The organism is Clostridium sp. MCC328, assembly GCF_018785465.1.
Taxonomy (GTDB): Bacteria; Bacillota; Clostridia; order Lachnospirales; family Lachnospiraceae; genus Pilosibacter; species Pilosibacter fragilis.
Genome location: NZ_WQPW01000064.1, coordinates 1 through 55,194, shown reverse-complemented (window position 1 = coordinate 55,194; position 55,194 = coordinate 1). Strand labels below are relative to the sequence as shown.

Below are 55,194 nucleotides of genomic sequence, written 5' to 3'. Positions count from 1 at the left end.
CACTGTAACAGGATTTTGCCGATGCTTCGCATTCCGAATCGGCAAAATCCGCGGTCATAACGGTATCATACGGAATTTTCGTTACAGTTCAGCCATGCGCTGGTTTGAATGAGAAAGTGTGTTGCAAGCTTGCTTGCATAAGCACTTTTCATCCAAATCAGCATATGGTGGAACCACCAAGCTTCTTGTTTTCATGAATATGAAAACAAGAAGATGTAATGGCTGAACTGTAACGAATTTTCAGTTCAGAAAATTCCTACCCATGAAAAGTAACTATTTAACTACAACGCGTCTGAAATTCTTCTTACCGCGCTTTACAACGATTCCTTCACCGGAAAGCTGCTCTTTCGTGTATACAGCCTTAATATCCTTCACGATCTCACCGTCTACGGAAACACCGCCCTGCTCTACGTTTCTTCTCGCCTCAGAACGTGACGCGCAGAGGCCGGATTTCTGTACGATGGAAAGGAGGTCGATCGAACCATCAGAAAGATCCGCGTCGGAAAGCTCTGCTGTCGGCATCTCTGCCGCAGCGCCGCCTGCGAATAATGCACGTGCGCTCTCCTGTGCTTTCTTTGCTTCCTCCTCGCCGTGAACAAGGCTTGTGAGCTCGTATGCGAGGATCTCCTTCGCCTGATTTAACTGGCTGCCTTCCCATTTGTCCATCTCATCGATCTGCTCAAGCGGAAGGAATGTGAGCATCCGCAGGCACTTTAATACGTCTGCGTCGCCGACGTTTCTCCAGTACTGGTAGAACTCAAACGGAGTCGTCTTATTCGGATCCAGCCATACAGCGCCGGACTGGGTCTTACCCATCTTCTTGCCCTCAGAGTTTAAGAGCAGTGTGATCGTCATTGCATGAGCGTCTTTTCCGAGTTTTCTTCTGATAAGCTCTGTACCGCCGAGCATGTTGCTCCACTGGTCATCGCCGCCGAACTGCATATTACAGCCGTATCTCTGGAACAGCTCGTAGAAGTCGTAGCTCTGCATCAGCATGTAGTTGAACTCTAAGAAGCTTAAGCCCTTCTCCATTCTCTGCTTATAGCACTCCGCGCGGAGCATGTTGTTGACGGAGAAGTGCGGTCCGATCTCTCTTAAGAAATCGATGTAGTTTAAGTTCATAAGCCATTCCGCGTTGTTTACCATCATGGCTTTTCCTTCGGAGAAGTCGATGAAACGGCTCATCTGCTTCTTGAAGCAGTCACAGTTGTGCTGGATCGTCTCAACCGTCATCATGGTTCTCATATCGGAACGTCCGGACGGATCGCCGACCATGCCTGTGCCGCCGCCGATCAGCGCGATCGGCTTGTTTCCTGCCATCTGTAAACGTTTCATTAAGCAGAGTGCCATGAAATGTCCGACATGAAGGCTGTCCGCGGTCGGGTCAAAGCCGATGTAGAATACGGCCCTTCCCTCGTTTACCATTTTACGGATCTCTTCTTCGTTTGTGACCTGCGCGATCAAGCCGCGGGCCTGTAACTCTTCGTAAACTCCCATTTTGTTTACTCCTTTTCTGTAATTTTCTGCGGATGTTCGTTTCTTCCGCCTGTGTTGGTCTTTATATGAAGACCTGCTATCCGGACGAAGCGAAAAAAAGCCCCGTCCCTTGTTTCCCAAAAGGACGAGGCATACGCTCGTGTTACCACCTGATGTTCCCGAAACGCTCGCACGCTCCGGCTCATGGAGTCCTCATCATAAAAGACCCCGGCATTTCTAACGGGTGCCAGTTCCGTCACAGCCTACTCGCGTTCCGCCGGAATATCCGGTTTCCTCTTTCGGTGTGCAGCTCCGGGATGTATTCAGAAAAAGAAGTCCGCGCGCCTCTCATCCACCGGCAGCTTTCTGTGCGGAGCAGGTCATTTCCCTACTTGTTCCCTTCATCGCTTTTCCATTATATACCGCATGCTTTAACGCGGCTATATGGGTCATTATATGGAGATTCCAAAGCTTTGTCAAGAGCGGAAGCCCTGAAATTCGTTAACTTCATATCCTTTCCTGCAATTTCCCCCTGATTTTTCTGGACAAATAACAGGAATGTGATAGAATAGAAAAAATGCCTGAAACCGGGAACGTCCGGCGCAGGCGCAAGTACTAAAAAACCAATTATTCTCAAGGAGGTCCCGTATGGAAAGCCATAAGATCATTCAGGTGGACGAAAAGGTTCCCTTTAACCTTCTGATCCCCCTGAGCATCCAGCACATGTTCGCCATGTTCGGCGCATCCGTTCTCGTTCCGTTCTTATTCGGAATCAATCCCGCGATCGTTCTTTTCATGAACGGTGTCGGAACTCTCATGTTTATCTTTATCACAAAGGGAAAAGCTCCCGCCTATCTCGGTTCCAGTTTCGCATTTCTCGCCCCGGCCGGCATCGTGATCGCAAAATTCGGTTATGAATATGCCCTCGGCGGATTCGTTGCCGTCGGTTTCGTCGGATGTATCCTCGCATTCATCATTTATAAGATCGGATATAAATGGATCGACGTCGTTCTCCCGCCTGCTGCCATGGGGCCGGTCGTAGCCCTGATCGGATTGGAGCTCTCTTCCAGCGCGGCAAGCAATGCGGGACTCTTAGACGAGACCATTGATCCGAAGAATCTGATCGTGTTCCTCGTGACACTTGGCTTTGCCGTTTTCGGTTCTGTCCTGTTCCGGGGATTTTTATCTGTCATCCCGATCCTGATCGCCGTGATCGCGGGATATGTCGCTGCCGTTGCATGCGGAATCGTTGATTTCTCTGCGGTTGCCGCTGCCCCGATCTTTGCGATCCCGAACTTCACCGCTCCAAAATTTAATATGGAAGCGATCATGATCATCATGCCGGTCATCCTGGTCATCACCTCCGAGCATATCGGACATCAAGTTGTAACAAGTAAGATCGTCGGCCGCGACCTCTTAAAGGATCCGGGACTTCACCGCAGCATCTTCGGTGACAACTTCTCCACCATGGTCTCCGGACTCATCGGTTCCGTACCGACGACCACCTACGGTGAGAACATCGGCGTTATGGCTGTCACAAAGGTTTACAGTGTTCAGGTCATCGCCGGAGCAGCCGTGATCTCGATCATCTGCTCCTTTATCGGAAAGTTATCGACTCTGATCCAGACGATCCCGGGTCCGGTCATCGGCGGAATCTCCTTCCTGCTCTACGGTATGATCGGAACCTCCGGTCTCCGTATTCTGGTCGACTCCAAGGTCGACTACGGCAAAAACAGGAATCAGGCCCTGACTGCCGTGATCTTTGTAACCGGCCTCTCCGGGATCAAGGTGAATTTCGGCAATGTGCAGCTCACAGGTATGGTCCTTGCATGTGTTGTCGGCATGATCTTAAGCCTGATCTTCTATATTTTTGATAAGATGAAGCTTACAAATGATCAGTAAAAGTAACTAAGTGTAACCATCTGGAATAAAACGTAAACTTGCAGGTTCTGCTCCGGTATGCGGTTCATCTCCGCTATCGTTTCAGAACCTGCTTTTTATTTTTTCTACAGCCTGTCCCGCACACATTTCCCCGTCCTTTTTATTTTTTACTCCCGGCTCATTCAAACCGATACTTTTTTTCTGCCCTCTTTTCCCTTTTGTTATCTGACGATATTTCCTATATAAACTATACTTACAGAATTATTAGTTTTCTCTGTTTTATTTACAAATTTTCTTTTTCGCGCTATGATATTTCTATCATATACAAATCGAAAGGATGGTTCCCACATGAAAGAAGCGATTCAGACACTTATAACGTCCGACAAGATGGCTCACGCCTTCGAATACCTGAAACAGGATGAAGCGCACACCATCGACCAGCAGATCGAGCTTGTTCAGATCTCCTCCTTCAGCCCATTTGAGGAGAAGCGCGCGATCCGTTTTAAAGAGCTTCTGACCGAGGCAGGTCTCGATCCGGTGATGGACGAGGTCCACAACGTGTACGCCCATATCCATGGAACCGGAAACGGTCCGACTCTCTATGTCTCCGCTCATCTGGACACTGTATTCCCGCCGGAAACTCCGCTCCCGGTGAAACGCGAAGGAACAAAGATCTACGCACCCGGAATCGGCGATGATACCCGCGGACTGGCTGAGATCCTTACGCTGGCAAGAGCCATCAAAGAATCCGGCTTAAAACCGGTCGGAGATATCATTATCGGCGGCAACGTCGGTGAGGAAGGTCTCGGAGACCTCCGCGGCATGCGCCACTTCTTCTCGAAAAACGCTGATAAGGTTGACGGTTTTATCTCCGTTGACGGTGCAGGCTGCCTGATCTGCCACGGCGGCACCGGAAGCCACCGCTACGAGGTAACCTTCCGCGGACCGGGGGGACATTCCTTCGGCGCCTTCGGTCTTGTAAACCCGATCTTTGCCATGGGGCGCGCCATCTCCTATATCTCTGAGCTCCGCACCCCGAGAGAACCGAAGACTACCTTCTCCGTCGGTGTCGTAAACGGCGGAACCTCCATCAATGCCATCGCGTATGAGTGCTCCATGCTTGTCGATATCCGTTCCAACGGCTTAAAGGAGCTTGAAGAGCTTGATGCAAAGCTTCAGGAGTGCATCAAACGTGCAGTTGAGGATGAAAATAACCGTTGGGAAACCGAGCGTTCCTACGAAGAATCTAAGGACAGCTTCGATCACAACGGACGTATCACAGTGGACGTAAAACAGATCGGAAACCGTCCGGCAGGAAGCCAGCCGAAGGACTGTGAGATCGTGAGCGCCACAGCCTCTGCGTTCCAGGCATGCGGCGAAGATGTAGAATTCGAAAGCGCAGGAAGTACCGATGCAAATATCCCGATCAGCCTCGGAATCCCTGCGATCTGCGTCGGTGGAGGCGGAAAAGGCGGTGCCTGCCATTCTGTTGACGAGTGGTATGACAGCAAAGACGCCTATAAGGGATCTCAGAGAGTCCTTGCGGCGATCTTCGCGCTTGTGGGACTCGATGGAGTAAGTGAGCCGCTGCTTTCCAGGCGGAAAAAATAAGCTCCGCGCCAAAATACCTTTTGTCTCCAACATCATAAAATAAAACAGCATGCCGGAAAGTCTCTTGTAAGTCCTGCTTACAAGCGTTCTTCCCGACATGCTGTTTTATTTTCCACTGCGTTTCACAGTTCTATCTTTAGTTTCCATCCACCAGCGACAGTCTCACCAGCGCCCGCTTCAAAGCGGCTTCAGCGCGGTCAATATCGGTCTGTGGATTTTTTTCCGCCAGACGTCTCTCTGCGCGGATCCTGGCTTCATTGGCTCTCTTGCCATCGATGTTTTCCGGCCACTCGCAGGCTTCTGCGAGGATCGTCACCTTCTCCGGCAGGATCTGTAAAAATCCGGAAAGCAACGCCGCTTTTTTCACGCCGTCTGCCCCGTGGATCTTAAGAACGCCCGGTGCAACCGCGACGACCATCGGGATATGCTTCGGATAGATTCCGGCTTCCCCGTCTGCCGTGTTGAGCTCCACCATCGAAACCTCTCCGTCGAAAAACGCCTCATCCGGCGTAACGATCTGAAGTCTCATCATTTCCGCCATGTCCACACCCCCTATTTCACGCGGGCGAGAACATCATCAATATTTCCTGCGTTGAGGAACAGATTCTCCGGAATATCGTCATGTTTGCCTTCGAGGATCTCCTTGAAGCCCTGGATCGTCTCGGAAAGCGGAACATAGCGGCCTTCCAGACCGGTAAACTGTCCGGCTACGAAGAACGGCTGGGATAAGAATCTCTGGATCTTTCTCGCACGGGATACGGTAAGCTTATCTTCCTCGGAAAGCTCATCCATACCGAGCATTGCGATAATATCCTGAAGTTCTTTATATCTCTGCAGCACTTCCTGTACGCCGCGGGCAACCTTATAATGCTCCTCACCAACAATACGCGGATCAAGGATACGGGACGTAGACTCAAGCGGATCTACAGCCGGATAAATACCAAGCTCTACGATGGAACGGCTGAGTACGGTCGTCGCGTCCAGATGGGTAAAGGTATTTGCCGGAGCCGGGTCTGTTAAGTCATCGGCCGGAACGTAAACTGCCTGCACAGACGTGATGGAACCGTTCTTTGTGGAGGTGATCCGCTCCTGGAGGGCACCCATCTCTGTCTGTAAAGTCGGCTGGTAACCTACGGCTGACGGCATACGTCCGAGCAGCGCTGATACCTCGGAACCAGCCTGACTGAAACGGAAGATATTGTCGATGAATAACAGCACATCTTTTCCGCCTTCGTCACGGAAATATTCTGCCATGGTAAGACCGGTAAGGCCCACACGCATACGGGATCCCGGCGGTTCGTTCATCTGGCCGAACACCATGGTCGTCTTATTGATAACGCCCGAATCGGACATCTCATAGTAAAGGTCATTTCCCTCACGGGTACGCTCGCCAACGCCTGTAAATACGGAATATCCGCCGTGCTCTGTCGCAATATTTCGGATCAGCTCCTGGATAAGGACGGTCTTACCTACACCGGCACCGCCGAACAGACCAATCTTTCCACCTTTCTGGTACGGGCAGAGGAGGTCAACGACCTTGATACCTGTCTCAAGGATCTCTGTCTCTGTGGACTGTTCCTCAAAGCTCGGGGCTTTGCGGTGGATCGGGAGCTTTTTCTCCGTCTTCGGAGCTTCTTTATTGTCGATCGGCTGTCCCAGAACATTGAAAATTCTTCCAAGTGTCTGCTCACCGACCGGCACCATGATCGGTCCGCCGGTCGCTACGGCATCCATGCCGCGGACAAGACCGTCGGTGGGACCGAGAGCGATGCATCTTACCGTATCATCACCGAGATGCTGGGCAACCTCAACCGTGAGGACCCCGCCATCCTTTGTGGTGATCTCAATGGCGTCATTGATCTCAGGCAGCCCGCCCTGGGGAAATTTGATATCCAGAACGGCACTGATGACCTGAGTAATTTTACCAATGTTTTTCTCTGCCATCTCACTTCTCCTTGTCTCTATCATAACTATTCAGCCACTCAGGCCAGCGGTAAAAATCTATCCCAGCACATCATGCCGACTGATTTCTGTCTCCTGTATGCTGTCTATTACCTCCAGCACCGCAAGTATGCAAGTCTGCCAAATAATTACTCATATTTCTTTTTAACCATCGATGGCATTCGCGCCCGCGATGATCTCTGTCAACTCCTGAGTGATGGATCCCTGACGCGCACGGTTGTACTGCAGCGACAGTTTTCCGATCATCTCTTCCGCGTTGTTCGTCGCCGAATCCATTGCAGTCATTCGCGCGCCGTTCTCACTGGCAACGGCCTCTAAGAATGCCCCGTAGATCAGGCTGCTCACATACTTCGGAATAATTGCATCCAGAACTTCGTCCTCGTCCGGCTCATAGTTCATAATGAAAAGATCCGGCTTTTCTTCTTTTACTTCGCCCTTTGGCCCTGCTGCCGCAAGATCCACCGGCAGAAGCTTTAAGAACGTCGGGATCTGGCTTACGGTATTTTTGAACGCCGTGTATGCCAGATAGATCTCTCCGATCTCATTCTTCTCAAACATGGCTAAAAGCTCTTTTGAGATCTGCTGCGCGTCGGAGTAGAGCGGCTCGTCGATCACATCGGAGTAATCCGCTTTGATCTCATAGCCTTTCCTTGCGAGTCCGTCGCGTCCTTTCCGCCCGATCGCGAAGATGAGGGCGTCCTCTTTCGGGATCCCGCTCTCCGTCACGAGACGGATGATGTTGGAGTTATATCCGCCGGCAAGTCCGCGATTGGAAGAAACGACAATAACTGCCTTTTTCTTCGAATCCCCGCTCTTTAAATAGCGGTGCCGGATCCCGGTGGATTTCTTCAGCATCTCCTGGATCGTCTGGTACATCAGATTGAAGTACAGTCTCGAATTTTCCGCCTTCGTTCTGGATTTCTGGAGTTTTACAGTGGCAACAAGTTTCATGGCTTTGGTAATCTGCTCGGTACTCTCAATACTGGATTTCCTTCGTTTAATATCTCTCATGGTTGCCATGATACATCACCTGCCTTATCTTGCTGCCTTGCACTCTTCAATAGCTTTTTTCAGCAATTCTTCAGTCTCCGGTGTCATCTGCTTCGCCTCGCGGATGCTTGCCGGGATCTCCGGATACTTTGTATCGATAAACTTAAACAGCTCTTTCTCAAAATCAAGAACCTGATTTGTCGGAATATCGAGGAGATATTTCTTCGTCGCCGCGTAGATAATGATGACCTGATACTCGACCGGCATCGGCTGATACTGCGGCTGCTTTAAAACTTCACGGATGCGTTCGCCCTGGGCAAGCTGTTCCTTTGTGCTGGCGTCAAGCTCGGAACCGAACTGGGCGAAGGAAGCGAGCTCGCGGTACTGGGCAAGCTCCACACGGATCGGGGCAGCGATCTTCTTCATCGCCTTGATCTGTGCCGCGCCACCAACTCGGGATACAGAAAGACCCGCGTTGATCGCCGGACGGAAACCGGAGTTGAACATCTCGGTCTCTAAGTAGATCTGTCCGTCTGTGATGGAGATGACGTTTGTCGGAATGTAGGCCGATACGTCACCCGCCTGCGTCTCGATAATTGGAAGTGCGGTAAGGGAACCGCCGCCAAGGTCATCGGAAAGTCTGGACGCGCGCTCCAACAGTCTGGAATGCAGATAGAAAACATCGCCCGGATATGCCTCACGTCCCGGCGGTCTCTTAAGAAGCAGGGACAGGGTACGGTACGCCGCCGCATGCTTACTTAAGTCATCGTAAACGACAAGCACATCCTCGCCGTTCTCCATCCACTCTTCACCGATTGCGCAGCCGGAATACGGGGCAATATACTGTAACGGGGCAAGGTCAGAAGCTGTGGATACGACAAGTGTCGTGTAATCCATCGCGCCAAACTCCTCAAGAGTTTTCACGATTGTCGCAACTGTTGATGCTTTCTGTCCAATTGCAACATAAATGCAGTGAACTCCCTGTCCCTTCTGGTTAATAATCGTATCGATCGCGATCGCCGTCTTACCAGTCTGACGGTCGCCGATAATAAGCTCACGCTGTCCGCGTCCGATCGGAACCATGGCATCGATCGCCTTGATACCTGTCTGAAGCGGGGTATCTACGGATTTTCTCTCGATAACACCGTGGGCAACACGCTCGATCTTTCTGAATTTATCCGTAAGGATCGGACCTTTTCCATCGATAGGCTGTCCTAAGGCATTCACGACACGTCCTGTCATGGCATCGCCCACAGGAACCTCAACGACACGTCCTGTCGTCTTTACGGTGTCTCCCTCACTGATGCTTGAGGAATCACCGAGCAGAACCGCTCCGACGTTGTCCTCCTCAAGGTTTAACACCATGCCGTAAACCTCTCCCGGAAATTCCAGAAGTTCTCCCTGCATGGCATTCTCAAGACCGTGGATTCGTGTAATGCCGTCCGCTACCTGGATGACAGTACCCACGTCAGAGACTTCCAGCTTCGTCGAATATCTTTCGATCTGCTCTTTGATGACCGAGCTGATCTCTTCTGGTTTTAAATTCATTTGAGGTCTGCACCTTCTTTCTTTTCCATTTCATCACGTAACTGTTCAGTATTATTTCTGCTGCCGGACTGCTGTTTCCGGTCCCGGATCCGCCGGGATCACGCCAGCTGCAGCTTCATTAAGTCTCTCCGGATCTCACCGAGTCTTGTCCTGATGCTGCTGTCCACCACACGGTCACCGATCCTGATCACGAGTCCGCCGAGGATCGCAGGATCGACGCTATAGGTAACTTCCAGACTCACAAAAGCTGTGGTCTCCAAAAGCTTCGCCTCCGTATGGGCCTTCTGCTCCGCGGAGAGCTCCACCGCGCTTGTGACAGTTACGATACCGATCTTTTTATATTCCTTTACACGATTCACAAAATAGTCGAGGATCTTCGGGAGTTCCTTCTGCCGTCCCTTTTCGATCACGGTCTCAAGAAATCCCATCAGGTCATCGGAAACTCTTCCTTTAAAGATATTTTCCACGACCTTTAACTTCTCTTCTTTTATGATCTGCGGATGGTTCAAAAATTGTACAAGGTCTGCATTCTCCATGAGGATCGTCTGCAGTGACTGTACTTCCTCATATACGGGCGACAGCATATCCCGCTCCATGGCAGCTTCAAACAGCGCGTCGCCGTAGACCTTTGACACTAACTTTGCCATGTGCTCTCACCCATTTCCTTTAAAGTCTCCTCGATCAGGGAATCCTGGATCTTTACATCCATGGAAGCGGCAACCGCCTTCTCTGCCATCAGGGACGCAATGGAAACGATCTCCGTCTTCATGTCCTCAAGCGCTTTCTTCTTCTCCAGCTCGATCTCCCGGTTTGCCCGGTCAACGATGCGGTTTGCTTCCTCTCTCGCTTCCGCTAAGATATCAGCTTCCTGCTTTTTCGCTTTTTTCCTCGCTGCGTCGAGAATTTCCTGCGCCTCTTTGTCGATGGACTTTATTTTATCCTCATACTCTGCTTTCAGCGCGAGCGCATCTTCGCGGCTTGTCTTTGCCGTTTCCAGATCACCCGCGATCCGTTTTCTTCTTTTTTCCAGTACTTCACGCGCCGGATTAAAGAGGAAATACGACATTACAAAGAACAGGATAAAAATATTGATTCCCGTGATCACAATGTCGTTGATCCATTGAGGGTCAAAATTTATTAACCGTTCCAAGGTCTCATCTCGCCTCCTTTACAAACTTCCGCGCATACCCGGAAGTTTTTTCCTGTTCCCATATCCGGATCAACCGAACGGCTTAACGAACATAAGGATAATGGCAACAACAAGACCATAAAGACCGGTCGTCTCGGCAACGGCCTGTCCAAGAAGCATGGTCGATGTAATATCAGATTTCGCGCCCGGGTTGCGGCCGACTGCAGATGCGCCGAAACCAGCGGCGATACCCTGTCCAACACCAGGTCCGATACCGGCGATCATCGCGATACCGGCGCCGATTGCTGAGCAAGCATGGATCAAATCCTGTCCTGTAATATTCATAGATAAAACCTCCTGTAAAAAAATTTTATAGCTGTCATTCGCAGCTACAGGCAAAATCCTTTCCGATCGACTGCGTCGATGGGGTCCTGCCTTCCCTGTTCTGCCCTGCGTTCCTACAGTTTATCATTTACATAGACCATAGTCAGCATGCAGAATACGTATGTCTGGATACATCCGGAAAACAGGTCGCAATACACATGAAGTGCGGCCGGAATACCGATTTTTAATAAGACCGGCATCATTCCGTACCAGAGACCCATGATAATAACTCCGGACAGCATGTTCGCGAACAGACGAAGGGAGATCGAAATCGGATTCGCAAATTCACCGATCAGATTGATCGGGAACAGCACCGGGAGAGGTTGAAACAGTCCCGTAAAGTGTCCGACACCATGATTTTTGATTCCCTGGTACTGTACGATCGCAAACGTGACCAGACCAAGAAGGAACGTAACACCAAAGTCGGCAGTAACCGTTCTCAGGCCGAACAGACCACTCAGGTTGCAGAACAGAATAAACAGAAAAATCGTTCCGATATAGTTCGCAAACCGGTTCGCTGAACTGCCAAGAATCCCCGTGGTCATATTTTCCAGCATTTCCATACCGAATTCGATGATATTCTGGAATGTTCCAGGTACATCCGTCGCATGTTTTAATGCACGGTTCGCGGCTATCACCAGAATCAGCAGAACGATCGTAACGATCGTCATTCCGACCGTTGTTGTCGTCAGCCAGAGTTCATGACCGAAGAGATGGTATTTCACGATCCCGTGGATCATGAAATCAGCACCACTGCCACCACTCATTCTTTTTCCTCCTTTCCTTAAGACTCATGAAAGACTGCTGTCTGTTCCAAAACAGCAGCGTATAAGGCTCTATCCGTCAAGCCTGAAGCTCAGGCCTTACGGTCGGTTCGTTTCTGAAGTACCGGATACACATAAGCTCCGGTCTTCAATCCCAGTGCGCCGAAAACGACCGCCAGAAGGTTGATCGTCGTAAATTTCCATAAAAGGCACACCAGTATTACCGCGCACAGGCTGCGGATCAGCGAATGGATCACCATCTTTTTGCTGCTGTACGCCCCATCAGCCGATTCCACACAGAGTTCCGTGGATCTCGCGATACTGATGAGCAGTACCTCCGCCGCCGCGGCTCCGATCAGCACTCCGGCGATCACCGGAACGGTTCGGAAAAAAATAAGGCAGATGAGAAGCAAGATCATATTATGGATCAGAATCCCGATGCTCATTCCCACTACCTGCCTCTTTGTCTTATCACTCACGATTGTTCCACCCTTTCAATTACCCTGCTGAGGCTGTCTTCTGCCGGACAGTTCCCTGCTGCTTCATATTCCGCTTTCGTTTACGGGTACCGTCTTCTTTGCCGTCCCTTCGGCCGTCACCGCCATCTTTTGGGACGGTCAGCACCGTCTCCGGTTCCGAAACGGCTCTCCCACTGCTTTACCTGCTCTTTCTTTTCCCTGTCTTTGTCTTCTTTCTCTCTGTCTACGATATGCTTCGCCATCTTATATGCACTCAGGCCGCCCGAGAGAACCCCCAGGATCAGAAAGATCAGAACGGTATGAAGTCCGGTCTTTTTATCGATCCAGCTTCCGAGAAGCACACAGATAAGGACCGGTGTCACAACATTGAGTCCGAGCTGGGTGATCAGCACCAGGTTTTCGAGTCCGTTTTTTTTCTGACGCATTTTCTCCCACCTCACTTACCGCGTAACGCATACCGCCATTATACTAAATATTTGCGGATTTGTCCATTTCTACGCATCGACTTTACAGATATTTCATGAATTCTTTTGTCAATAATTTGCTATATTTGGACACAGTTGGATAATTGTCCTAAAATCGTCAAATGGCTTTCCGGGCAAATCCAGATCTGATTTATATTTCTTCTATATTTATATATAGAAAAAAGAGACACAGATACTTCTATGTCCTTTCATTTTTCTTCAGACTTTATTTTCTTATGTAGAGGATCCATCGGTCCGCCCATGATTTTCAGTAATTCATTCCTGTGATCGCAAGTTCTCCGTCCACGGTAATGCCGAGGATGATATTTGGAACACCGTCGCCCAGAACGATTCCTGCCATAACCGGTTCAAGGGTATCAACATCCACCTTTCCGATCGCTGCCTCCATCTCATCGGAGAAGATCTCAACCGGGTCCAGTTTCATGAAATCTTCCTTTGTATCCACCATTCCGCCGTTTGTCTTCACACAGGAGATAAACGCCGGAAAATCAATATGGTCCGCAAGGCCTTCCATATCCTTACTCTTCACGATCTCGACAAGCTCCTTTGCGTAAGACTTGTAATCCGTTTTTTCAAGCTTTGCAGCCACCTCACTCTGGAGCTTCGCCAGCTCCTCACCGGAGATCTCCTCCACCTGTACACCTTCAGAGCTATCATCTGTCTCGAACGCTCCCGGACCTTCCGCCATCTTCGGATCCACATTAGAAAGATCCGGTTTTGTCGTGTCCGCCGCTTTCGTTTCCGCATCGGAAGCTTCTGTCGTTGTCTCTGCTGCGGTTTCCTGTGTCTGTGTATGTTTTGATCCGCATGCGGTCGCCATCACTGCTGTCATGCAGAGCGCCGCCGCCAGTAAAACGTGTTTCTTCATGATTAAAAGTTCCTCCTCTGATCTTATATGTGCTCCCGGATTCTTCTTTTATATGTGCTCCAGGAATCATCTGCTTTTCCGGTTTCTGCCTCGCAGACATCTCCCCGGGTACTCAGGGCATTTTCCGGCGTACAGCCATCTGTTATACTGCATCAGAACTATACCACGGCTCTTTTTTCATGACAATAAACAATTTCTAAAGAAATGGTTATTTTTTCGTTAGAAAATCTCCACTTATTTTATTTTCCTTTTAGAGTTTCTCCATACTTCCGTCACATTCTTCCTGTATACTTTGTATCATAAAAGATACCAATCAGCAAAGACATCACGAAGCGTTTTATAAAAACGAAAGACGAGGCGTGTAGCGCCTGATCAGGTATATATAAAAATGGGGCCGGCAGGCAAATGAAATGCGCGCACATTTATGCCGGACTCGACTAAACATAATTCTCGGATCCACAAGGATCCCGAATTGACATATATTCGATACTCATACATCCCCCTTTTTTAGTATTTGTGTGAAAAAACTCCGGTATGCCAGAACCGGAGTTTTTTCATGTCTGAAAATCAATCGACGTGTCCTCTCACCCAGCACAGGTATTTGCTACAATCTGCATCTTCACGCGAATGCGCATCTTAGGGCACGTTAGTGCCTTTTTTATCTGGTCGTTCCATCGTAATCTCCTGTTAAACCTAAAAACAGGGCAGCCCTTTTATCGGCTGCCCTGTAATCTATTTGCCTTCTTTTTATATATTCCGCAAATCTTATTCTATTATTCATTAGTGTGTCATCAGATCCAGAACAAGCTCCGCGCACTTATTGAGGTTCTCGATCTTCAGCGTCTCGCCCGTAGTATGTACCTTCGTCATACCGGTAGAGAGAACGATCGGCTTGATTCCGTGAAGGGCCATTACGTTCGCGTCGCTTCCGCCGCCGCCCTTTGCAGTCATCGGTTCGCAGCCGATGCGCTTGCAGGACTCGAACACTCTCTGTACCATCGGATCGTCGTTCGCAACATTGAAGCTTACATAGTTTGTCTTTAACTTGATCTCAAGCTTTGCGCCCATCTCGTCACAGGCATCCTGTAAACATTTCTGCATATGGGCAGCCTGCGCGTTTAATTTATCGAGGTTGCGGCTTCTCACCTCTGCCACGAACTCAGCCTTTTCCGGAACGATATTGGTTGCGTACTCAGCCTTTAAGGTACCGATATTGCAGGTCGTCTCCTCATCAATGCGGAGCAGGTTCATCTTTGCGATTCCCTTTGCCGCTACCTGGATCGCACTGATTCCCTCTTCCGGAGCAAGTCCTGCATGGGAGGAACGTCCGATGATCGTCGCGAAGATCTTGATCTGGCCAGGTCCGCAGGTTAAGATCTTTCCAACATCACCGCTGGCATCGAATACCATTGCCTCTTTGCCTTTGATCATGGACAGATCCATATTTTTAACGCCGTTCATTCCGCCCTCTTCACCGATGGTGAATAAGATCTCTGTGTTGCGGCACGGAAGATTCTGCTCTTTGATCACCTTGACAGCCTCCATGATCGCCGCGATTCCGGACTTGTCATCACCGGAAAGGATCGTAGATCCGTCTGTATGGATAATTCCGTCATCGATCAACGGTTTGATCCCGTTACCCGGAGTCACGGTATCCATGTGCGCACACATAATAGTCGGCTCACCCGGAATCGTTCCCGGAAGATATGCACATACGTTAAATCCGTTGGATCCGAACCCCTCTCCGGCCTTATCGGTCTTTACTTCCAGACCGAGTGCATTCAGATCCTCAACTAACTTTTCCCCCATCGCTTTCTCATTCTTTGTCTCGCTGTCGATCATCGCGTAGCCAATGAATGTGTCGAGCAGTCTCTTTTCGTTAATCATCTGCTAACCCCTCCTGTTTTTCCTGCTGCAAAGACCTCTTTTCCGGGCCCTGCATCGCAAATCTTACTCAATCATCTTAACATGGATCTGCCATCTCCGCAAGAAAATACCTCAGCTTTATCCGGTTTCCTGACCGGATCTCTCTGGATCCATTTTGTTTTTGTCTGAATTTTCTAATTTATTCGAATTGCATTAATAATATGAGCTGTAAAAATATTTGACTAAATAAAAAAAGGTGTGGACAGTTATTTACAAAAGATATATAATCGTTTTATAAAAAGTTAATATTTTTCATTCTTAGCAAAGAATTAACTTTTTACTTTATCGGCGAAATTGCTGGAAATCTTCCTGTTTTTTCAGTTATTTCGTACTTTTACTATCACAGGAGGTTTCTGTATGAGCGAAAACACCAATACTGCAACAAAGCAGACCTGGCTCGACAAGGCATTGACCGTAGTCGAAAACGTATGTAACAAACTTCCCGATCCGGTAATCCTGTTCTGCTGGCTCTTCCTTTTCACAGCGATTATCGGTACGATCGCAACGATCAGCGGAGTCAGCCTTATCAACCCGGCATCCGGAGAGACCGTTGTTTCCCAGAACTTCTTCTCGGCAGACGGACTTGACTGGTTCCTTAATAATATGGTAAAGAACTTTACTGGTTTCGCACCGCTTGGTCTGGTAATCACCATGACACTCGGTATCGGTCTCTGTGAGGAGTCCGGACTGATAATGTCCCTCTTAAAGGGATGTCTGAGCGATGTTCCTCCGGCTCTTATTCCGTACCTCATCGCATTCGTCGGTACGATTGGAAATATTGCTTCCGATACCGCAAACATCATCGTTCCTCCGCTTGCTGCACTCCTCTATATCGGTGCAGGAAAACATCCGGTCGTTGGTATGATCTGTGGATACGCAGGCGCGAACGCCGGCTTTACCGCAAACTTGATGGTTGCCGGTACCGACTCCCTGCTTCAGGGGCTTACAAACGATGCAATCAAGGGCTTTTTACCGGATACAACTTTCCAGGTAGATGTTACCTGTAACTGGTTCTTCATGATTGCTTCTACATTCCTCTGCTCGATCGTGATCGGTTTTGTTTGTACAAAGGTTGTAGAGCCGCGTTTCGGAAAATACGAAGGCAATACTGATGAAAAGATTGAAAAGCTGACAAGCGAAGAAAGCAAAGGACTCCGTGCCGCTGCAATCACAGCCATCGTGTATATCATTCTCCTCGTAATCGGCTTCTTTACCGGTCCGTTAGCCGCTGAGAACGGTGCCTTCGTTGGATCTCCGCTCTTAAAGGGTCTGATCCCGATCCTGTTTGTATTCTTCTCCGTTTGTGCGATCGCATATGGCTTCGCTTCCGGTAAATTCAAAAAATCCGGCGACATCAGTAAAGCAATGAACAAGCAGATGGCAGCAATGGGCTCCTACGTTTCCTTCTGTTTCTTCTGTGGACAGTTCCAGGGCTTATTCAACTGGACAAAGCTTGGTACACTCCTTGCGATCGGCGGCGCTGATCTTCTTCAGTCCGCAGGTTTCACAGGTGTCCCGTTATTCATCTGCTTTATCCTCGTTGTAACCTGCGTAAACATTTTCATGTCATCCGGTTCCGCAAAATGGGCGATTTTCGCGCCGATCTTCGTTCCGATGTTCATGCTCCTTGGCTATCATCCAGGCTTCACACAGCTGCTTTACAGACTTGGTGATTCCCCGACCAACGCAGTTACACCGATGGGCCCGTATATCTGGATGGTTCTCGCAACCGCACAGGCCAAGTACATGAAGGATATAAAGATCGGTACTCTTATTTCCAACCTTCTTCCGATTGCTGTTATCCTTGAAGTGATCTGGGTGATCTTCTTCATCATCTGGTACCTCATCGGTCTTCCGATCGGACCGGGTGTTGGTTCCGCTCTTCCGGTTGGTATCCTTTAAAACTTTCGGCAGTACATAACAGATTTGTCAAAAAACGGGCAGCTCCATTTCGGAACTGCCCGTTTTATTCATCTTCAGTTTTCTTATTTTGCAAGTTCTTTTATAATAGAAGAAACCTTATCGTAATCGTACTGGACTTCTTTTACTCCCGACTGTTTTTTATACCAGTTCTTTAATTCCTGATACGTTGTGGAGAAAGAACCATATCCGAGATACAGCTCCGGAGTCTGGAAGTTGTCCGCGAATACGACCATCGGCATCACCTTCAGGCTCTGAACTCCGTTTTCTTCCATCACCTTTGTGATCTCCGCCGCGCCTTTTTTCAGCTCCAGAAGCGGATTTTCAAACTCTTCTTTTCTCTTTGCGTCTTCTCGCCGCCACATTGCTCCGTCCGGTGTTCCGTATATCTTAATTCCCCAGCCGTAAGTTCTTACAAGGTAAACACCTCTCTTATCCATAAGGACCACATCAAACGTCATTTTCCCTTCCGGCAGATTTAAAGTCGCGTTCTTTAAAACCTCACCGGGCTTTCCGCAGATCTTTTTCAGCCGTCCGGAAACCTTTTCCACTGCCTTCTCGTGGTTCCGCTGTTTGTTCATGTGTTTCGCGATCAGCCAGAACACCAGCACACCGGCCAGTATGTAGGCAAAGAACATAAAGTAGTCCTGCGCCGAATGAAGTTTCCATGTCTGAAAGTTTCCACCAAACATATTTTATCCTCCCAGGTATTCAATTAACCGCACATTGGCAGTTGCTGCCACCGACAGTCTCTTTTGAATCCATCAGGCAGGATTCCTTTATTATCTGTCATCACGTTTCATGCACGATACTTTATCTTAACACGAAACCACTATAAACGCAATAATCTTCTCATATTCGCCATTTCCTGATTTGTGCATTTTTACCAAATATTTATCATTCCATTTAGCGAAATCTCCGGCTTTTTTTCCAGTTTTCTAATTTAAAAATAAAAATTATAAACACTTTATAAAAAACATATAGCTTTTTCGAACCCTTTATAGTATAATATCCATGTAAGCGGGATCTCGGGGGTTTAGATCTCGTAAATTAAGTTTACAGGAGGTTTTTCAAATGAGTGAAAACACTACCGCTAAGAAAACCGGCGTGGACAAACTGATTGATGGTATCGAAAAAGTTTGTAACAAATTGCCGCCGCCAGCGATTCTGTTCTGCTGGCTTTTCCTTATCACAGCCATCATCGGCTGCATCTTCAGTGTAATGGGCGTTGCCCTTACAAACCCGGCTTCCGGAGAGGTCGTAACATCTGCGAACCTGTTCTCCAAAGACGGTGTTGACTGGATCTTAGGCAACATGGTAAAGAACTTTACCGGTTTCGCTCCGTTAGGTCTGGTTATCACAATGACACTCGGTATCGGTCTCTGTGAGGAGTCCGGAATGCTGATCTCCATGCTGAACAGTTCCTTAAAGAACGTTCCGGCAGCTATGATCCCGTATGTAATCGCATTCGTCGGTACAGTCGGAAACATCGCTTCCGATACAGCTATGGTCGTTATCCCGCCGATGGCTGCCATCGTTTACATGGGCGTTGGCAAACACCCGGTAGTTGGTATGATGGTTGGTTACGCAGGTGCTCAGGCCGGTTTCACAGCAAACCTGATGGTTGCCGGTACTGATACTCTGTTACAGGGTCTTACAAACGATGCGATCAAGGCATTCATCCCGGATACAACATTCCAGGTTGACCCGACCTGTAACTGGTTCTTCATGATCTTCTCCACCTTCCTCTGCGCAGCAGTTATCGGATTCTGTTCCGTACATATGATTGAGCCGCGTTTCGGAAAATACGAGGGTGCCGGAGAAGCAAAACTTGAAGAAGTTACTCCGCAGCAGAAGAAAGGTCTTAATGCTGCAGCTCTTACCGCGATCATCTACATCATCATCATTGCAATCGGATTCTTCACCGGTCTTCTTTCCGGCGAGAACGGTGCATTTATCGGATCCCCGCTCTTAAAGGGCCTGATCCCGATCCTGTTCGTTCTGTTCTGCCTCTGCGGTCTTGCATACGGCTTCACTGCAGGTACATTCAAGAACGCTGTTGATGTCAACAAGGCAATGTCAAAGCAGATGGCCGGCATGGGTTCCTACGTTCTGTTCTGCTTCTTCTGCGGACAGTTCCAGGGCTTATTCAACTGGACAAAGCTTGGTACACTCCTTGCGATCGCAGGTGCTGATGGTCTCGAGGCTGCAGGTTTCACAGGCATTCCGCTCTGTGTAGCTTTCATCCTTCTCTGCTCCTTCGTCAACATCTTCGTATCCTCCGGTTCCGCGAAGTGGGCTATTTTCGCTCCGATCTTCGTTCCGATGTTCATGCTCCTCGGTTATCATCCGGGCTTCACACAGTTACTTTACAGAATCGGTGACTCCCCGTTCAACTGCTGGACACCGATGTCCGCATATATCTGGATGATCTTAAGTGTTGCTCAGACAAAGTACGTTCCGGATCTCAAGATCGGTACTCTGATCTCCAACATGATCCCGATGTCCATCGTTCTTCAGATCGCATGGATCATCGTAGTTGTTATCTGGATGTCCATCGGACTTCCGTTCGGACCGGGCGTAGGCGTTGCTCTTCCAGCTGGAATCCTCTAATTCAGAGTATAGCAGCTTGCAAAGCTTATTGTGTAAAATATAAAGGCAGAATGACCCGTCGCTTTTGCGACGGGTCATTTTTTGTTGCCATAATGATACCTCAGAGATGAGTTCTATTCTTCTCAAGATCGGAAATTCAATTTTATTTCTGTAGTTCTTCCAAGTGCCTCTCCAGAATATCCGCTGCACAGGCTGCAAGCTCTGCGCATGGGCGTTTTTTATAGTAGCTCTCCGTTCTCGCCTCCGGAGCCGGAGTTGTATCCGAATTGATCCCAGCCAACAGTTCCCGGCAGATATAGCTGCCGTTCTCGTCCTTAAACGCCGTTACAAGCTTCTGAATTTTTTTATAGTGATCCTGCTTCTCCGCTGCCGCTTCCGGGTCTGTATAGCCTTCCAGAGCCCCACAGACCAGTGCCATTCCGCTGACACAGCCACATACCTCCCGAAGTCTTCCGAGACCACCGCCAAACGAGGATGCCAAGCCTGCCGCCATCTCTCTGCTGATTCCGCGTACCTCCAGTTCATCCGCAAACGCCAGTGTCACTGCCTGGGAGCAGTTGTAACCTTCCTTAAATAGTTCTCTTGCCAGATCACCGCGCGATTTTAAACAGGCTGATCCGTTTTTTTCTGTGTTTTCCACAATCTCTGCTGTTTTTTCCTCTGTCATTGCTATACTCCTTTCCTGTCAAACCATAGTTAAAGTTCTGCCATGCGCTTTCTTATCCAGATCAGCATATGGCGAACCAGATGGCAAGTCGCCAATCCTCTGCTTGTTTTTTTTTCAGTCTTATGATAGAATACTATTGTTATGGCAATGGGCCATCGCCAAGCGGTAAGGCACAGGACTTTGACTCCTGCACTCGAGGGTTCGAATCCCGCTGGCCCAGCGGAAAAAGGCTGAATTTCTATTATAGAAATTCAGCTTTCTTCATTTTCATTGAGTTCATTTTCTATTTCCTGAATCATCTTCAGAATGCTTTCCCGACAATGTTCCACCGCATCCGCGCACACATCCAGGTCTTCCTTCGTCACCTCAATACTCTCATCTCCCGGATATCTCTCTGCAAAATAATATCCGTTAATGATCTGCGTTTCCACTTTCACTTCACGATCAAATTTCACATCTAACCTTTCGTAAAATACAAAAAAGCCCCGGGAACTGCTTCCCAGGGAAATACGGGTGGATACAGGGATTCGAACCCTGGGCCTCCAGAGCCACAATCTGGCGCGCTAACCAGCTGCGCTATACCCACCATAATATAAAATTCGAAATCACACTTGATTTCAAATGAGCCTGAAGGGATTCGAACCCCCGACCCACGGCTTAGAAGGCCGTTGCTCTATCCAACTGAGCTACAGACTCATTATGCTTTTTCGCAAAAGCAAAGCGGGTGATGGGAATCGAACCCACGTATCCAGCTTGGAAGGCTGGTGTTCTACCATTGAACTACACCCGCAGGAAAATTTTTCTTTTTTCGCTGACCAGTAGATTATATCTCATATCCACTCATTTGTCAACAAGTTTTTTATCTTTTTTTCGATAAAAATCGGGGTGACAGGATTCGAACCTGCGACTTCCTGGTCCCAAACCAGGCGCTCTAGCCAAGCTGAGCCACACCCCGGGGATTTCGCAAAGCATTTAAAAACAAAAGTTCACTAAATGCGTTTAAAATTATACCGTAGATAGGTTGGATTGTCAACCACTTTTTTTATTTATTCGAGGCTTTATTCGAGGCTGAATCCTCCACTATCTCCGTTCCGGCGGCATTTCTTCTACAATTGGCTGCATACGCACTTTCTGCGCAGGCAGCTATCTGATTTCATACAAAAAGCAGCTCCGAACTTATTCTTCGAAAACTGCTTTCTGATTTTATCTGTTTTGTGCCAATTATTTCCGGTCCCGCCTAGTAAAGTCCCGACGGAATATCCCTGTCCTGATCCACATAACAGACCGTATAATGTGCCTCACCGTTCCGATCAAGCTCCATCAGCATGTAGGACGGCTTTCTTCCGTCCTGTCTCGGATAGGAGAGACTTCCCGGGTTCAATACAACAAGCCCGTCCTCACAGTACTCCAGATGCGGCTTGTGGGTATGTCCGAACATGACGATATCGGCTTTTCTGGCTCTCGCCTCTTCCTTGATCGTCTCCAGCTCGAAAGATACGCCGTACATATGGCCATGGGTCAGAAATGCCCGGTATTTTCCGATCGAGATTTCCTTCTCCCTGTCTGTCTGGGAGAAGAAGTCATTATTTCCGCGCACCACGCGGATCACGCAGTTATCATTATTTACCCATTCCTTAAAATATGCCTCGCTGCCCTCGGTATCGCCCAGGTGGATCAGCATATCGAACGGGGACTGTTTCTCAATAATTTCCCTGAGATTTCCATCTCTTCTGTGGGTATCGCTCACGATCAGAATTTTCATACTTTATTCTCCGATCTCTTCTGCAAGACGTTTCTTCATCGCCCGAAGCGCTTTTCCGCGGTGACTGATGGCATTCTTCTCATCCATGGTGATCTCCGCCGATGTCTTTCCGTACTCCGGCAGCATCAGGATCGGGTCATAGCCGAATCCGCCTGCGCCAGCCGGTTCATGGGCGATCACACCCTCCATGGTTCCCTCCGCTGTCAGGGTTCTTCCATCCGGGAGAACTGCCGCGATCACGCAGACGAAACGCGCCGTGCGCTTTTTCTCCGGAACACCATCAAGGCGGTGGATCAGGTTCCAGTTTTTAATTTCATAGGAAGTCTTCTCTCCCATGTAGCGCGCGGAGTAAACGCCCGGCTCCCCGTTCAACGCATCGATCACAAGACCGGAGTCATCTGCCAGAACGATCCCGCCTGTCTTCTCCCACACGGCTTTTGCCTTAATTAACGCATTTGCCGCGAATGTATCTCCATCTTCAACAATATCAATGTCAACACCGGCTTCCTTCATGGACAGGATCTCCGCCCCGAGGTCTTTTAAAATCTCGCGGATCTCCCGCATTTTTCCGGCATTTGATGTTGCAAAAACAATTTTATGTTCCATGTATCTCTCACTTTCCAATTTTCCGGCTGTAGGCCTTCAGGCACACGTTGCATCTTTTGGATGTCTCCGTCCGTTCCCACAAAGAGCCGTCGAAACTAATATACCCCTCGCCGTCGCCTATGTCAATATTTCCGGTCCGTCCGCCCCCAGCATACTCCACCGCCACTGGCTGCGTCGTCCCAGGCGTGCGGATCCTTACCGCCACAACGAACATTTCGCCTGCATCCAGTTCCTGGGCCTTTGCCAGGTTCACTGTATAAAATCCCGTATCCGGCAGTGTCCCGGATGCCAGGACTTTTCCACTGTCCGTCTGGAATTTCACATTATTTTCCACATGTTCACGGAAGCTGTCCCCGTCAAACACATACACTTCATACTCCGTGTCCGGTGCCGTAGCGTAGAAGCCCACCGCCTCCAGCGTCTCGTCCGACTCCGCTGTATACGCGTTCGCCATCCAGGCCTCCGGCTCGCCGAATCCCATCTGCCCGGTCCAGCCGCAGAGGTCGCTCTGGTAATTCCTGTCGAAATTGTCCGCCGGTCCGATGCCGCAGTAGGAGATTCCGCTCTCCGCGATCCAGCTGTCCTCGTAGGACACATGGAAAAAGCCGCCGTCTCCGAAGTTCTCTCCCCAGCTGTTCACGCAGAGGAATGCTCCGTCCGATTCCGGGTTCGATGCAAATTTTTCTTTCGGATAGTTGTCATCCCATCCGATGATCACCGCGTCATGGTTCGGTTCTTCGCTGCCTTTGTAGCAGACATCCTCATCACTCACCCGGTTTTCTGACGGGAGGTAGAGGGACGTCTGGACACCGCCATATAAATACACTGCCCGTTTTACCGCGTCGTAATTCCGTTCCGGCAGGATCCGGATCTCCTGGACGTGGCAGACAGGTGCAAGGCCGTCCGGCGAAGTGCTGTCCCCATAGGGATCATCCTCCTCGGAGACAGGTCCCTGCCAGGCTAAAAGATACGCCATCGCCATACTGTAATCGCCGCCGGAATTCTGACTGATCCCAAAACTGTTGTGGATCGACATGTGGTCCGCCGAGAGCGGCACCGCCATGGACTCCGGCATGGAGGTCTCCACCGCCTTTAACGCCGCGAACGCCCAGCATGTGCCAAGATCTCCCTGGTCGGAGACGGAGACGGTCCGATGCTCACGGATGTCATAGGATGAGGGGAGTTCTATGGTTTCCGGATCCGAATTTCCGCTGCCGGAAGCCTCCGTTCCTGCATCTGTATTCTTCTGGTCAGGATCAGCTCCCGCTTCATCTGTTTCTGCCAGATCCACGCCGCCATCTGTCAGCGTTTCCTTACCGCCGTCCGTGCTTTCCACACGCTCCGCAATATCCTGGTCAGATTCTTTCTCTCCGCCTTCCTGTTTCGGATCCAGCACAAAGGCGATCTCTGTGGTTACCAGATCCAGGATCTCTGTCCTCGCTGTAAAGACAGCCCCGGCTGCCAGCACCGCGATCCCGCAGGTCCACAGACCGTCCCTGTTTCTGCGCCCTTTTCTTCTTCGACTTCTCATATCCGCTTACCTGCGTTTCTGCCTGCAATCGGCATTTTTGTCATCTCTGTGTGTCTGCTGCCGTTCTGTTATCTCTCTTCTCTTCTGTCCTCACGCTTTCTCTGCGGTTTCGGTCCTAAGAACTGGTAGAAGTAGGTCTTCATCATACCATTGTAGATCTTCCGATTCTTATCCGCCTTGCGGCCGAAATACCGCTCGGTGTCTTCGTAAGCCGTAATGATATAGGCAGACCAGGAATCCAGCTCCGCGAAGCGCTCGCCGATGGTCTTATATAACTCCGGCAGATTCTTTTTATCTTCAATTCGCTCACCGTACGGCGGGTTCGTGATCAGGAAGCCGTACTTTTTCGGGTGGCTCAGGTCGCTGACGGATCTCTGCTGGAAATGGATCAGCTCATCCACTCCTGCTGCCTTCGCGTTCGCTCTCGCCGCACGGACGATATCACCGTCGATATCATATCCTTGAATATCCGTCTGGACGGAGAGGTCCACGAGATCGTTCGCCTCGTCCATGGCGTCATACCAGCATTTTCTGGGGATCAGGTGCTTCCAGTCCTCGGACAGGAACTCACGATTCATTCCCGGTGCCATATTTGCCGCGATCATCGCCGCCTCGATGGGGAAGGTGCCGCTTCCGCAGAACGGGTCCACGAGGATCCGGTCGCTCTTCCACGGGGTCAGCATGATGAGAGCCGCCGCCAGCGTCTCCGTGATCGGTGCTTTACTCGTCAGTGTGCGGTAGCCGCGCTTATGCAGGGACTCGCCGGTGGTGTCGAGAGCCACTGTCACCGTGTCCTTGTGAAGGAAGACACGGAGCGGGAAGCTCGCGCCGTTTTCCGGGAACCACTCGATCCCGTACGCCTTTTTCATCCGCTCCACCATGGCTTTTTTCATGATGGACTGGATGTCAGACGGACTGAAAAGCTTGCTCTTGATGGAGGACGCCTTTGCGACCCAGAATTTCGCGTCCTTCGGGAGATATTCCTCCCACGGGATCGCGCGGGTTCCCTGGAACAGGTCCTCGAAGGTCTCCGCGTGGAAGCTGCCGACTTTTAAGAGCACGCGCTCTGTCGTTCTGAGGAAAATATTGGCGCGGCAGATCGCCTCCGCATCGCCGATAAACGTCACACGGCCATCCTCCACCTGGCTGACCTCATATCCGAGATCCAGGATCTCCTTTTTCATGACTGCCTCCAGGCCGAAATGGCATGGGACGATTAATTCAAATGTATTCAATCTGATTTTCTCCGTTCTGATGTGTCATGTAACTGCCTGGTATCTTAGCAGTTACTGTATTTTCATAGTTTCACGCCATCCATGACTTACGCCAAATGGTCATATTCCATTTAATTTTAAGGGTTTGCAGCGTCCCTGTCAATCCCTGCCGAACCTCAAAGCAGACTTACATTCCGCATTTTTTCCGAACTGCTTATACAATAAGCCTGGCTCCCGGATGCAGCTTATCACTGATAACCGCGTTCGGTGCAAGAATGTGCTACTCTTTACATCTCACATAATACTTCCCTCTATAATAATGAAGTCCCCCAAGTGCATTCACCGCGTCATACCCGCACCCTGCAAGCTTCCTCGCCGCAAGCAGGCTCTGGCCCCCGTAGGCGCAGTAGATGACCACAGGGCGGTCTTTCGGAATCTCCGCCTCCACTTCATCCAGCCGCTCATAAGGCAGGTTCACAGCCCCCAGGAGATGTCCTGCCTCATATTCCCTCTGCTCCCGCACATCCAACAAGGTGAATGTCCGCTCCCCGTCCAGAAGATACTCCAACTGCTGCACCGAAATCGTCCGAAACATATACCTTCTCCTGAAACAAATCCTTAATGTAAGGTATGCCGGGCGGTCCGGACAGGTTCTATGTACACTATTACACACAAAAAATGTGCCTTGGCACATTCTCGCACCTCGCGCGGTCGCTTGCGACAATCTGCATCCTCGCGCGAGTGCGCATCTTTGGCGTGTTAGTGCCTTTTTATGTAACAGGGATTTCCCAGGAATTCCCTGTTACATAAAAACAGCGGCAGGTTCTGCTCCTGCCGCCGCTTTCATCATATTCTGCGAATGTGTGCTGTCTTCACATCCGCATCTTTTTATCTCTTGCAGTTTCTGCCATTATCCATAGAGTCCCTGGAACTGTTTCTTGTGCGATTCTGGCTGCTGTTTTCAGAACGGTTCTGGCTGTTTCTGCTCTGATTCTTTGTCTTATCGTAGGTCTCAGACTCGCTGCTCTTCATGTTGTCGTCCATATCATAGCTGTTTCTTGCCATTTTTTCGTACCTCCTAGAGTGGTTTTCAAGCCGCGGACATTTTCCGCCGCTGCATCCTCTAGTATGGTCCGTTCCCGAACGATTATGCAGCTTCCCCGAAAAGAACTTTTAATTTTTTCATACAGTGGAAGAACGCCGGGATCAGGAAAGCATCCGCGAAGATCCACGCTAACGGGCTCGCAAAGCATGCCGGAAGGAAGCCGAATACCGGAACGAAGCAGAAGCCCACGAGAGATCGTGCCGCCATCTCGCAGACACCCGCGAGGATCGCGAATGTGGAGAATCCCATTCCCTGGATCGTAAAACGCACCACATTCACAAAGGTAAGCGGTATGTAGAACATGCTGTTTCCGATAAGGAACATCGCCACGCGCCCGATGATCTCCGTCTGGTCCGCGTCCATAAAGAGAAGCGCGATATGCTTTCCGCCAAAGAACAGGATCACAAACGCGATCAGGGAGTAGACGATACCGATCAGACTCGCCGCCTTCAGTCCCTCTTTCACGCGGTCCAGCTTCTTCGCTCCCACGTTCTGTCCCGCGTAAGTCGCCATAGTTCCACCCAGTGCGTCAAACGGACAGCAGAAGAACATGCTGACCTTGCTTCCCGTAGAAACGGCCGCAACCGCCATAGAACCCAGAGAATTTACCGCAGTCTGGAGCACAACGCTGCCGATGGCCGTGATGGAATACTGAAGTCCCATAGGAATCCCCATGCCGCAGAGTGTGCCGAGCATTCTTCCGTCTGGCTTCCACTCGCCGTTTTTCATATGAAGGATCGGGTAATGCCTGAGCATGTAGACCAGGCACAGTACCGCGGAGATTCCCTGGGAGATGACCGTCGCCAGAGCCGGTCCGCCAACGCCCATGCCAAGGACCAGGATCGTAAAAAAGTCGAGACCGATGTTCATGAGGGAGGACAGGAGCAGGAAGTAGACCGGTGTCTTGCTGTCGCCCAGACTTCGGATGATGCCCGCCAGCATGTTATAGAGGTATGTGACCGGGATTCCAAGGAAGATCACAAAAATGTAATCATAGGCGCCCTGGATAATGTCCTCCGGCGTATTCATCCACTGTAAAATATTCATGCAGAGTGCACCTACGACCGTCGTCATGACCACCGCGAACACCGCTGAAAGCCATCCGGCGTTCGCCACGAACTTCCTCATTCCCGTATAATCACCCGCGCCGAACTTCTGCGCCACCGGGATCGCAAATCCGCTGCAGGCACCGGTACAGAAACCGATGATCATAAAGTTGATGGAACCCGTCGAACCAACTGCCGCCAGGGACGATACCCCCAGGCATTTTCCGACAATGATCGTGTCTACCATGTTATAAAACTGCTGAAAAAGAAATCCCAGCAGCATCGGAACTGCAAAGCTTAAGATCAGCTTCATTGGCGATCCGACTGTCAGATCCTTTACCTCACTTTTCTGCATATGTAACTCTCCTGTGTCATTTTACTCGGTCTTTATATTATGTAAACCACGGTTCCGGTTGAATCTTCCTGACTCTCTGACATACGTTTCCCATGGTCTACATGTTTCAAACGAACTTGCTGTATTATAAATCAGTGTTTTCAAAAAGTATATATATCAAAACACCGAAATTACGGAAATTTTTTCCACATTCTTTCGTCAAAAAAGCTTTTCGGCCGTATAGTTTCGACCCGCCTGCGTTTTCCGGGTACATGTTCCGTCTGATTTTCGCCTTTCTTCCGTCTTTTCCTTATTTCACCCTTTACATTCCACACCATTCATGATACTGTAATTGCATCAGGGGCGCTGACCGCCCTGAAAATCAAACAAACATGCAGAGTAGACGTGTGCGCGTCAAGTGCCCGCCAGACAGGGAGTTGCTGGCAGGACGAAGGGAATTTCCCGCGGTGCACATATCGCATCCCGCTGCATCAGAAGATAGCTCCGTATATTATCTCCTGTTGTGGTCCGAGAATCTGCAAAGGAGGTATTTTTTTATGCAAAAAAGCTCGAACGACCTCTTTTCCAGGATCTTTGAATCATCCCGTGAATTCAAGAAGGTCACCACTATCACTACCTGCGCCATGTTCGGCGCGCTGTCCGTTGTACTTGGATACTACTCCTTTAAAATCACACCAAACTTAAAGATCGGCTTCGGTTCCATCCCAAATATGCTGGTGGATTATCTGTTCGGCCCGGTCGTCGGCGGATTATTCGGCGGCGCTATGGATGTGATCAAGTTTATGTTAAAGCCGGACGGCGGATTTATGCCGGGCTTTACATTCAACGCGATGCTTGCGGCGTTTATCTACGGCCTGTTCTTCTATAAAAAGAACCTTTCCCTGCCGCGGATCCTCACGGCAAAGCTCGTGGTGATCGTTCTCTGCAACATCGTCCTCGGCACTTACTGGTTGACGCTCTTAAACGGAAAGGGATTTTTAGCAATTCTGCCAGCCCGCGCCATCAAGAACCTGATCCAGTGGCCGGTGGACTCCCTGATCTTCTTCCTTGTGGCGAAGACCTTGGAGCAGGCAGGAGTGTTTAAGCTTATTCTTCATGCTGGGAACCGTCAGAGAAGATAGTATAAATCTGCTGCTGACGACCTCTTTCGAATGCATCGCAGTAAAAAATGCTCTCTGCAGCAATCCTAACGATCTGCTGTAAAGAGCACTTTTTTAATCCTTTTTATCCTTTATCCAATTTTCAGGTTAATCGCCAAGTACATTTACGATTCTCACCGGTGTGCGGTAGTTCCATCTGGAAACCTTGATTCCGGTTCTCTCTGTGGAGGCATGTACGATCTGTCCGTTTCCGATGTAGAGAGCAACATGGTTGATCCTCTTTCCAGATCCGTAGCAGATAATATCGCCCGGGCGCATCTCGGAGCTGCTTACCTGGCGGCCCATACGAGACTGTCCGCCGGAAGAATGCGGAAGTTCAACTTCTGCTGCGTGACGCATTACATAGGAGGTAAATCCAGAACAGTCAACACCAGTATTCGGGTTTGTTCCGCCGCATTTGTAGCGGTTTCCTACGAACTGGAGCGCATATGTAACAATTTCGGAACGGAGATCATTCTCAACTTCGATAGTTGCCTCAAGTTCTGCCTCTGCCTCGTCGGCTTCTGCCTCAGCCGCTTCCTCCTCATCGGAGTCTGCCTCAGCCACTGCCTCATCAGCATTTGCTTCTTCTTTATCTGTCGTCTCTTCAGAACTCTCTGTTTCTTCTGTCGCTGTCTGCTTGTCCTCTTCCAACAGGTTTCCGTTTTCATCGAGGTGGATGATTCTTACGACCATCTTGTCCTCTTTTACAGCTGCCGTTGTCTCGTCCGCGAAGGAAACGATCGGAAGGGCTGCCGTTAAGGCCATACATAAGCAGGTGATTTTTAAAGTTCTGAAAAGTTTTTTTGTCATTGATGTCCTCTTATCTTAAACTTTAATGATTTGTAATGTTTGTTACAAATATGTTAAATCTTGTTACGAACAAATTATATTTCTCACAGCCACTTTTGTCAATACATATGAAGGAATTCATAAACTCTTAATAATTTAGGCAAAAACCGCCAAAAATGTGGCAAAAATGCGGCGCTCCCCCGCAGAGAGCGCCGCACATGTTTACATAACTTATTTCAATTGTAACATCCTGTAATCTGTTGATTTTTTCAGTAAAATCAGGGTTTTTCGGACATTTTCGTCTTTAAATCCATGAACTGATCCGCCATTTTCTGTGCCCGTATCTGCAGCTCACATTCACGGCCGCCTGTTCATTTCTTCCTATTAACATCTGTTTTATTACCTGCCACGGAAGTTCTTAACAAGCCAATAAATAATAAGGCACATTAAGATCGGTCCGGAGAACCGGATCAGAAGATAGAACACGCCGCCCATAATGCTGAACACAACAGAGATCACAAGGAACAAGAGCACAACAAGGGCTAATTTCCAGTACCACTTATTCAGATCGAAATAATGGATATTCGGCGTGGAGCCGTTCTGATAACTTTCCTGGCTGTAAGTGCTTCTTCTGTCATCGCCCCGCGGGGACGCGTCCTCAAAACTTCCATAACCGTCTCCGGTCTCTCCCGCCGCCTCAGCGGAATCGATGATCGTTCGGGCCACGATATTCGGCTCGCCGATCTCCTCAATAATTTCATCCATGGTACGGCCTTTTCCCAACTCCTGGGAAAGATAATCCGCGTAATAATTCAGGTTGTCGCGGATGACCGACGCCGGGACTTCACCCGAGAGTGCTTCCTCCAGGCGTCTTAAAAATTCGTCCTTGTTCATGTAATTTTACTCCAGTTTTTCTTTAATGATGCCGCCGCGGTACACTGCCACGAGCTCCTTGAGGTCCGCGATCTTCGCCGCAAGCTCTTTTCCTGTATCCGTGTCCGCAACCATCACACGCTTTTTCATCTTCTCTACGATCATGACCTTCGGCGTGTTTTCATGGTTCCGGTCAAAAGGCTTGTGCTCCGCCAGGGCGAGATGGTGGGAATTGAAGATCAGGGTGTAGCCCGCGATTCCCGTCTTCGGCTGGTAAGACTTGGAGAGACCGCCGTCAATGACGAAGAGCTTTCCATTTCCCTTGATCGGACTCTCGCCGTCCTTTAATTTAACCGGGACATGGCCGTTGATGATGTGGGAGCCTTCGATCGGAAGTCCGAATTCCTTGAGGATTTTATTACAGAATTCCTCTTTTTCGCACAGTTTATAATACGGGTTCATGTTTTCCTTCGCGGCTGCCTTGTCAGCGACAAAGTAGTTCTCGAAGGTCGCCATATTGTCCTTTCCGTATACCGGGGACTTCGGTCCACACCATAAATACCACATAAAATCGCGGTACCAGTCCTTCGTCGGATCGTCATCCGGCAGGAAGTATGCCATCTTCACCACGTCCTCGAGATAGTCAAGCAGACGTTTTCCGGAGTAGATGATCCCCTTGAGCTTCAGTTCCTCGAAGGTTCCATCCTCTTTCATCGGGATGCAGCCGTGATATAAAAGGTTCGAGTTGCACCGCGTGTACATCGCACCGTGGGAATACACAAAGCGGATATGGCGGTGAAGCGTCTCGCTGTGGTGGAAGGAAAGTGCAAGGCTGTTGATCAGCTCCTGCTCTTCCTTCGTGAGCTTTAACGGGTCCTTCGGGTCGATCGTCGGAAAGTTCATATCCAGCATCTTGTAATCTTTTCCGTGGATATTTACGGTTCCCTTCTCAAAATTGATATGCTCCAGATGGATCCGGTCATTGATCTGGTAATCCGGGTGGCGCTTCGTGATCTGGCCTTCCACCTTGAACTGGATCACTGTGATCGCCTTGTGCATCTTCGCCGCAAGTCCCGGGTCTACCGCATCATAGATATTTTCATCCAGAATCTTCGGAAGGAACCGCTCACACGGGTCATCCCGGTAGACCTTCGCCGCAAACATGGACAGCGGGCGGAGATTGATTCCGTAACCGTCCTCAAGAACGTCGAATCCGTTGTAGCGGATCGCGATCCGGAGCACATTGCAGATGCATGCCAGATTGCCTGTGGCCGCGCCCATCCAGGAGATATCGTGGTTACCCCACTGGATATCTACATCGTGGAAGTGCATGAGCTCGTCCATGATAATGTCCGCACGCGGTCCACGGTCGAAGATATCACCGATGATATGCAGGCTGTCCACGGTCAGGTTCTGGATCAGATTGCAGAGTGCCATGATGAACTGGTCGCCCATCTCGATGTCGATGATGGAGTGGATGATTTCATCATAATAAACTTTCTTGTTGTCATCGTTGTAGTCCACATGAAGGAGCTCGTCGATGATATATGCGAATGCCGGGGGCATTTTTTTTCGCACTTTCGATCTTGTAAATTTTGAGGATACTTCCTTACAGATGCGTACCAGGCGGTAGATCGTAATTCTCTGCCAGTCTTCTGTAAATTTCCCCTCTTTCTGGATCCGGCGGATGTTCCGTTCCGGATAGTAGATCAGATTCGCTAAAGCGATCTCCTCCTCGTCTGAGATCACGTAGCCGAAGGTCTCCGATATTTTTTCACGGATGATACCGGATGCGCTGCGGAGCAGATGAATGAACGCTTCATATTCGCCGTGCAGATCGCTGAAGAAATACTCGGTTCCCTTCGGAAGTCCGCGGATCGCCATCAGGTTGATGATCTCACTGGATGCCGCTTTCACTGTCGGATACTCTTTTGCAAGCAGCTTCAGGTAGTCCAAATCTCTCATTGTCTCTGTTTTCCTCCCTGCGTTTTCCAGGCGCGTAAATTTTCTCCTGCCGTTCCTGGTCCCGTTTTCCCCGCATTTTTGCTGAGTTTTTCGCGGGATCCTTCCGCTTTGCCGGTTAAAAATTTAACCGCCTGGGAATTGCTTTTCCATTTATTTTATAGTAACATATTCATATTCAAAACTCAACAAAAGAATGGAGGACACCGGGGGCCGGACCTTCACTTTGGTTACTGTTCACGCTTTGCGCAAACAGTAACTGATTTTGCCGATGCTTCGCATTCCGAATCGGCAAAATCCACTACCACCACTGTATTGTACGGAATTTTCAGTTCAGAAAATTCCTACCCGTGTACAGTAACCCACTTTGGATTGCCCAGGAAGCAGATTCTGCGCAGTCAATGTACTCTTCAGAAGGGAGATTTTTCTTATGAACAGCGAACTTCTCTACGTTTTTGGGACCGGAAACGCGACGGTCACAAATCTTTACAATACATGCTTCTCCCTCAGAGACGGGGATGAATATTTCATGGTGGACGCCGGCGGCGGAAACGGGATCTTAAAGATCCTGGACAACATGCAGGTTCCGTTAGAGCACATCCACCACATTTTTGTGACCCACGCCCACACGGACCATGTTTTAGGCATCGTCTGGATGGTCCGCATGATCGCCACAAAGATGAAAAAGGACCAGTATGTCGGGGATGCCTATATCTACTGCCATTCAGAACTTATCGAGACGATCAGGACGCTCTGCCGCCTGACGATCCAGGATAAATTTTACAACATGATCGGCAACCGGATCCATTTAGAGGAAGTGAAGGACGGCGAGACCCGCCATATTTTAAGCTACGACGTGACATTCTTCGATATCCACTCCACGAAGTTAAAACAGTTCGGATTCACGCTGACATTAAATAATGGAAGAAAGCTCACCTGCGCCGGGGATGAACCGTACAATCCGGTCTGTGAGAAGTATGTCCGCGGCAGTGACTGGCTGCTCCACGAGGCATTCTGCCTCTATGCGGATCGGGATATCTGGAAGCCGTACGAGAAGCACCACAGCACCGTGAAGGATGCCTGTGAACTGGCGGAGTCCCTGGGGATCCCGAACCTCGTGCTCTGGCACACGGAGGACAGCAATGTTGCCGGTCGGGAACGGCTTTATAAGAGTGAGGGAAAACGCTATTACAGCGGAAATATTTATGTGCCGGATGATGAGAGTTTAATCGCTTTATAGTGAGACTGATCGCAGTATGGCACTCTGTTCTCCGTCATCTTTTGTCTGCCTGGGCATTTTGCCGGTTCGGCAATTCGTTAAATTAGTCTGTCCCTTTGCGCAGACTGGATTTTTGGGTATATTTGTCCTGTTTAGGAGGAAAAGGTTATGTCTATTAAACCGTGGATCTGCAACGGATCCAGGACGATCGTAAAGGACCGCTGGATCGATCTTCACGCCGATGACTGCGCACTGCCGGATGGCACGAAGATCTCTCCGTTTTATGTAAATGATGTTCCGGATTTTGTTGTCGTGGTCGCCGTCACCGTTGACGGGGACTTCGTTTTCGTGCGCCAGTACCGCCATGGAACGAGACAGATCCTTTTAGAACTTCCGGCGGGCTGCATGGAGCCGACAGATTCCGATCCGGGTGCCGGGGCCGCGAGAGAGCTTTTCGAGGAGACCGGGTACGCCGGAAGCGAGCCCGTATTTCTCTGTAAGGTCGCGCCGAATGCGGCCTGTATCAGCAACTTCGCCCACTGTTACCTGATCAGGGACTGCAAAAAAGTCAGCAGCCAGCATCTGGACGCCACCGAGGACCTGGAGATCGTTGTGATGTCTGCCGAGGAGACGAAAAAGCTTATGGCGGAAGGCGGACTCGTGCAGGCGGTGCATGTGGCGGCGATGTATTATGCGGAAAAAATTTTAAATAAGTAGATCTCTCCACTGCTATTTATTTTTGCTGGCTGGCATTTTCCAGTGCTAAGCACAGCAGTAACGCAGCACTGTCAATCAAGCTCTATTGATCATTAATGATTTTGTTACAGTTCAGCCATTACATCTTCTTGTTTTCATATTCATGAAAACAAGAAGCTTGGTGGTTCCACCATATGCTGATTTGGATGAAAAAGTGCTTATGCAAGCAAGCTTGCAACACACTTTCTCATTCAAACCAGCGCATGGCTGAACTGTAACATGATTTTCTATCCAGCCATACTTTCATTTTCTATTGCTTTTACAGTTAAACGGATGATACTTTATGGCTGGTATTTGTTTGAAAAGGATACGCATTATGAATAAACGTGAAATTTCAGAAATTAAGAAACAGTTTAAGAAGGACAACAACGCCATCACCCGCATCTGCGGATGTTATGTCGATGCGGAAAAGCAGATCAAGACGACCCTGAAGGAGGCGTTCTTTGCCCTGTCCGAGGAGGAGATCTTCAAATATTATGAGATCTTCAAGAAATCCCTGTCCGGCGGAATCGGAAAGAATCTCCACAACCTGGAGTACTCTATCCACGACGAAGGTCCGGACAGCGCCCACGAGCTTCTCATGAAGCTCCGCGATGAGAAGCTCGCCGACGATGAGACCGTGGATACCTTTTATAATAAGGTAATCGAAAATTACGAGTACGGCGAAAACTACTATATTATCCTGATCCACAGCGCCTACGATGTGCCGGGAAAAGCGTCCGACAATGAGGAAATGTTCGACGCATCCGAGGAAGTCTACAACCACATCCTCTGCTGCATCTGCCCGGTAAAGCTCTCCGAGCCGGGTCTCTCCTACAATGAGGCGACCAACGCCATCGAGGAGCGCCCCCGGGACTGGTGGGTACAGACTCCGATGACTGGATTCCTGTTCCCGGCCTTCAACGACCGCAGCAGCGATATCCACGGTGTCCTGTATTTCTCCAGGAATCCGGAGGAGCTTCACTCCGAGTTCATTGACGCCTGCCTCGGCGCACCGACACCGATCTCCTTCAAGTCCCAGAAAGAAGCGTTCCAGGAGATCCTGACGGATACTCTCGGCGAAGAGTGCGACTATGAGATTGTCCGCCAGATCCATGAGAATCTCACGGAGCTTGCGGAGGAACATAAAGAGGATGAGATTCCGTTAACGCTCACAAAGCCGGAAGTCAAAGATCTTTTGGAAAAGAGCGGCGTGGAGCCGGAGCGCCTGGAGCACTTCGATAAAGTCTACGAGGAAGCCGCCGGGGAGAACACCGCGATCCTCGTTCCGGCGATCACCGGAACCGGAAAATTTGCCGTGAAGACACCGGATGTGGATATTAAGGTCAACCCGGACCGTCTCGATCTCGTAGAAACCAAGTTCATCGGTGGACGCCGCTGCCTTGTAATTGCCGTTGAGGACAACGTGGAAGTCAACGGCATGCCGGTGAAGATGTGGGAGGAGCAGAAGGAGGTGCAGTAACATGGCACCATCCGCCCGTTTTACTGAAGATTTCGCATACGAGATCCTGTCCGTAGTCGGGGAGATTCCCGAGGGAACCGTCGCCACCTACGGCCAGATCGCCCGTCTCATCGGCAGGGACAAAAACTCCCGCCTCGTGGCCCGGGTCCTCTCCCACGCCTCAGACTACGGAGAGTTCCCCTGCCACCGAGTTGTCAACCACGCCGGTCGCCTCGTCCCCGGCTGGCCGGAACAGGCTTTTCTGCTGCGGCAGGAAGGCGTGGAGCTGAAGGACGCGATGCATGTGGACCTCAGGAAATATCAATGGGAATGCTGATTTGACAAATTTCTCCATTTTTGCTATAATTTCTTCGTAACAATTTTGTAATATTCGAAACAATTCCCGCAATATAACCGGGACATTCAACTGATATGAGGAAATTTTGCATGATAACATTACAGAATCTGATTCCTAACTTTTCAAAAAAGCTTCTTTTAAAAGCGGCTGCCGCCGCATCTGTCCTGTTCCTTTCCGTTACACTCTCGGCTATTCCGTCTTTCGCTGCATCCGCCTATGACAATCTCGCCGTGGCAAATGTGACAAGTGAACCGTTAAATATGCGGACGAAGCCATCTACCGCGGGTGAGATCGTCGGGAAGTGCTACCGCGGGGCGGGCGGAACTGTGCTGGAGAGAAAAGATGGCTGGACAAAAGTCCGTTCCGGAAAAATTGAGGGATGGATGAGTGACAAATATCTGCTCTTTGGGACAGATATCGAGCCATTGGCGAAGGAACTCGGTCTTCTATCCGCGAAGATCACCGCGACGACCTTGAACGTCCGCGAGATTCCGTCCACAGATTCCGCAATCTTAAAACAGGCGGCCGAAGGGGATTCCTTCCCTGTCTTAAGTGAATCCGACGGCTGGACAAAGGTCCAGCTCTCCGCCGACACAAACGGCTATATTTCCAGTAAATATGCCTCCATCGGCCCGGTTCCTGCTGCCGCTGTCGACGCAAAGGAAGAGTCCGCGGCGCTGAGCGCATCCGGAAACGGAACCTCTGCGGCACCGTCCTATGTAATCTCCGCCACCGAAGATGAGATCTACCTGATGGCAGCCTGCGTGGCCATGGAGGCCGGTGACGATTCCTATGAAGATAAGCTCGCTGTAGCAAGCTGTATTGTAAACCGTGTAAAATCCGGAAAATGGGGCAAAACGATCTCCGACGTGATCTACGCCGACGGCCAGTTCCCCGGCGCGTCCTCCGGCCTGTTGGACAAATACCTGGCAAAGGGTCCGTCCAAGTCCTGCATCAAAGCCGCCAAAGATGCTCTGTCAGGTTCCAACAATATCGGCGACTATCTCTACTTCAAATCCGCCAAACACGCCTCAACAGGCAGCTACTCTTCCTACAAGATCGTTGGCGGGAACTGTTTCTACAAAAAATAATATTTTATCTGCAAGACCTGCCATCGGCAGCTTCTTTCAGATGCATTGCAGCAAAAAAACAGGGAAAGCCTACCTTCTCCGAAGGTGCTTTCCCGTTTCCGTACACATACCCCATTTCCTTTAATAACGCTTCAACTAAAAATGCTCTTCTTAAAAATCAACACCACTCTCCTACACTTCTGTTACAAGCCATTTCTTAACCCCGTCTGTACTGAATCCAACGATTTCGGCAATCTCTTCAACCGAAATTCCCTTTTCGCTCATTCGAACCGCCGTATCCTTAGCTTGGCTTTCACGCCCTTCTTCGCGCCCTTCTTCACGTCCTTCCGCATAGCTTTCATTCCTCAGATCTTCCATCGCCTTACATATTTCTCTCACTCCTCTCTATTCTTCGATCTCCCTGCATCTCACCGCCGCCCGCGCTTTCCCCTTATTCGTGCAGGTAAACAGCGTCAGATCCCAGTCCCCATCCTCCATCTTTTCGATGTCATAGCCGCCGACCGTCTCAATTTCCGTCACTTCATAGGAAAACACATTTCCATCCGCATCCGTAAACACCACGGAATCACCTGGATTCAGGCGCTTGATGCCGGAAAAGTGGGTGCGGTAATTGTGTCCGGCGATGATCATATTCTTTAAGCACGCAGAACCACTGTAGCGGCACGGCGCTTTTTTGAGCTTTGCGTCGCTCCACTCGCTGATGACCGGAAGCTTGAGCCCCAGCGCCGGAATCTCGATCATCCCCACACATTCCTGTCCGTTTACCTCCACAGTCGGCATTTCCATCTCCGGATTCTTCTTATATTCCGGCACCAGTTCCTTTTTCTCCGTCTCCAGCCGCTCCGGCAAATCGGCTGTCAGTGACTCCATCCGGACCACCATCTCCTCTGATTCTGCTCCGGCCCGGTCTGATTCTCTTATATTATAAACAGTAAGAAGAAGAGCCGCCGCGATCAGCAGCAGACCCACGCCTGTTAAAATCTTCCCCTTCATAGCCTTACCATCCTGTCTTCCATATTGCACATACTGCCTGTGTTCTTTGTCACACATTCCCATTATATCATCGGCCATTGCGGGGCACAACCGCCGTCATTGTTATTTTCTTAACGATTTTTCGCTTTTTTCCCTATATTCATTGTCTAATTTGCACAAATTTGGTATAGTATACCCATGAAAAAAATCAAATCTGTTCTCCGGAGGTCATATTCTCCGGAGGACAAGCCGAAAAACAGGAGGAAACCATGAAAAAGACCATGAAAGCTACCGCATTATTCTTAGCAGCCGGACTGCTTCTCACCGCGTGCGGAGGAAAAACTGATACTGCTGCTACAACTGCTGCCGCTGCAAGCGCAAAAGCTGATGCCGAGACAACTGCTGCCGCTGCTGAGACAAACGCAAAGAAGCCGTCCTTTGTATTCGTATGTACAGGACAGTTAGGTGATAAATCCTTCAACGATTCTGCAAACGCAGGTATGGAAAAGATTGCTTCCGATCTTGGCTGCGAGATAAAGGTTATCGAGATCGGCCGTGACCAGACAAAGTGGGAGCCGACATTCCAGGATCTCGCCGAGGAAGGAAAATACGATGTTATCATTTCCAACGGATCTTCCTCCGCTGAGGTCATCGAGCAGGTTGCGGAAGAATTCCCGGATCAGAAATTCGTTATGTTCGACTCTGATATGGAAGAGGGCAAGTGGCCGAACCTTTACGCCATCAGCTACAAACAGAACGAGGGCAGCTATCTTGCCGGCGTTCTCGCAGCACTTGTAACAGAATCCAAAGACATGCCAAACGCAAATGAAGACAAGAAGATCGGTTTCGTCGGCGGTTCCGAGCACCCGATCATCACTGACTTCCTTGTTGGATACATCGCAGGCGCAAAATCTGTTGACCCGGATATCAAGGTATACGTATCCTACATCGGTTCCTGGGATGATACCGCTAAGGGTAAAGAGACAGCTATCGCCCAGTACAATCAGGGCGTTGATATTATCTTCCCGGCTGCTGAGCAGGCCGGACTTGGCTGCGTAGAGGCTGCCGCTGAGATGGGCAAATACATCATCGGCGTTGACTCTGATCAGGCAATGCTGTTCTCCGGTTCCGATGAGGCAAAGGCAAACGTGATCCTGTCTTCCGTATTAAAGAACGTCGGCGATTCCCTCGTGAGAATGGCTGAGATGGAAGAAGAGGGAACGGTTCCTTACGGCAAATGCGAGTTCCTTGGCTTAAAGGAAAACGGTGCAGGTCTTGCTGACAACGAGTACTTCCAGAAGAACGTTCCGGACGAGATCAAAAAGACGATCGAGGAGAAGAAACAGGAAGTTCTCGACGGAAAGATCGAGATCCCGACTGCTCTCGGCGATGCTGACCAGAACGAAGTTCAGGCTCTTATTGATTCTGTAGCTCCGTAATTTTATCCGGCAGATCCACTCGAAACCTGCTGCGATATTTTATGTAAATCATCTGAGGAATCTGTCTGAAACAGTTCATTTTCCCAGAATATCGAGTACATCAGGGGACTTGTCAACAAGTCCCCTTGGCTTTTATAAGAAAGGAGGATCCGTATGGGCAAAGAGATCCTGAAAATGGAACATATCACAAAGATCTACCCCAACGGTGTCATGGCTAACAGGGATGTCAGCTTTTCTGTCCGGGAAGGCGAGATCCATGCCCTGATGGGTGAGAACGGTGCCGGAAAAAGTACCCTGATGAAGATCCTGTTCGGCGACGAGGACGCCACTGAGGGCGATATCATCTTCGAGGGAAACAAGATCCAGCCAAAAAGTGCCGCTGACACGATCCGTCTCGGAATCGGAATGGTGCATCAGCACTTCATGCTCGTGGATTCTCTGCGGGTATATGAGAACGTGATCCTCGGCATGGAACCGAAAAACAGGATCATGATCGACAAGGAAAAAGCGATCCGGGCGGTGGAGGAAACCGCCAAAAAGTACAATTTAAAGATCGATCCGATGGCTGTCGTTGGAGAGCTCTCCGTCAGCCAGAAACAGAAGGTCGAGATCTTAAAAGTCCTGCTCCGCGGGGCAAAGCTCCTGATCTTAGATGAGCCGACCGCGGTTTTGACGCCACAGGAGACAGACGAACTCTTTGAACAGCTTCTTTTACTAAAGAAAAATGATCACACGATCATCTTCATCTCCCACAAGATCCGCGAAGTCATGCAGATCTGCGACAATATCACAGTTCTCCGCGCCGGACGGACAGTGGGATCGATCCCGGTCGCCAACGCGACAGAAGAAGACATCTCCCGCTTCATGGTGGGCCGCGATGTCATCCTGAAAATGAATAAAAAGCCGGCAGAATTCGGTGACACGCTCTTAAAAGTCACTGATCTGACCTATGAAAATAAAGAAGGACGAAAGCTCCTGGACCATGTCTCCTTTTCGCTGAAAAAGGGCCAGATCTTAGGTATTGCAGGAGTTGAGGGAAACGGACAGAATGAACTCGCCGAGGCGATCTTCGGTTTCTACTCCGGTGTCAAAGGCAGTATCCTCTTTGACGGGAAAGAAATCCTTGGAAAATCCATCCGCGCGATCCGCGATGACGGAATTTCCTATATCCCCGAGGACCGTATCAAAACCGGAGCGGCCGGAAACATCAGCCTCTGGGGCAACATGATCGCAGACATCATCGACAGCCCGCTGTTAAAAAAACACGGACTTCTCAATTATAAAAATATCCATGAACGGGCAGATAAACTTATCAGCGACTTCGGCGTCCTCTGCCAGAATGACGATCAGCCGATCGGTATGCTGTCCGGCGGAAATATGCAGAAGGTCGTCGTCGCCAGGGAATTCTCCTCCGACCCGAAGCTTCTGATCGCCAACCAGCCGACCCGCGGCATCGATGTAGGTGCCAACGAGTTTATCTGGAAAAAGATCATCGAACAGCGTGATGCCGGAAAGGGCGTTATCCTGATCTCCGCGGACTTAAACGAGATCATGGAGCTCTCCGACAGCATTCTCGTCATGTGCGGCGGACAGGCTGCCGCCTACTTCGAGGACGCGAAAAAAGTAGATGAGTTCGAGCTCGGAAACTACATGCTCGGGCTGAAACATCAGGAGGTATCGGAATCATGAAACAGAAAAAACCTCTATCATCTTATGTAGAAATGCTGCGGACCATGATCGCCATCCTGATCTCCCTGATCATCGTCTTCGCGATCATTCTCCTGATCAGCAGCCAGCCCCTCTCCGCTCTCGGAGACTTTATTTTCGGACCGCTGACCTCCGTCCGCCGTTTCGGAAACGTCATCGAAGGTATGACACCGTTAATGTTTACAGGACTTGCGGTCATCATCCTCTTCAAACCGGGGCTTTTCAATCTGTCCATGGAAGGCGCGTTCTTTATCGGCGCCGTTGCTGCCTGTGCGGCTTCCCTGGGACTTGGACTTTCCGGAAAAACGGCACTGATCGTGGCCATGGCGGCTGCGGCGGTCGCAGGCGGATTTATCTGCTTTATCCCGGGCATCATGAAAGTAAAGACCGGCTCCAATGAGCTTGTAACTTCCCTGATGCTCAATTACACCTGCCTGTACGTCGGGCTCTGGATCATCACCACCTTCTTCTATGATCCGACCCAGAACTCCAACTATTCCTACAAATTTCCGGAAGGATGCGCTTTAAGCAAGATCATCACCGGCACGCGTATCAACTCCGGTACGATCATCGCCCTTGTGACTGTCCTCGTGATCTGGGTCATCGTAAACCGGACACCCTTCGGCTTTAAGGCAAACCTTGTGGGCGAAAACTTCAATATGGCAAACTACGCGGGCATCAACTCCGGCCTCATGATCATCCTGACCCAGATTCTGGGTGGTATGCTGGCGGGACTCGGCGGCGCTGCGGAGCTTTTCGGCATGTACCAGCGCTTCCAGTATTCCGCACTCCCGGGCTATGGCTGGGACGGTGTTCTGATCGCCATCGTCGCCAGACGGAAGGTCCAGTATGTCCCGTTCGCAGCACTGTTTTTATCTTACCTGCGGATCGGCGCGGATATCATGTCCAGAAATTCCGATATCCCGTTTGAGATCGTAAACATCATTCAGGCAGTCATGGTTCTTCTGATCTCCGCCACCGCGATCCTCAGCGGATATAAGAAGAAACTCATCATCAAAGAGACAAAAGAATTCGAAGCTGCAGAGAAAAAGGAGGTACAGGCATGAATATCTGGAGTGTGATTCTTTCCCCTGACTTCCTCTTTACCTCGATCCGTGTGATGACTCCGATCCTGTTCGCTGCCATGGCCTGCATGGTCTTCGTGAAAGGCGGCATCGATCCCATCGGAACTGAGGGAATTATGTTAAGCTGTGCCCTTGCGGGACCTGTCGGCGGCTACTTTACCCACAGCGCTCTTGGCGGCGTGATATTCGCAATGGCAGTCGGTGTGGTGCTGGCTTTCGTGTTCGGTTACTTTACGCTGATCCTGAATACAAACCCGGTTCTCGCCGGAATCGCCCTGAATACCTTATCCGGCGGTCTCACGGTCTTTACGACCTACTATCTGACCGGAAATAAAGGTTCCACCCAGAGTTTAAAGAGTCCGGTGATGCCGGAGATCAGGATTCCGCTTATCAAGGATATCCCGGTTCTCGGCGCTATTATCTCCGGACATAATGTCCTGACTTATCTCGGGCTGATCCTCGTGGTCATTCTCACAGTCTTCTTCTGGAAGACTACCATCGGTCTGCGGATCCGCGCGGTCGGCGAGAATGAGCGTGCCGCAAAGTCCGTAGGCTTGAATGTCATGAAATATAAGTACATCGCCCTTCTCATCGCCGGCTGCCTCGCCGGGATCGGCGGCGCGTACATGTCCATGGGATATGTTTCCTTCTTCTCAAGAGACATGATCGCCGGACGCGGATGGATCGGAATGGCGGCGGAATCCATGGGACTCGGTATTCCGTGGAAGATCGCCTGCTCGGTACTGATCTTCGGTATGGCAGATTCACTGGCGGTGCGGCTGCAGATGTTAAATCTGCCGTCCCAGCTTATTCAGACGATTCCTTACGTAGTTACGATGATCGCGATTGGAATTTATTCGAAGAGAAGTATGTCGGGAAAGAAGAATTGATGGAATTATTTCGAAATTCCGAGCTGTTATAAATATAGGCAAAGCTTCTGTATGATCCATTTTGACAATGTGTTTTCTTCCGATCTCTGCCCTGTTTCTTATCCTGAGCAGAGACAGGAAGTGGTATTTACAGCTGAAATGAAGGAGATTCTTTATGAAAGCATGGGAATTTGAACATAAGCTGACGGCAGACGCGGTTCCGCCGGAGCTTCACGACGACAATGAGGCGGACTGGATGGCCTACACGGAAGCCGGCCGCGCCTCCGACAAACAGCTTTTCCACGACTGGGACAATAAGGTTCCGGGATCCAAAGCGCCCTGCGACGTGGTGATCGCCGCGGTGCAGAGCATGCACAACCGGGGATATGATGTGACGGAAGCTGAGAAGTTCATGGAGGAAGGCCTGAAGGCGTCCGAAGAAAAGGACGGATCCGCGATTCAGGTGGCTACCTCGAAGATCTTCCACGCATTAAATGAAGCGCCGAAGGATCCCGCCTCCCCTTACTGGAGCTACAACACCTACCGCACCTTCGCGGACGTGGAAAAAGAGGCTGATTTCGGCCCTGCAGCGCCCTATGACGTCTTTTCCGATGACTTTGCAAAGAAAGTCACCGCAGGATGGATGGGACAGCTCATCGGCGGCTGCCTTGGAACCCAGATTGAAGGTTATACGACAGAACAGATCCGCAAACGCTTCGGCGAGGTCTACGGATATCTCCGCCGCCCGGAGACATACAACGATGATATCACCTACGAGATCGCCTATCTCGACGGATTCATCGAAAAAGGCTATGACATCACACCTGCCGACGTTGCCTACAAGTGGCTGGAGCTGATCTCCGACGGATATTCCGCCGAGAAGACGGCCATCGAAAATCTCCGCCGCGGGCTTCTTCCGCCGGAGAGCGGCACAACAAACAACTACTTCTACGACTGGATCGGTGCACAGATGCGCACTCCGCTTCACGGAATGTTAGCACCCGGAAACCCGAAACTCGCAGCGAGACTCGCCGCGGACGATTCCATCGTCTCCCACTCCAACAATGGCATGCTGGGCGGGATCTTCAACGCCCTGCTCACCTCTCTCGCTTTCACGGAGGACCATATCCGGACCGTTGTTGAGAAAGCTGTGGGCATGATCCCGCATAAGAGCGAATACTACGCGGTCGTAAAGCATGCGCTGGATCTCTGCAAGGAAAATTCTTCCTGGGAGCCGGTATGGACGGTCTGCGAGGAGCGCTACAAAGAGTACAACTGGATCCACGCCTACCCGAACGCGGCGGCAGAAGTCATTGCCCTCTGGTTCGGAAATATGGACTTTAAGGAGACCTGCCACATCATCGCCATGGAAGGTCAGGATGCGGACTGTACCGCAGCCCCGGTACTGAACGCACTGGCGATCATGATCGGTCTGGATGTCATTGACGACAGCTATATCAAGCCCATCGGGGACAGGATCCTCACGACTATGAGACGGTATCAGGATTTCAAGATCGCTGAGCTTTGTCAGTGGACAACGGAGGCGGTGAGAAATGCGGTGAAGAAACAGAAGTAATACGGTTGAGTTTTTGAAACATCTTCTGTCGCTCGGATATTGGTAAGTCAAGCGGATATTCGCAATCCGCTTCGCTACTTGCTCATAACCGAATAACTGCTCCGCAGTTTATCAGAAGGAGCTTGCACTCCTCCTGATACAAGCAAGTCCCCACCCACTGCTTATTGCTTTTCGCAATTGAAGCAGGGGACTTACTTGATTCGGTTAAAAAACAGGCTCATTTGATTTCTGGATTTGTATCAAATGGGTCTGTTTTTTTAATTATTTCTTCAATTTTTCTCAGTCCTTAAATATCTCCTTCAGCCTCTTCAGCAGCCCTTCCTCATCATTCTTCCCGATCACCATCGGTGCCCGTCTCCGCACATTCTCCGGCGCATTTCCCATCGCCGCGCCAAATCCTGCCGCATGCATCATGGAAAGGTCGCTCTCGCCGTCACCGAAGGCCGCTGCCTCTTCCGGTGAAATTCCGAGTTTTCCACAGAGTGTCTTCAAACCTTCCGACTTTTCCACGCCCGCTGCCGTGATTTCCAGGTATTCCGGGTTGGAGGCCGCGGACTGAAGATCAGAGAAATCTCTTGCCAGCACCGCCGCCAGTCTCGTCATCACGTCCGGATCCCCCATGAGAAGAAATTTATGAATTCCGCCTTCTTTTTCAAATGTATCTTTAATAGATCCAATTTCAGCCGGAAATCCCACAATTCTTTCTTCCCGCTGCTCTCTCCAGTCGTCCCGGTCATCCACGATCCACTTCTCGCCGCCGAAGGTATTGCAGGCAACGGCCGGAAAGTCCTTATCCAGCATCGCCTTCAATTCCAGCGCCCGCTTAAGCGGAATCATCTTGCTGTAGATCTCATTCCCGTCATTATCTAAAATCAGCCCGCCGCAGAACGCGATGATTGGCGCATGGTTCCCCAGCATCCTCTTAATGACCCGCACTCCTTCCGGTGACCTCGCGGAAGTCAGGATAAACGGGATTCCCTTCCTCTCAAGGTTCAGGATCATCTCCCTCGTCCCCTCCGTGATCTGTCCGTCCGACGTCAGCAGCGTGCCGTCGATATCGCTGAATATGATCTTACATGTTTTTTCTTTTTCCATCTTTATCTCCATATTTTGATGTTTATCCGGTGTATTTCCACACCGGTACGACTGCCTGACGCAGTCCGCAGCTTCGCGCGAATGCGCCTTCTCCTATCCCCGCTGCAAAATACTCCTCTCGTTCTCCCGCACTTTCCGTGCCAGCAGCGTATACTGTCTGATCTCTTCCTCTGTAAAATTCCCAAACTTCGCCTGATAGTAATCGTTCTCCGCCGCCTCAAGATCCGGGATCACAACTTCTGATGCAGGAAGAAGTTCCAGTCGGATCTTTCGTTCTGTTCCCCGCCTTCTCGGAAGCTCCGTTACCTCAACCATCTTTTTCGCGGACAGCCGCTGAACCGCCACCGCAAGGTCTCCGCGGCTAAGATCCATAAGATCCGCAAGATTCTTTCTGCTCAGTTCATGGCTTGCATCCTTCAGATATAAAAGCAGGGAAAGTTCCTCCATTGTCATATCATGCTTCAATGCCGCTGACTCCAGATATCTCTCCAGAAGTTTCCGGTCCCGGTATTTATCCACAATGATCCCATCATCGGAGATCACCTCCTGCAGCGCACTGCTCCGCTCCTCTCCGAGCTTCCGGTTTCCGGGGATCGATGCCGGGAAAACAAAGCCGTCCTTCGCTGCATCCACCAGAAAATGGTACACCTGAAGCCGGTTTTTCTCATAATCCTCTTCGTCCAACACATGCTTATAAAAGTTGTTGTAGTACTCAAACATCATAAGCTTCATCTTCACAGTCTTCGTGATGCTGATCTTCTGGTTCACCAGCGAACCTTTTGTCTTTACATAATAGTACACCGGTGTCCGCAGCGCATAGAATGTCTCTGCATAGCGGACATACTCCAGATTGAACATGAAATCCTCACACCAGCTGATCTCCGCATCCATCCGGATCCCGAAGCGGTTTACGAGATCGCGCCGGTACAGCTTATTCCACAGCACTCCATAGTAATAATCCGCCGGATTCTCCATCATAAACGACGCGAATTCCTCCCGGTCGATCACGCAGTCTGACTCGATGTCCCCTTTTCTGGATACCATATCCCCAACGACGCGGTAAAAATCGGAGATCACCATATCACAGCCATGTTCCTCTGCCGCCCGGACCATAAGCTTTGTCGCATCCGGCGTCAGCCAGTCATCACTGTCCACAAACTGGAGATATGTTCCCTTTGCCCTTTCAATTCCCTGATTTCTCGTATCTGAAACCCCGGAATTTTCTTTGTGGATCACCACCACACGCTCATCCGTCTTCGCATACGCATCACAGATCGAGCCTGACATATCTCTGCTCCCATCATCTACGAGAATCAGTTCAAAATCTCTATATTCCTGTCCGAGAATACTGTCCACACAGCGGTTCAGAAATTTTTCCGCATTGTAGACAGGAACAATTATACTGACGGTCGGTTTCATTCTCCTCCTCCATTCTCTATGATAACCTGTCGGAATATCTCCTATGAAATAAATTTACTATACGATCTATCATATCATATTTTTCTCACAATACGCGATTTATTTTTTTAAATTCTCTTGACTTTTGAAAATCTGTGACTATAATAAAGGGCAGTTTTAAATATTCCTTGCGATGATGGGAACGCTCTTAACGAAGGTCTTTCAGAGAGCAGCTGGCTGGTGAAAAGCTGCAGACACCGCGTTACAGACAATCCTCCCGGAGCTAACCACTGAAAGTGTTCCAAGTAGGCTGGTTCGGTTTACACCCGTTAACGTGTTGCCTGTTAATTTTTCATATTTGAAAAACGACGGGATCGAGAGGCTGTTTTTTTGACAGCAATAAGAGTGGTACCGCAGAAGTTTCGCTTCTGTCTCTTAAAAAATAAGAGACAGGAGTTTTTTTTTGCCCCGAAAGTGTTGTCAGGCGGACAGACAGACCGCGTGCTTGCACGCAGAGCTGTCTGTACATCTGACAACCAAGCCAGCATGAGTAAGCAGGGCGACAGCCCGGATTACGAATGCTGGCGGAGATTGCGGGAGCACGCAGTGCGGAGCAATCTCCTTTCGCACACCGTGCGGGGCAATCTCCTTTCGCGCACTTTGCCAACACCACCATCAATTCCTTAGTTTCTTATCTGCGAGGGGCAGTTAAGATATATACTTATCATCAATCTATTCTTAAAAGACTTTAGGAGGTCATTATGAAAAAAAGTGCAAAATTATTATCCGCCGTTATGGCAGGCGCTATGGTTCTTTCCATGGCAGGCTGCGGCTCTTCCAGCAATTCCACAGAGACAACTGCTGCTGCCGCTGAGACAACAGCCGCTGCTGATTCTTCCGCTGCTGAAAGCAAGGAAGCGACTTCAAACACAGATGCAACCGTAATAAAGCTTGGCACAACCGTAAACGAGCAGGACAGCTTCCAGGTATGTGCTGAGAAGTTTGCTGAGCTCGTAAAAGAGCGCACAAACGGCGCTTACGAGATCGAGATCCATCCGAACGGAGCTCTCGGCGACGAGCGCACCATGCTTGAGAGCATGCAGATGGGTACTCTTGATATGGGTATCATCACAAGCGGTCCGTTCGTAAACTTCTCCAGCGCTATGGGTGTTCTCGATATGCCGTTCCTGTTCGCAAACAACGAGGAAGCTTACAAAATCCTCGACGGTGAGATCGGTAAAGAGCTCCTTGGAACACTTGAGGATGCTGACTTAAAGGGTCTCGCATACGCAGAGCGTGGCTTCCGTAACATCACAAACAGCAAGAAGCCGATCACAAACGCGGCTGACGTTGCAGGCTTAAAGCTCCGTGTCATGGAGAACGACGTTTACACAGCTACCTTCAAGGCTCTTGATGTAAACGCGGTTCCGATGGCATGGTCCGACGCTTTAACAGCTCTTCAGCAGGGCACCATCGATGGCGAGGAGAACCCGATCAACGTTATCTACTCCTACAAGCTCTGGGAGTCCCAGAAGTATGTAACCCTTGACCGTCATTCCTACTCCACAGCGATCATCACAATGAGCAACGACCTCTTCAAGTCCTTACCGGAAGATGTTCAGAAGATCTTCGAGGAATCCGCACAGGAAGCTGCTGAGTACGAGCGCCAGTGGGTTGCAGATCAGGAAGCTGACCAGCTCCAGGAGATCAAGGATCATGGTATGGAAGTCGTCGAGAACCCGGATGTAGACAGCTTCCGTGCAGCTGTTCAGAGCGTATATGACGCTTACCCGGATTACGCTGATTACATCAAAAGAATCCAGGACGCATTAAAGTAATTTCGCAGCTGTTTGATTTTAAAGTTCGGTGCTAAAATCCGTTAACATTGCCCCGGCAATGGGATTTTTAAAGCAGGTTCTTCGGCTGCCCAGGGAAACCCGGGCAGCCGGAACTGTTACCACTGATGTATTGTATGGAATTTTCAGTTCAGAAAATTCCTACTCGCGTACTGTAAATCAGAACCGCTTTAGCACTTTCCATGTAATTGTTTCGGTTTTCAAAGGAGGAAACACCGTTGGCTTTCGTTAAGGGATTTCACAAACTCAGCGATATTCTGGACACCATCTGTTCCTACATCATCGTTGTCATGCTCGGTGCCATGGTCGTTATCACCGGCGCACAAATCGTCTGCCGTATGGCATTCACCGCACTCTCCTGGAGTGAGGAAGCGACCCGTTACCTTTTAGTCTGGTCATCATTTTTAGGCGCAAGCTGTGTATACAAGCACAGCGGCCATATCTCCATCACATTCGTTCAGGATATGGTTCCGGCCGCGTTAAGCAAAGTCTTAAAACTTCTCGTCCATGTGGTCTGCACAGTTCTTTTTGTTGTCGTGATCATCTATGGTATGAAATACTTCGGAAAACAGGGAAACCAGCTGTCTGCAGCGATGCGTCTTCCCATGAAATATATTTACCTCTGCATTCCGGTAGGATGCGGATTCATGCTCGTACACGCGGTTGACGCGGTTCTCGGACTTTTATTTGGAAAGGAGGAGGCATAACATGGCAGCATTATTATTCATTTCCTTTATCGTTCTGCTTCTGATCGGCGTTCCGGTCGCATTCGCGATCGCGGCGGCAGCTCTCCTCGTCCTCTTAAAAGGCGATGTAAAGCTCCTGATCCTCGTGCAGCGTATGTTCGCCAGCACCGACTCTTTCTCCCTGATCGCAGTCCCCTTCTTCATCTTTGCCGGCGACCTTCTCGCAAAGGGAAAAGTTTCCAAGGTGCTCGTTGAGTTCGCCGAGTCCTTACTTGGTATGTTAAAGGGCGGTCTTTCCATCGTATCCGTCCTCGCAGGCATGTTCTTCGCGGCGATCTCCGGTTCCGGTGCCGCCACAACAGCCGCTGTCGGTGCAACACTGATCCCGGAGTTAAAGAAACGTGGATACCGTGAAGATTCCGCCGCTGCCCTGATCGCAGCTGCCGGGACCATCGGTGTCGTTATCCCGCCGTCCGTTCCGATGGTATTATACGCCGTTATCTCTGAGGACAGCGTAAACACACTTTTCAAAAATGGATTTGTCCCGGGAATTTTAATGGGCGTGATCCTCGTTGCGATCTCCCTCTATCAGGCACGCAAGTTCAACTACCCGAAGGGAAAAGCGTTCTCTGTCGGAAACGTGCTCCACACCTTCAAGGAAGCGATCTGGGGAATCTTAATGCCGCTGATCATCCTCGGCGGAATCTTCTCCGGTTACTTCACACCGTCTGAGGCGGCTGCCGTAGCAGTCATCTACGCGATCTTCGTCTCCTTCTTTATCTACCGCGACCTTGATTTCAAGGGTCTCGTTGAGATCATGAAGGGAAGTGCAAAGACATCTGCCGTTATCATGATCATCATCGCATGCAGCGGTCCGTTCGGCTGGGTTCTCGCAAACTACAAGATCCCGGAGGCCATTGCGTCCGGAGTATTGGGAATCTCCACAAACAAGTATGTGATCATGTTCCTGATCTCCCTGATCATCCTGCTCGCAGGAGTCTTCATGGAGACCTCCTCCGCGATCATCATTCTTTCCCCGGTGTTCCTGCCGCTTGTCAAGGCCATGGGCATCAGCACCGTACATTTTGGAATCCTCTTCGTAGTTGGTATCGCCATCGGCATGATCACACCGCCGGTTGCCATCAACCTGTTCGTTGCTTCCGGTATCACGGGACTTCCGATCGAGCGGATCTCCAAATCTGTTATCCCGTACCTGATCGGACTGATCATCGTATTCTTCATGATCGTATATGTTCCGCTTCTGATCCCGGGACTTATGTAATCGTATAAGAGATCATAATACGCGAAAAAAGTCCGCCGAATCTTTTCACGATTCGGCGGACTTTCTATTTCCCCATTCACAAGCCGCTCTCTGCGGCTATATTTTTTTGCAGGACCTGCGTCAGGAAATCACTCCGGACAAGTTTCCCGGAGAACTAAACTGCCTGCGCTTCCTCCAGTGTGGTTGTCTCGTACTTGTCGAGGATCACTCTCTGGATCATGTCCCGTGTTCCGGAATTGATCGGATGGGCGATATCGCGGTATTCGCCGTCAGCAGCTTTTCTGCTCGGCATCGCGATAAACAGGCCTTTCTCCCCTTCAATGACCTTGATATCGTGGATCACAAACTCGTTGTCCAGTGTGATGGACACGATCGCCTTCATCTTTCCCTCTTTCTCAATTCTTCTCACACGTACATCTGTTACCTGCATAATAACCTCCCCCATCTGCGCTCCCCGCAGATTTTATGTAATCACTGGCCAGTCAATATTTGAATGCCTGTCTTTCTGCCTTTGCCGCACCGTCCGGAATATCCCGTCTCCGAACTGCGGCACCCTTTTTACAGGGTATATCTCTCGTTCTTCTCAATCACGATCTTCACATCGTCCGGCTTTCCGATATACGTCGTATTCGCGCGGATCGTATCACGGCTCTCAACGATGCAGTTCTCAATAACGGTATTATCCCCAATATACACGTCATTTAAGATGATCGAATTCTTGATGATACAATTGTTTCCGATATAGACCTTCTTAAACAGAACTGAATTCTCTACCGTTCCGTTTAAGATACAGCCGCTGGATACCAGGCTGTTCTTCACAACTGCGCCCGGATTGTATTTTGCAGGCGGAAGATCATCCACCTTGGAGTAGATATCCGGATACTCTTTGAAGAAGTAATTGCGGACTTCCGGTTTTAAGAAGTCCATATTTGTCTGGTAGTAAGCATCGACGGATGCGATATTGCTCCAGTATGTATTTAACTTGTACGCATAGATCCGCTTGATACCTTTGTAGCGCACCAGGATGTCCTGTACGAAGTCATACCTGTCCTCGTTCGCGCAGCGCTCGATAAGTTCGATGAGCTGACGGCGGCGGACAACATAGATACCACAGGAGATCGTATGGGAATCAGCCACCATTGGCTTCTCCTCAAACTCAACGATCCGTCCGTCCGCGTTCGTCTTCACCATACCGAAGCGGGTCACATCCACATCGCCCGGCATGTCCTTGCAGACAACCGTGATATCGGCTTTCTTTTCGATATGATATTCCAGGACCTTATTGTAGTCCAGCTTATAGATACCGTCTCCGGCAGCGATCACTGCATATGGTTCGTGGCTTCTCTTTAAGAAATCCAGATTCTGGTAGAGCGCGTCTGCTGTTCCGCGGTACCAGTCGCTGTGCTCCGCCGTGATCGTCGGAGTGAATACATACATTCCGCCCTGTTTTCTTCCGAAATCCCACCATTTGGAAGAGCTTAAATGTTCATTTAAGGAGCGGGAATTATACTGTGTCAGTACGGCAACGCTCTGGATATGAGAGTTGCTCATATTGCTTAACGCAAAATCCACGCTTCGGAAACTGCCCGCGATCGGCATCGCCGCGATCGCTCTCTTATTGGAAAGTTCGCGCATCCGCTTGCTGTTTCCGCCTGCTAAAACAATACCGATTGCTCTCATACGATTCCACCTGCCTTTATAATGTAGCCGCCACTCTCAAGCTCGCCGTTCGGATAATCTTCCGCAGCCGTCGCGCCTGAAATTGCTGTATTCTTGCCGATCTTTACGTTTTCCGGAATTACGGAATGTTCGCCGACCGTAACAAGATCAAACTGGTAAACCTTCTGGTCGTATTTGCTCGGTGCGTATTCGCCGACGCCAAGGTGTGCCCCAGCTCCGACCTTTACGTCCTCGGCAATGATGGACTTTTCGACCACAGCACCTTTTCCGATCACGCTGTCCTGCATGATGATCGAATCCTTGACCACGGCGCCCTCCTCAATCACAACTCCGGAACCGATCACGGAATTCGTCACCTCACCGTAGATCTCAGAACCCTCTCCGATGATACATTTTGTGATCTTTGCGTCAGAAGAGATATACTGCGGCGGGATACGGTCGCTCTTTGTGTAGATCTTCCAGTATTCCTCATACAGGTTGAACTCCGGAATAATATCGATGAGCTCCATATTTGCTTCCCAGTAGGAACCGAGGGTTCCGACATCTTTCCAGTAGCCATTGTACTCATATGCAAAGATCCGTTTGCCCTGCTCGAAGCAGTACGGGATCACATGTTTTCCAAAGTCACAGCCCGGCTCCTCAGAAAGCTTGATGAGCGCTTCTTTGAGTGCCTTCCAGCTGAAGATATAGATACCCATGGAAGCAAGGTTGCTTCTCGGGTTTGCCGGCTTCTCCTCGAACTCCGTGATCTTGTTGTTGTCATCCGTGATCAGGATTCCGAAACGGCTTGCTTCCTCGATCGGTACCGGCATAGCGGCAATCGTGACATCCGCATTATTCGCTTTGTGATATTCCAGCATGACCTCATAATCCATTTTGTAGATGTGGTCACCGGAAAGGATCAGAACGTATTCCGGATTGTAGGACTCCATGTACTCCAGATTCTGGTAGATCGCATTTGCGGTTCCAGTATACCAGTCGCTGCCTTTGCTTCTCTCGTAAGGTGGAAGAACCGTAACGCCGCCGACGTTGCGGTCTAAGTCCCACGGAATACCAATTCCAATGTGCGCGTTTAAACGTAAGGGCTGGTACTGGGTCAATACTCCCACAGTATCAACACCAGAGTTGATGCAGTTGCTGAGCGGGAAATCAATAATTCTGTACTTTCCGCCGAAGGAGACGGCCGGTTTTGCCACTTTCTGTGTTAACACACCGAGACGGCTTCCCTGTCCTCCTGCCAACAGCATCGCTATCATCTCTTTTTTTACCATGATATCACCTCTTGCTGCTCTTTTTGTCCCATACACTAGTTTCTTAGATGGTGACTCTATTATAGCATACTTTTTAGAAGATGTGAACAAACTTTTCATCCTTTCAATCCCAATTTTGTGTATATTCTGACATTTTTTTCTTTTTGTACGATAAGCAATACAATACCTATGTTTCTGCTTGGTTACATAAGTACCAAAAATGCCGATTCAAAATTGTATAAACCTATTAATATGCAGGATTAAAGGCACGAAAAACGCATGAGTAAATAAATTGTGAACATGCCCCTTTTCTGGTAAAATTAAAAGAAAAGGGGCGTTGGTATAT

At 49.8% G+C, this 55,194-nt stretch carries 52 protein-coding genes, 5 tRNA genes, 1 riboswitch and 1 other annotated feature; of the genes, 19 read left to right on the top strand and 38 right to left on the bottom strand.

Translation table 11 applies throughout. The annotated features are described in order from the left end of the window. Nucleotides 1-273: 273 nt before the first annotated feature. Nucleotides 274-1,497, bottom strand: a complete 1,224-nt coding sequence (gene tyrS / locus GPK83_RS10190) for a tyrosine--tRNA ligase (protein WP_215704710.1) — start codon at nucleotides 1,495-1,497, stop codon at nucleotides 274-276. A 627-nt stretch (nucleotides 1,498-2,124) separates the two neighbouring features. Between tyrS and uraA the strand changes: the two genes are divergently transcribed. Both uraA and GPK83_RS10180 read left to right on the top strand, forming a co-directional pair. Then, nucleotides 2,125-3,378, top strand: a complete 1,254-nt coding sequence (uraA, locus tag GPK83_RS10185) for a uracil permease (RefSeq protein ID WP_215704709.1) — start codon at nucleotides 2,125-2,127, stop codon at nucleotides 3,376-3,378. 327 nt (nucleotides 3,379-3,705) lie between these two features. Next, entirely contained in the window at nucleotides 3,706-4,968 is a 1,263-nt protein-coding gene (locus tag GPK83_RS10180; protein ID WP_118531088.1) for a M20/M25/M40 family metallo-hydrolase, read from the top strand. Nucleotides 4,969-5,104: 136 nt separating this feature from the next. On the opposite strand, the gene atpC is transcribed toward GPK83_RS10180, so the two are convergent. The 13 genes from atpC to GPK83_RS10120 form a co-directional block, all read right to left on the bottom strand. After that, nucleotides 5,105-5,509, bottom strand: a complete 405-nt coding sequence (atpC, locus tag GPK83_RS10175) for an ATP synthase F1 subunit epsilon (RefSeq protein WP_015553059.1) — start codon at nucleotides 5,507-5,509, stop codon at nucleotides 5,105-5,107. Between the two features lie 11 nt (nucleotides 5,510-5,520). Beyond that, nucleotides 5,521-6,912: a F0F1 ATP synthase subunit beta gene (atpD, locus tag GPK83_RS10170; RefSeq protein WP_021904594.1), complete on the bottom strand. Its 1,392-nt coding sequence runs from the start codon at nucleotides 6,910-6,912 to the stop codon at nucleotides 5,521-5,523. 162 nt (nucleotides 6,913-7,074) lie between these two features. Beyond that, on the bottom strand, nucleotides 7,075-7,950 hold the full coding sequence (atpG, locus tag GPK83_RS10165; protein ID WP_215704708.1) for an ATP synthase F1 subunit gamma: 876 nt from the start codon (nucleotides 7,948-7,950) through the stop codon (nucleotides 7,075-7,077). A 15-nt stretch (nucleotides 7,951-7,965) separates the two neighbouring features. Beyond that, a complete protein-coding gene (atpA, locus tag GPK83_RS10160) occupies nucleotides 7,966-9,468 on the bottom strand; it encodes a F0F1 ATP synthase subunit alpha (RefSeq protein WP_021904592.1) in 1,503 nt (500 codons plus the stop codon). 98 nt (nucleotides 9,469-9,566) lie between these two features. Further along, nucleotides 9,567-10,115: an ATP synthase F1 subunit delta gene (atpH, locus tag GPK83_RS10155; protein ID WP_015553055.1), complete on the bottom strand. Its 549-nt coding sequence runs from the start codon at nucleotides 10,113-10,115 to the stop codon at nucleotides 9,567-9,569. Next, the gene (gene atpF, locus GPK83_RS10150) at nucleotides 10,103-10,618 is read right to left on the bottom strand and encodes a F0F1 ATP synthase subunit B (RefSeq protein WP_021904590.1); all 516 of its coding nucleotides are present in this window, start codon (nucleotides 10,616-10,618) and stop codon (nucleotides 10,103-10,105) included. Before atpF ends, atpH begins: the two co-directional genes overlap by 13 nt. 69 nt (nucleotides 10,619-10,687) lie before the next feature. Beyond that, entirely contained in the window at nucleotides 10,688-10,942 is a 255-nt protein-coding gene (gene atpE, locus GPK83_RS10145) for an ATP synthase F0 subunit C (protein ID WP_015553054.1), read from the bottom strand. A gap of 113 nt (nucleotides 10,943-11,055) precedes the next feature. After that, nucleotides 11,056-11,748 (bottom strand): F0F1 ATP synthase subunit A, encoded by a 693-nt coding sequence (gene atpB, locus GPK83_RS10140; RefSeq protein ID WP_015553053.1) that lies wholly within the window; start codon nucleotides 11,746-11,748, stop codon nucleotides 11,056-11,058. Between the two features lie 89 nt (nucleotides 11,749-11,837). Further along, nucleotides 11,838-12,224: a hypothetical protein gene (locus GPK83_RS10135; protein ID WP_215704707.1), complete on the bottom strand. Its 387-nt coding sequence runs from the start codon at nucleotides 12,222-12,224 to the stop codon at nucleotides 11,838-11,840. Between the two features lie 116 nt (nucleotides 12,225-12,340). After that, entirely contained in the window at nucleotides 12,341-12,649 is a 309-nt protein-coding gene (locus GPK83_RS10130; protein ID WP_215704706.1) for an AtpZ/AtpI family protein, read from the bottom strand. Between the two features lie 307 nt (nucleotides 12,650-12,956). Then, entirely contained in the window at nucleotides 12,957-13,577 is a 621-nt protein-coding gene (locus tag GPK83_RS10125) for a hypothetical protein (RefSeq protein WP_215704705.1), read from the bottom strand. Between the two features lie 658 nt (nucleotides 13,578-14,235). Then, the gene (locus tag GPK83_RS17135) at nucleotides 14,236-14,358 is read right to left on the bottom strand and encodes a hypothetical protein (protein ID WP_275950627.1); all 123 of its coding nucleotides are present in this window, start codon (nucleotides 14,356-14,358) and stop codon (nucleotides 14,236-14,238) included. Further along, complete coding sequence (locus tag GPK83_RS10120) at nucleotides 14,358-15,464, bottom strand: M20/M25/M40 family metallo-hydrolase (protein ID WP_215704704.1); 1,107 nt, start codon at nucleotides 15,462-15,464, stop codon at nucleotides 14,358-14,360. The genes GPK83_RS17135 and GPK83_RS10120 overlap by 1 nt, the downstream gene beginning before the upstream one ends. A 396-nt stretch (nucleotides 15,465-15,860) precedes the next feature. Between GPK83_RS10120 and GPK83_RS10115 the strand changes: the two genes are divergently transcribed. Further along, nucleotides 15,861-17,405, top strand: coding sequence for an AbgT family transporter (locus tag GPK83_RS10115; protein ID WP_215704703.1), 1,545 nt, complete (start codon nucleotides 15,861-15,863; stop codon nucleotides 17,403-17,405). A gap of 83 nt (nucleotides 17,406-17,488) precedes the next feature. Here the strand turns inward: GPK83_RS10115 and GPK83_RS10110 are convergent, their stop codons facing one another. Then, nucleotides 17,489-18,115 carry a nuclease-related domain-containing protein gene (locus GPK83_RS10110; protein WP_117513768.1) on the bottom strand — a complete coding sequence of 209 codons (627 nt, stop codon included), beginning with the start codon at nucleotides 18,113-18,115 and terminating at the stop codon, nucleotides 17,489-17,491. A gap of 382 nt (nucleotides 18,116-18,497) precedes the next feature. On the opposite strand from GPK83_RS10110, the gene GPK83_RS10105 reads away from it, so the two are divergent. Continuing rightward, complete coding sequence (locus GPK83_RS10105) at nucleotides 18,498-20,036, top strand: AbgT family transporter (RefSeq protein WP_117513766.1); 1,539 nt, start codon at nucleotides 18,498-18,500, stop codon at nucleotides 20,034-20,036. Nucleotides 20,037-20,178: 142 nt separating this feature from the next. Here the strand turns inward: GPK83_RS10105 and GPK83_RS10100 are convergent, their stop codons facing one another. After that, the gene (locus GPK83_RS10100) at nucleotides 20,179-20,703 is read right to left on the bottom strand and encodes a C-GCAxxG-C-C family protein (RefSeq protein ID WP_215704702.1); all 525 of its coding nucleotides are present in this window, start codon (nucleotides 20,701-20,703) and stop codon (nucleotides 20,179-20,181) included. A 148-nt stretch (nucleotides 20,704-20,851) separates the two neighbouring features. Between GPK83_RS10100 and GPK83_RS10095 the strand changes: the two genes are divergently transcribed. Further along, nucleotides 20,852-20,923: transfer RNA gene (locus GPK83_RS10095), tRNA-Gln, on the top strand. 31 nt (nucleotides 20,924-20,954) lie between these two features. On the opposite strand, the gene GPK83_RS10090 is transcribed toward GPK83_RS10095, so the two are convergent. The 12 genes from GPK83_RS10090 to GPK83_RS10035 form a co-directional block, all read right to left on the bottom strand. Beyond that, nucleotides 20,955-21,158, bottom strand: coding sequence for a hypothetical protein (locus tag GPK83_RS10090; RefSeq protein ID WP_215704701.1), 204 nt, complete (start codon nucleotides 21,156-21,158; stop codon nucleotides 20,955-20,957). A 57-nt stretch (nucleotides 21,159-21,215) separates the two neighbouring features. Continuing rightward, nucleotides 21,216-21,289: transfer RNA gene (locus GPK83_RS10085), tRNA-His, on the bottom strand. Between the two features lie 36 nt (nucleotides 21,290-21,325). Next, a tRNA-Arg gene (locus GPK83_RS10080) sits at nucleotides 21,326-21,399 on the bottom strand. Between the two features lie 23 nt (nucleotides 21,400-21,422). After that, nucleotides 21,423-21,493 (bottom strand) — tRNA-Gly (locus tag GPK83_RS10075). 90 nt (nucleotides 21,494-21,583) lie between these two features. Further along, a tRNA-Pro gene (locus GPK83_RS10070) sits at nucleotides 21,584-21,658 on the bottom strand. 282 nt (nucleotides 21,659-21,940) lie between these two features. After that, on the bottom strand, nucleotides 21,941-22,465 hold the full coding sequence (locus GPK83_RS10065) for a metallophosphoesterase (protein WP_015553044.1): 525 nt from the start codon (nucleotides 22,463-22,465) through the stop codon (nucleotides 21,941-21,943). Nucleotides 22,466-22,468: 3 nt separating this feature from the next. Continuing rightward, nucleotides 22,469-23,071, bottom strand: a complete 603-nt coding sequence (locus GPK83_RS10060) for an XTP/dITP diphosphatase (RefSeq protein WP_015553043.1) — start codon at nucleotides 23,069-23,071, stop codon at nucleotides 22,469-22,471. 7 nt (nucleotides 23,072-23,078) lie between these two features. Then, nucleotides 23,079-24,602 carry a lectin like domain-containing protein gene (locus GPK83_RS10055; protein ID WP_215704700.1) on the bottom strand — a complete coding sequence of 508 codons (1,524 nt, stop codon included), beginning with the start codon at nucleotides 24,600-24,602 and terminating at the stop codon, nucleotides 23,079-23,081. A 68-nt stretch (nucleotides 24,603-24,670) separates the two neighbouring features. Beyond that, the gene (locus GPK83_RS10050; RefSeq protein WP_215704699.1) at nucleotides 24,671-25,837 is read right to left on the bottom strand and encodes a class I SAM-dependent RNA methyltransferase; all 1,167 of its coding nucleotides are present in this window, start codon (nucleotides 25,835-25,837) and stop codon (nucleotides 24,671-24,673) included. 259 nt (nucleotides 25,838-26,096) lie between these two features. Continuing rightward, complete coding sequence (locus GPK83_RS10045) at nucleotides 26,097-26,411, bottom strand: rhodanese-like domain-containing protein (protein WP_015553041.1); 315 nt, start codon at nucleotides 26,409-26,411, stop codon at nucleotides 26,097-26,099. Between the two features lie 293 nt (nucleotides 26,412-26,704). Continuing rightward, nucleotides 26,705-26,881 carry a hypothetical protein gene (locus tag GPK83_RS10040; protein ID WP_015553040.1) on the bottom strand — a complete coding sequence of 59 codons (177 nt, stop codon included), beginning with the start codon at nucleotides 26,879-26,881 and terminating at the stop codon, nucleotides 26,705-26,707. An 82-nt stretch (nucleotides 26,882-26,963) separates the two neighbouring features. Continuing rightward, nucleotides 26,964-28,322 carry an MATE family efflux transporter gene (locus GPK83_RS10035; protein ID WP_215704698.1) on the bottom strand — a complete coding sequence of 453 codons (1,359 nt, stop codon included), beginning with the start codon at nucleotides 28,320-28,322 and terminating at the stop codon, nucleotides 26,964-26,966. Nucleotides 28,323-28,694: 372 nt separating this feature from the next. Beyond that, a riboswitch (THF riboswitch) is annotated at nucleotides 28,695-28,792 on the top strand. A gap of 66 nt (nucleotides 28,793-28,858) precedes the next feature. Between GPK83_RS10035 and GPK83_RS10030 the strand changes: the two genes are divergently transcribed. Further along, nucleotides 28,859-29,443 (top strand): folate family ECF transporter S component, encoded by a 585-nt coding sequence (locus GPK83_RS10030; protein WP_117483501.1) that lies wholly within the window; start codon nucleotides 28,859-28,861, stop codon nucleotides 29,441-29,443. Nucleotides 29,444-29,569: 126 nt separating this feature from the next. On the opposite strand, the gene GPK83_RS10025 is transcribed toward GPK83_RS10030, so the two are convergent. The 3 genes from GPK83_RS10025 to GPK83_RS10015 all read right to left on the bottom strand — a co-directional run bounded on the left by GPK83_RS10025 (nucleotide 29,570) and on the right by GPK83_RS10015 (nucleotide 33,091). After that, nucleotides 29,570-30,274: a C40 family peptidase gene (locus tag GPK83_RS10025; RefSeq protein WP_215704697.1), complete on the bottom strand. Its 705-nt coding sequence runs from the start codon at nucleotides 30,272-30,274 to the stop codon at nucleotides 29,570-29,572. Between the two features lie 378 nt (nucleotides 30,275-30,652). Next, nucleotides 30,653-31,147 (bottom strand): DUF1700 domain-containing protein, encoded by a 495-nt coding sequence (locus tag GPK83_RS10020; RefSeq protein ID WP_117483503.1) that lies wholly within the window; start codon nucleotides 31,145-31,147, stop codon nucleotides 30,653-30,655. A gap of 6 nt (nucleotides 31,148-31,153) precedes the next feature. Then, nucleotides 31,154-33,091 carry a fructose-1,6-bisphosphatase gene (locus GPK83_RS10015; RefSeq protein ID WP_215704696.1) on the bottom strand — a complete coding sequence of 646 codons (1,938 nt, stop codon included), beginning with the start codon at nucleotides 33,089-33,091 and terminating at the stop codon, nucleotides 31,154-31,156. 427 nt (nucleotides 33,092-33,518) lie between these two features. On the opposite strand from GPK83_RS10015, the gene GPK83_RS10010 reads away from it, so the two are divergent. The 5 genes from GPK83_RS10010 to GPK83_RS09990 all read left to right on the top strand — a co-directional run bounded on the left by GPK83_RS10010 (nucleotide 33,519) and on the right by GPK83_RS09990 (nucleotide 37,953). Continuing rightward, nucleotides 33,519-34,328 (top strand): MBL fold metallo-hydrolase, encoded by an 810-nt coding sequence (locus GPK83_RS10010; RefSeq protein ID WP_215704695.1) that lies wholly within the window; start codon nucleotides 33,519-33,521, stop codon nucleotides 34,326-34,328. A gap of 147 nt (nucleotides 34,329-34,475) precedes the next feature. Next, nucleotides 34,476-35,024 (top strand): NUDIX hydrolase, encoded by a 549-nt coding sequence (locus tag GPK83_RS10005; RefSeq protein WP_117551838.1) that lies wholly within the window; start codon nucleotides 34,476-34,478, stop codon nucleotides 35,022-35,024. Nucleotides 35,025-35,379: 355 nt separating this feature from the next. Continuing rightward, the gene (locus GPK83_RS10000; protein WP_120039951.1) at nucleotides 35,380-36,525 is read left to right on the top strand and encodes a DUF4317 domain-containing protein; all 1,146 of its coding nucleotides are present in this window, start codon (nucleotides 35,380-35,382) and stop codon (nucleotides 36,523-36,525) included. 1 nt (nucleotide 36,526) lies between these two features. Next, a complete protein-coding gene (locus GPK83_RS09995; RefSeq protein ID WP_215704694.1) occupies nucleotides 36,527-36,841 on the top strand; it encodes an MGMT family protein in 315 nt (104 codons plus the stop codon). A gap of 110 nt (nucleotides 36,842-36,951) precedes the next feature. Continuing rightward, on the top strand, nucleotides 36,952-37,953 hold the full coding sequence (locus GPK83_RS09990; RefSeq protein WP_215704693.1) for an SH3 domain-containing protein: 1,002 nt from the start codon (nucleotides 36,952-36,954) through the stop codon (nucleotides 37,951-37,953). Between the two features lie 171 nt (nucleotides 37,954-38,124). Here GPK83_RS09990 and GPK83_RS09985 read toward each other — a convergent pair whose 3' ends face one another. Continuing rightward, entirely contained in the window at nucleotides 38,125-38,310 is a 186-nt protein-coding gene (locus GPK83_RS09985; RefSeq protein WP_215704692.1) for a helix-turn-helix domain-containing protein, read from the bottom strand. A 27-nt stretch (nucleotides 38,311-38,337) separates the two neighbouring features. After that, nucleotides 38,338-38,946 carry a sortase gene (locus tag GPK83_RS09980; RefSeq protein WP_215704691.1) on the bottom strand — a complete coding sequence of 203 codons (609 nt, stop codon included), beginning with the start codon at nucleotides 38,944-38,946 and terminating at the stop codon, nucleotides 38,338-38,340. A 248-nt stretch (nucleotides 38,947-39,194) separates the two neighbouring features. On the opposite strand from GPK83_RS09980, the gene GPK83_RS09975 reads away from it, so the two are divergent. From GPK83_RS09975 to GPK83_RS09955, 5 genes are all read left to right on the top strand, one after another. Beyond that, nucleotides 39,195-40,364: a BMP family ABC transporter substrate-binding protein gene (locus GPK83_RS09975; RefSeq protein ID WP_215704690.1), complete on the top strand. Its 1,170-nt coding sequence runs from the start codon at nucleotides 39,195-39,197 to the stop codon at nucleotides 40,362-40,364. 153 nt (nucleotides 40,365-40,517) lie between these two features. Next, nucleotides 40,518-42,053: an ABC transporter ATP-binding protein gene (locus GPK83_RS09970; RefSeq protein WP_215704689.1), complete on the top strand. Its 1,536-nt coding sequence runs from the start codon at nucleotides 40,518-40,520 to the stop codon at nucleotides 42,051-42,053. Next, nucleotides 42,050-43,138: an ABC transporter permease gene (locus tag GPK83_RS09965; protein WP_215704688.1), complete on the top strand. Its 1,089-nt coding sequence runs from the start codon at nucleotides 42,050-42,052 to the stop codon at nucleotides 43,136-43,138. Before GPK83_RS09970 ends, GPK83_RS09965 begins: the two co-directional genes overlap by 4 nt. Further along, on the top strand, nucleotides 43,135-44,046 hold the full coding sequence (locus GPK83_RS09960) for an ABC transporter permease (RefSeq protein ID WP_252196315.1): 912 nt from the start codon (nucleotides 43,135-43,137) through the stop codon (nucleotides 44,044-44,046). Before GPK83_RS09965 ends, GPK83_RS09960 begins: the two co-directional genes overlap by 4 nt. Nucleotides 44,047-44,200: 154 nt before the next feature. Further along, nucleotides 44,201-45,601 (top strand): ADP-ribosylglycohydrolase family protein, encoded by a 1,401-nt coding sequence (locus GPK83_RS09955; RefSeq protein WP_215704687.1) that lies wholly within the window; start codon nucleotides 44,201-44,203, stop codon nucleotides 45,599-45,601. Nucleotides 45,602-45,880: 279 nt separating this feature from the next. Here the strand turns inward: GPK83_RS09955 and GPK83_RS09950 are convergent, their stop codons facing one another. Then, complete coding sequence (locus tag GPK83_RS09950; RefSeq protein ID WP_215704686.1) at nucleotides 45,881-46,696, bottom strand: Cof-type HAD-IIB family hydrolase; 816 nt, start codon at nucleotides 46,694-46,696, stop codon at nucleotides 45,881-45,883. 93 nt (nucleotides 46,697-46,789) lie between these two features. Next, nucleotides 46,790-48,115 (bottom strand): glycosyltransferase, encoded by a 1,326-nt coding sequence (locus GPK83_RS09945; RefSeq protein ID WP_015553026.1) that lies wholly within the window; start codon nucleotides 48,113-48,115, stop codon nucleotides 46,790-46,792. 163 nt (nucleotides 48,116-48,278) lie between these two features. After that, nucleotides 48,279-48,533: a binding site (T-box leader), on the top strand. Nucleotides 48,534-48,855: 322 nt separating this feature from the next. On the opposite strand from GPK83_RS09945, the gene GPK83_RS09940 reads away from it, so the two are divergent. From GPK83_RS09940 to GPK83_RS09930, 3 genes are all read left to right on the top strand, one after another. After that, nucleotides 48,856-49,932 (top strand): TRAP transporter substrate-binding protein, encoded by a 1,077-nt coding sequence (locus tag GPK83_RS09940; RefSeq protein WP_215704685.1) that lies wholly within the window; start codon nucleotides 48,856-48,858, stop codon nucleotides 49,930-49,932. Nucleotides 49,933-50,168: 236 nt separating this feature from the next. After that, complete coding sequence (locus tag GPK83_RS09935) at nucleotides 50,169-50,657, top strand: TRAP transporter small permease (RefSeq protein WP_117513746.1); 489 nt, start codon at nucleotides 50,169-50,171, stop codon at nucleotides 50,655-50,657. 1 nt (nucleotide 50,658) lies between these two features. Further along, on the top strand, nucleotides 50,659-51,918 hold the full coding sequence (locus GPK83_RS09930) for a TRAP transporter large permease (RefSeq protein ID WP_015553024.1): 1,260 nt from the start codon (nucleotides 50,659-50,661) through the stop codon (nucleotides 51,916-51,918). A 154-nt stretch (nucleotides 51,919-52,072) separates the two neighbouring features. Here the strand turns inward: GPK83_RS09930 and spoVG are convergent, their stop codons facing one another. The 3 genes from spoVG to GPK83_RS09915 form a co-directional block, all read right to left on the bottom strand. Next, the gene (gene spoVG / locus GPK83_RS09925) at nucleotides 52,073-52,348 is read right to left on the bottom strand and encodes a septation regulator SpoVG (RefSeq protein WP_015553023.1); all 276 of its coding nucleotides are present in this window, start codon (nucleotides 52,346-52,348) and stop codon (nucleotides 52,073-52,075) included. A 128-nt stretch (nucleotides 52,349-52,476) separates the two neighbouring features. Further along, nucleotides 52,477-53,598, bottom strand: coding sequence for a glucose-1-phosphate adenylyltransferase subunit GlgD (glgD, locus tag GPK83_RS09920; protein ID WP_117551849.1), 1,122 nt, complete (start codon nucleotides 53,596-53,598; stop codon nucleotides 52,477-52,479). Continuing rightward, complete coding sequence (locus tag GPK83_RS09915) at nucleotides 53,595-54,869, bottom strand: glucose-1-phosphate adenylyltransferase (RefSeq protein ID WP_215704684.1); 1,275 nt, start codon at nucleotides 54,867-54,869, stop codon at nucleotides 53,595-53,597. The genes glgD and GPK83_RS09915 overlap by 4 nt, the downstream gene beginning before the upstream one ends. Nucleotides 54,870-55,194 lie beyond the last annotated feature (325 nt).

What these genes read in the sequence shown, in the direction of transcription:
- glgD (WP_117551849.1), bottom strand. Translation starts at nt 53,598, where the DNA reads ATGAGAGCAATCGGTATTGTTTTAGCAGGCGGAAACAGCAAGCGGATG.
- GPK83_RS10040 (WP_015553040.1), bottom strand. Translation starts at nt 26,881, where the DNA reads ATGGCAAGAAACAGCTATGATATGGACGACAACATGAAGAGCAGCGAG.
- GPK83_RS10005 (WP_117551838.1), top strand. Translation starts at nt 34,476, where the DNA reads ATGTCTATTAAACCGTGGATCTGCAACGGATCCAGGACGATCGTAAAG.
- GPK83_RS09995 (WP_215704694.1), top strand. Translation starts at nt 36,527, where the DNA reads ATGGCACCATCCGCCCGTTTTACTGAAGATTTCGCATACGAGATCCTG.
- GPK83_RS10020 (WP_117483503.1), bottom strand. Translation starts at nt 31,147, where the DNA reads ATGAACAAGGACGAATTTTTAAGACGCCTGGAGGAAGCACTCTCGGGT.
- GPK83_RS09950 (WP_215704686.1), bottom strand. Translation starts at nt 46,696, where the DNA reads ATGGAAAAAGAAAAAACATGTAAGATCATATTCAGCGATATCGACGGC.
- GPK83_RS10030 (WP_117483501.1), top strand. Translation starts at nt 28,859, where the DNA reads ATGCAAAAAAGCTCGAACGACCTCTTTTCCAGGATCTTTGAATCATCC.
- GPK83_RS09990 (WP_215704693.1), top strand. Translation starts at nt 36,952, where the DNA reads ATGATAACATTACAGAATCTGATTCCTAACTTTTCAAAAAAGCTTCTT.
- GPK83_RS10060 (WP_015553043.1), bottom strand. Translation starts at nt 23,071, where the DNA reads ATGGAACATAAAATTGTTTTTGCAACATCAAATGCCGGAAAAATGCGG.
- GPK83_RS10100 (WP_215704702.1), bottom strand. Translation starts at nt 20,703, where the DNA reads ATGACAGAGGAAAAAACAGCAGAGATTGTGGAAAACACAGAAAAAAAC.
- GPK83_RS10115 (WP_215704703.1), top strand. Translation starts at nt 15,861, where the DNA reads ATGAGCGAAAACACCAATACTGCAACAAAGCAGACCTGGCTCGACAAG.
- GPK83_RS10065 (WP_015553044.1), bottom strand. Translation starts at nt 22,465, where the DNA reads ATGAAAATTCTGATCGTGAGCGATACCCACAGAAGAGATGGAAATCTC.
- GPK83_RS09945 (WP_015553026.1), bottom strand. Translation starts at nt 48,115, where the DNA reads ATGAAACCGACCGTCAGTATAATTGTTCCTGTCTACAATGCGGAAAAA.
- GPK83_RS10010 (WP_215704695.1), top strand. Translation starts at nt 33,519, where the DNA reads ATGAACAGCGAACTTCTCTACGTTTTTGGGACCGGAAACGCGACGGTC.
- atpB (WP_015553053.1), bottom strand. Translation starts at nt 11,748, where the DNA reads ATGAGTGGTGGCAGTGGTGCTGATTTCATGATCCACGGGATCGTGAAA.
- tyrS (WP_215704710.1), bottom strand. Translation starts at nt 1,497, where the DNA reads ATGGGAGTTTACGAAGAGTTACAGGCCCGCGGCTTGATCGCGCAGGTC.
- GPK83_RS10180 (WP_118531088.1), top strand. Translation starts at nt 3,706, where the DNA reads ATGAAAGAAGCGATTCAGACACTTATAACGTCCGACAAGATGGCTCAC.
- atpG (WP_215704708.1), bottom strand. Translation starts at nt 7,950, where the DNA reads ATGGCAACCATGAGAGATATTAAACGAAGGAAATCCAGTATTGAGAGT.
- GPK83_RS09915 (WP_215704684.1), bottom strand. Translation starts at nt 54,869, where the DNA reads ATGGTAAAAAAAGAGATGATAGCGATGCTGTTGGCAGGAGGACAGGGA.
- atpE (WP_015553054.1), bottom strand. Translation starts at nt 10,942, where the DNA reads ATGAATATTACAGGACAGGATTTGATCCATGCTTGCTCAGCAATCGGC.
- GPK83_RS10120 (WP_215704704.1), bottom strand. Translation starts at nt 15,464, where the DNA reads ATGATTAACGAAAAGAGACTGCTCGACACATTCATTGGCTACGCGATG.
- GPK83_RS09940 (WP_215704685.1), top strand. Translation starts at nt 48,856, where the DNA reads ATGAAAAAAAGTGCAAAATTATTATCCGCCGTTATGGCAGGCGCTATG.
- uraA (WP_215704709.1), top strand. Translation starts at nt 2,125, where the DNA reads ATGGAAAGCCATAAGATCATTCAGGTGGACGAAAAGGTTCCCTTTAAC.
- GPK83_RS10125 (WP_215704705.1), bottom strand. Translation starts at nt 13,577, where the DNA reads ATGAAGAAACACGTTTTACTGGCGGCGGCGCTCTGCATGACAGCAGTG.
- GPK83_RS10045 (WP_015553041.1), bottom strand. Translation starts at nt 26,411, where the DNA reads ATGTTTCGGACGATTTCGGTGCAGCAGTTGGAGTATCTTCTGGACGGG.
- GPK83_RS10025 (WP_215704697.1), bottom strand. Translation starts at nt 30,274, where the DNA reads ATGACAAAAAAACTTTTCAGAACTTTAAAAATCACCTGCTTATGTATG.
- GPK83_RS09970 (WP_215704689.1), top strand. Translation starts at nt 40,518, where the DNA reads ATGGGCAAAGAGATCCTGAAAATGGAACATATCACAAAGATCTACCCC.
- GPK83_RS10055 (WP_215704700.1), bottom strand. Translation starts at nt 24,602, where the DNA reads ATGAGAAGTCGAAGAAGAAAAGGGCGCAGAAACAGGGACGGTCTGTGG.
- GPK83_RS09980 (WP_215704691.1), bottom strand. Translation starts at nt 38,946, where the DNA reads ATGAAGGGGAAGATTTTAACAGGCGTGGGTCTGCTGCTGATCGCGGCG.
- atpC (WP_015553059.1), bottom strand. Translation starts at nt 5,509, where the DNA reads ATGGCGGAAATGATGAGACTTCAGATCGTTACGCCGGATGAGGCGTTT.
- GPK83_RS09960 (WP_252196315.1), top strand. Translation starts at nt 43,135, where the DNA reads ATGAATATCTGGAGTGTGATTCTTTCCCCTGACTTCCTCTTTACCTCG.
- GPK83_RS09930 (WP_015553024.1), top strand. Translation starts at nt 50,659, where the DNA reads ATGGCAGCATTATTATTCATTTCCTTTATCGTTCTGCTTCTGATCGGC.
- GPK83_RS09965 (WP_215704688.1), top strand. Translation starts at nt 42,050, where the DNA reads ATGAAACAGAAAAAACCTCTATCATCTTATGTAGAAATGCTGCGGACC.
- GPK83_RS17135 (WP_275950627.1), bottom strand. Translation starts at nt 14,358, where the DNA reads ATGAATAATAGAATAAGATTTGCGGAATATATAAAAAGAAGGCAAATA.
- GPK83_RS09985 (WP_215704692.1), bottom strand. Translation starts at nt 38,310, where the DNA reads ATGGAAGATCTGAGGAATGAAAGCTATGCGGAAGGACGTGAAGAAGGG.
- spoVG (WP_015553023.1), bottom strand. Translation starts at nt 52,348, where the DNA reads ATGCAGGTAACAGATGTACGTGTGAGAAGAATTGAGAAAGAGGGAAAG.
- GPK83_RS10035 (WP_215704698.1), bottom strand. Translation starts at nt 28,322, where the DNA reads ATGCAGAAAAGTGAGGTAAAGGATCTGACAGTCGGATCGCCAATGAAG.
- GPK83_RS10015 (WP_215704696.1), bottom strand. Translation starts at nt 33,091, where the DNA reads ATGAGAGATTTGGACTACCTGAAGCTGCTTGCAAAAGAGTATCCGACA.
- GPK83_RS10130 (WP_215704706.1), bottom strand. Translation starts at nt 12,649, where the DNA reads ATGCGTCAGAAAAAAAACGGACTCGAAAACCTGGTGCTGATCACCCAG.
- atpH (WP_015553055.1), bottom strand. Translation starts at nt 10,115, where the DNA reads ATGGCAAAGTTAGTGTCAAAGGTCTACGGCGACGCGCTGTTTGAAGCT.
- GPK83_RS09955 (WP_215704687.1), top strand. Translation starts at nt 44,201, where the DNA reads ATGAAAGCATGGGAATTTGAACATAAGCTGACGGCAGACGCGGTTCCG.
- GPK83_RS10000 (WP_120039951.1), top strand. Translation starts at nt 35,380, where the DNA reads ATGAATAAACGTGAAATTTCAGAAATTAAGAAACAGTTTAAGAAGGAC.
- GPK83_RS09975 (WP_215704690.1), top strand. Translation starts at nt 39,195, where the DNA reads ATGAAAAAGACCATGAAAGCTACCGCATTATTCTTAGCAGCCGGACTG.
- GPK83_RS10110 (WP_117513768.1), bottom strand. Translation starts at nt 18,115, where the DNA reads ATGTTTGGTGGAAACTTTCAGACATGGAAACTTCATTCGGCGCAGGAC.
- atpA (WP_021904592.1), bottom strand. Translation starts at nt 9,468, where the DNA reads ATGAATTTAAAACCAGAAGAGATCAGCTCGGTCATCAAAGAGCAGATC.
- GPK83_RS10105 (WP_117513766.1), top strand. Translation starts at nt 18,498, where the DNA reads ATGAGTGAAAACACTACCGCTAAGAAAACCGGCGTGGACAAACTGATT.
- atpD (WP_021904594.1), bottom strand. Translation starts at nt 6,912, where the DNA reads ATGGCAGAGAAAAACATTGGTAAAATTACTCAGGTCATCAGTGCCGTT.